Here is a 57,671-nt window from a genome sequence, read left to right on the forward strand (position 1 = left end):
GGGGCGAGAGGAGCGCGCGCGGCGTCGGACGACCGGCGGCGACGTTGCAGGAGGATGGCGCCAAGGATAGCGAGCAGAGCCACGACGACGCCAATGATCCACGATAGCGCCGACGCCGCCTGCTGCGGGGCGGGCGCGAGCGAGGGCGATGGTTCGCGGGCAGCGTCCGGTGTCGCGGCATTTTCCACGGGCGCAGGAGGTGACGCTGGCGCTGGCGCTGGGGCGGGCGCAGCCTCGTTGGCCGGGGCTGGCGTCGTCTGCGGTTCCGGCTCGACGGGTTCGGACGGCGGCGACGCGCGGGTTGAGGCGTCGCGCTCGGTCGATGGCGCTGCGCGAGACGTTTGCGATCGGGGCGGCGACGCCTGTGGCCGGGGCGTTGCGGGCACCGGCTGCACGGTGGCCGGCGGCGGCGTCAATGTTGGCGCGGTGACGGGCGGACTGGCTGCTGGCGCACTGGTTGCTGGAGGACTTGCGCGCGGCGTGACCGGATCGCGGTAGACGTCGAGTTCAGGCCCTTGGCGATCGGGGTCGGGCGCGGGGCGGGACGGCGGCAGGGAAAATCCGCCGCTTGGCTGCTGCGTGTCCTGCGCGGCGAGCGGCGCGGCCATCAGCAATGGCGCGGCGATCCATAACGAACGAATAAGAGACCCCATCGCTAAGCCAAGGCACAAGACGCACTGAACCGCAAGTGAACAATGCGCGGCGATGACATCAGCCGTGCGATCGCGTAGATGCGCGGTCATGACCGACCTTCCCACCACGCCGATTCATCTGGGCCAGACCAGCGCCCTGCCCGCTTCGCCGCAGGACGCCGTCCTGGACTATGTGCCCAATCCCCGGCCCGGCCGCCCCTATCTGGTGCGCTTCACCGCGCCCGAATTCACGTCGCTCTGCCCCGTGACCGGCCAGCCGGATTTCGCCCATCTGGTGATCGATTATGCGCCCGGCGACACGATCGTCGAATCCAAATCGCTCAAGCTGTTCCTAGGTGCGTTCCGCAACCATGCCGGTTTTCATGAGGATTGCACCGTGGGCATTGGCGAGCGGCTGTTCGCGGAAATGCGGCCGGTCTGGCTGCGCATCGGCGGATATTGGTATCCGCGCGGCGGCATTCCCATCGACGTGTTCTGGCAGTCGGGCGAGCCGCCGGCGGGCATGTGGCTGCCGCCGCAGGATGTGCCGGGCTATCGCGGGCGGGGCTGACGGCCGCGCTCATGTGTTTGACGAACGGGCAACAGACATCGACCAACGACAGGGCTGAGCGGCGTGATCGCTTGACCGATGCGACGAAACGGTTGATCTCGCGTTCATCGGGCGAGAGATATAATCTCATCAGCCTTTCAAGACGTGTCGGAGTCTGTCATCCCATGAGCCTTGCCAAAATCCTGCCGCTGCTGATCGCGGCCGCCCCCGTCGCCCTTGCCACACCCGCGCTGGCGCAGGGCGCCGCGCCCACTGGCCCGGCGGCCGGCATCACCACGCAATTGCCGCGCGGCGCCGCGCCCAGCCACTACACCATCGAGGTGACGCCCGACGCGGCCAACCTGCGCTTCACCGGCAACACCGTCATCGACGTGACCGTCAGCCAGACCATGCCGCAGCTGGTGCTGAACGCCGCCGACCTGACCTTTGGCGACGTGACGCTGACCCCGTCGAGCGGCCGCGCCATGAAGGGCAAGGCGACGGTCGATGCACAGGCGCAGACCGTCAGCCTGGATTTCGGCAAGCCGGTTGCGCCGGGCAATTACCGGCTGGCCATCGCCTATGCCGGCGTCATCAACCAACAGGCGAACGGCCTGTTCGCGCTCGACTACACCAATAATGACGGCCAGGCGAAGCGCGCGCTGTTTACCCAGTTCGAAGCGCCCGATGCGCGCCGTTTCGTGCCGAGCTGGGACGAGCCGAGCTACAAGGCGACATTCGACCTCAGCGCCGTCATCCCCACGGGGCTGATGGCGGTCGGCAATATGCCGGTCAAATCAACGGCGGACATGGGCGGCGGCAAGACCCGTGTGACATTTGGCACCAGCCCCAAAATGTCGACCTATCTGCTGTTCTTTGGCCTGGGCGAACTGGAACGCGCCACCAAGATGGCCGGCCAGACCGAAGTCGGCGTGATCACCGGCAAGGGCAATACGGGCAAGGCGCAGCTGGCGCTTGACGCGTCGGCCAGCATCCTGCCCTATTTCAACGACTATTTCGGCGTGCCCTTCCCCCTGCCCAAGCTCGACAATGTGGCGGGGCCGGGCCAGAGCCAGTTTTTCAGCGCGATGGAAAATTGGGGCGCGATCTTCACCTTCGAACGGGCGCTGCTGGTCGATCCGCGCTTCACGTCGGAAGCGACCAAACGGCGCATCTACGAAACCGTCGCGCACGAAATGGCGCACCAGTGGTTCGGCGACCTCGTCACCATGGCGTGGTGGGACGATCTGTGGCTGAACGAAGGCTTTGCCAGCTGGATGGCGACCAAGGTGACGGACAAGCTGCAACCCGAATGGGAAATGCTGCTGACGCGCGTCGACGGGCGCGAGGCGGCGATGAGCCTCGATTCGCTCGCCACTACCCATCCGGTCGTGCAGAAGATCACCACCGTCGATCAGGTGAACCAGGCGTTCGACGCCATCACCTATCAAAAGGGTGAAGCGGTCATCACCATGCTGGAGGGCTATGCCGGCGAGGATGCGTGGAAGTCGGGCATTCAGGCCTATATGAAGGCCCATGCCTATGGCAACACCGTCACCGACGACCTGTGGAAGGCGGTCGAGGGCGCGGGCGCGAAGGGGCTGGTCAGCATTGCCCATGACTTCACCAGCCAGCCGGGCATTCCGCTGGTCAAGGTGGACAGCGCCCAGTGCCAAGGCGGGCAGACCGTCCTGACCCTGAGCCAGGGTGAATATAGCCGCGACCAGAAGAATAAAACGCCGCTCAGCTGGAATGTGCCGGTCAAGGCGCAGACGGTCGGTGGTGAGGCGCAACGCCTGATCCTGCAGGGCAAGGGGCAGGTCACGCTGCCCGAATGCGGCGCCTATGTCGTCAATGCGGGCCAGACGGGCTATTATCGCTCGCTCTATCCGCAAGCCAATGTGAAGGCGCTGGCGAAAGACTTCACCAAGTTGGCGAGCATCGACCAAACCGGCCTGCTGGCCGACAATTTCGCGCTGGGCCTGGGCGGATATCAGCCGATCGGGCTGGCGCTCGATCTGGTCGACGCGGTGCCGGCGAGCGCCAGCCCCGCCGTGCTGGCCGAAGTGCCCGGCTATCTGGGCAGCGCCTACGACATGCTGGATGGCGACAAGGCCGCGCAGGATCGCGTCGTCGCCTATAGCGCGCGCAAGCTGACGCCTGTGCTCACCACGATCGGCTATGACGCCAAGGCGGGCGAAGGGTCGCAGGTGCCGGTGCTGCGCTCCGCGCTGGTGTCGACGCTGGGCGACATGGGCGACCAGGCGGTGGTGGCCGAGGCCAATCGCCGCTTTGCCGCGCTGGACAGCGATCCGACCGCGCTGGACGGACCGCTGCGCAATGTGTGGCTGGGCATCATCGCGAAAAATGCCGATCAGGCGACCTGGGACAAGCTGCGCGCCATGGCCAAGGGGGCGAAGACCGACCTGGAAAAGAGCACGCTCTATGCATTGCTGGGCGGTGCGCGTGACGAAAAGCTGGCCGCGCAGGCGCTGGACCTGGCGCTGACCGACGAGCCGGGCAAGACCACCAGCGCCGCGATCATCGGGCAGGTCGGCTATGAGCATCCAATGCAGGCGGTGGACTTCGTACTGGCGCACCGGGCGCAATATGAGGCGCTGATCGACGTGTCGGCGCGCAGCCAGGCGCTCGCGCGGCTGGGTGGCGGTTCGGCCGACCCGGCGATGGCGACCAAGCTGGACGCCTATGCCACCCAATATCTGACGCCGGAATCGCGCAAGGTCGTCGACCGCGCCATCGCGTCGGTCAAGACGCGCGTGGAAACGCGGCAAAGGTTGAAGGCGCCCCTCGCAAGCTGGTTCGCAGCCAAGCGGTGACGCAAAAAAGGGCGGCCCTGACGGGTCGCCCTTTTCGATTCAGCGATCGAGCGCGGCGGTCAGAAGCTGGCTTTCAGCCCGTCGATCACGAATTGCGCGGCCAGCGCCGCCAGCAGCACGCCCAGCAGCCGGGTGATGACCGCTTCGATCTTGTGCCCCAACAGCGCCATCAGCGGCCCTGCCGCGATCAGCGCGCCAAGCATCAGCAGCAACGTCACGACCACCGCGGCCAACACGACCATGCGTTCGACAAGGCCATCGGTGCGGGACATCAGCAGCATCACTGTCGCGATGGACCCCGGCCCAGCGATCATCGGCATCGCCATGGGGAAGACGGAGACATCCTCCACCTCGGGCGTGTCGGCGATCTTCTGCGCCCTGTCCTCGCGGCGCTGGGTGCGTTTTTCGAACACCATGTCCATCGCGATGATGAAGAGCATGATGCCGCCGGCAATGCGGAAACTGTCCAGTTCGATCCCCAGCATGCCGAGCAGTTGCTTGCCCCATAAGGCGAAGACCAGCAGGATCGCGGCGGCGATGCCTACCGCGCGCACCGCCATCGCCCGGCGCTGCGCCGCGCTGGCGCCATTGGTGAGGCTGGCATAGATGGGCGCACAGCCCGGCGGGTCGATCACCACGAACAAGGTGACGAAGGCGGACAGGAACAGGGCGATCATGATCCGGCCTCCACGCTATCGTCGATGACGGTTTCATAGGCCGCGCCCGTCCACATGCGGACAGTGACGCGGCGGCTCTTGTCGGGGGCGACTTCGGCGGTCCAGAGCAGGCTGTCATCGACGGGCGGCGCGTCCTTGCCGTCCGCAGCAGGCGGGCCGTCTGGCCGGGCAGGGCGCTTGCAGGTGGCGACCTTGCCCGACAGGATATCGGATGCGGGGCGTGGGCTGGCGAGCGTATCGCCATGATCCAGGATCCACTGCCAGCGCCCTTTCTTGTCGCGCCGCCAGATGGTGGTGAAATAGCCCACCGATCCGTCCGGGCGCTTCCAGTTGCCGGTGCTGGCCGCGAGCCGCCCGTCGCACGAGACATAGACGGTGGAGGGCGACCAGCTGACCGATGCCGGCGGGTCCGCCTGTTTCTTGAGCCAGTCCTTCGCCAGCACCTTGTCGGGCACGAACATCACCGCATCGTCGGCGGCGGTTTCGCGAAAGGCGGTCCATTGCCCCTCGTCCTGCGCCAGCCGGTTGAAGGCGATTTCGGCGGCGATCACCGAGCTGGGATCGGGCTGATAGCGCATCGGCGGGCGCGCCGCGACCAAGGCCGTAGCGCCGATCGCCAGCAAGACCAGCCGCGCGCTCACAGGCCGTCCGGCTTCGTGAGGCCAGCGCGGGCGTGGGCGGCGACCAGCGTGTTGCGCAGCAGGACCGCGATGGTCATCGGCCCGACACCGCCGGGAACGGGGGTGATCGCGCCGACATGGGCCAGCGCTTCGGCCGTGGCGACATCACCCACGATGCGGCTTTTTCCGGTGTCCTCGTCATCGGGGACGCGGTTGATGCCGACGTCGATCACGGTCGCGCCGGGCTTGATCCATTCGCCCTTGACCATTTCCGGGCGGCCCACGGCCGCGACCACGATGTCGGCACGGTGGACGACGCTGGCCAGATCATGCGTGCGGCTGTGGGCGATGGTGACGGTCGCATTTTCGGCGAGCAGCAGTTGCGCCATCGGCTTGCCGACGATGTTGGAGCGGCCGATCACTACCGCTTCCTTGCCGCTGAGGTCGCCCAGTTCGTCCTTCAGCAGCATGATGCAGCCCATCGGCGTGCAGGGAACCAGCGCCTCCTGCCCCGTGGCGAGCCGGCCGGCGTTGACGACGTGGAACCCGTCGACATCCTTGGCCGGATCAATGGCGGCGATCACGGCGGCTTCGTCGATATGGTCGGGCAGCGGCAGCTGGACGAGGATGCCGTCCACCCGATCGTCCTGGTTGAGTTCATCGATCAGGTCGAGCAGATCGTCTTGGCCGATCGTCGCTGGCCGCTTGAATTCGAAACTGTCCATGCCGACCGCGACCGTCATCTTGCCCTTGGAGCGGACATAGACGCTGCTGGCGGGGTCCTCCCCCACCAGCACCACCGCAAGGCCCGGCTTGCGTCCGGCCTGCTCGACGAAAGTCGGCACCGCCTGCGCGATCCGTTCGCGCAGACCCGCGGCGAATGCCTTGCCGTCGATGATCTTGCCGATGCTCATATCTGTTCCATCCACTGTTCGATGCAGGCGACAAGCCGGTCCTGCGCCCCGCCGCCGCCGATGATCCGCAGCCGCTTTAGCCGGTTGCCATCACCCGATTCCAGCATAATCGCGCTTTTCGGCCAATCCAACGCCTGGGCCAGCTGGGCGATGAGCGCGGCGTTGGCGCGGCCCTTTTCCGGCGCGGCGCGCACCCGCGCGGTAAGCCACAAGGCGTCCCTGTCGTCGCGCCAGACGCCGCCAATGTCCTGGCGGGCCGATCCGGGCGTCAGGCGGACCGCCAGCAGCAGATCCGCGCCCGACCGGCTCCAGACGGTCACACGAAGCCGAAGAGCGGCGGCAATATGGCCTGGCGGATGATGAGGATGGCAAGCAGCACGACCATCGGCGACAGGTCAAGCGCGCCCAAGTCCGGCATCACCCGGCGAATGGGATTGTAGATGGGCGCGGTCATCCGGTCGAGTGCGACCATGACGGTGCGCACGAAGTCATTGCCCATGTTGACGACGTTGAAGGCAATCAGCCAGCTCATGATCGCCTGAATGATGATGATCCACCACAGCACGTCGAGCAGGATGACGATGATCTGATAAAGCGCGTAGGCCACAAGGGTCTCCGTAAAACCGTTGCCCCGGCTCTAGCCGAGGCGCGGGGGGCGGGACAAGCCATGTGCTGGCTCTTTTGGGCGAAGGGACGCGCACCCGGCGCGCCGCTATCCCGCGATCAGCCGGACATAGGCGCTGGCGACCCAGCCGCTGGCGCATGGTCCTTCATAGACCTGTTTGCGGTCCACCGGAGAGGATACGCCGCAATCGACAGTCGGGGCGCCATCTCCGTCCGCCGGAGCCGGGCGCACGACGACGCCCAGCCATTTCTGGTCGATGCTGCGCGTGCAGACATGCAGCCGCGCGCCCTCCTCCAGGGTCGCGAGGCTCTTCGCTTCGGCGAAGGGGGCGGCGCGCAGGGGCAGGCCGTTGCCGCCCGCGCGCGTCACCTGCCCCATCACGCCGCAAGCGTCGAGGCGCGGGCCATCCTCCCCGATCGTCACCGGCCGCGCCAGCGTGGATTCGATCCGGCTGTCGGGCACGACATCCCGCGGCGCCCCGGCAAGCGAGCTGTTGGGCAGCTGCTCATAGACGTCGTTGCTTTGCGAACAGGCGGCGAGCACCAGCATCAGGGCAGGGACAATGCGCATGGAAAGCGTGATAGACCGGGCGGGACGCCGGGGAAAGACGCCATGTTTCGCTTTAGTTTCACAGGCGCATTCCCTATAGGCTTGGCATGAGCGAAGAACCCCAGATTTCCAGCAACAAGAATGATTATGGCGCCGACAGCATCAAGGTGCTGAAGGGCCTGGACGCCGTGCGCAAGCGGCCCGGCATGTATATTGGCGACACCGACGATGGCAGCGGCCTGCACCATATGGTGTTCGAGGTCAGCGACAATGCGATCGACGAGGCGCTGGCCGGCCATTGCGACCGGATCGTCATCACGCTCAACCCCGATGGGTCGGTCAGCGTCGAGGATAATGGCCGCGGCATTCCGACCGGCATCCACAAGGAAGAGGGCGTGTCGGCGGCCGAGGTCATCATGACCCAGCTGCATGCGGGCGGGAAGTTCGAGAATACGTCGGACGACAATGCCTACAAGGTGTCGGGCGGCCTGCATGGCGTGGGCGTATCGGTGGTCAACGCGCTGTCCGAATGGCTGGACCTCAATATCTGGCGGGACGGCAAGGAACATTATATGCGCTTCGCCTATGGCGACGCGACCGCACCGCTGAAGGTGATCGGCGATGCGCCAGAAGGGAAGAAGGGCACGCGCGTCACCTTCCTGGCGTCGACCGAGAAGACGCCGGGCGACGGCGGCACGTTCAAGAACCAGACCGACTATGACTTCGACAAGCTGGAGCATCGCTATCGCGAGCTGGCCTTCCTCAACAGCGGCGTGCGCCTGTTCCTGGTCGATGCCCGGCATGAGGAGAAAAAGGAGGTCGAGCTGTTCTATGAGGGCGGGATCGCGGCCTTCGTCAAATATCTGGATCGCAACAAGAATGCGCTGATGCCCGATCCGATCGCGATCGCGGGCACGCGCGACGACGTGACCATCGATGTCGCGCTGGAATGGAATGACAGCTATTATGAAAATGTGCTGTGTTTCACGAACAACATTCCGCAGCGCGACGGCGGCACGCATCTGGCCGCATTCCGCGCGGCGCTGACCCGCACACTCAACAGCTATGCCGAAAAATCGGGGGCGCTCAAGAAAGAGAAAGTGTCCCTGACCGGCGAGGATATGCGCGAAGGGCTGACCGCGATCGTGTCGGTGAAGCTGCCCGATCCCAAATTCAGCAGCCAGACCAAGGACAAGCTGGTCAGTTCCGAGGTGCGTCAGCCTCTGGAAAGCCTGATGGCCGACAAGATGGCCGAGTGGCTGGAAGAAAATCCCGCGCACGGCAAGATGATCGTGCAGAAGGTGATCGACGCCGCCGCCGCGCGCGAGGCCGCCAAGAAGGCACGCGAACTGACCCGCCGCAAGGGCGCGATGGACATCGCATCCCTGCCCGGCAAGCTGGCCGACTGTCAGGAGCGTGACCCCGCCAAGTCCGAACTGTTCCTGGTCGAGGGCGACTCCGCAGGCGGCTCCGCCAAGCAAGGGCGCAACCGGCATAATCAGGCGATCCTGCCATTGAAGGGCAAGATATTGAACGTCGAGCGCGCGCGATTTGACCGCATGCTCTCCTCCAAGGAAGTGGGCACGCTCATCCAGGCGATGGGCACGGGGATCCGCGATGATTTCAACCTCGACAAGCTGCGTTATCACAAGATCGTCATCATGACCGACGCGGACGTCGACGGCGCGCATATTCGCACGCTGCTGTTGACCTTCTTCTATCGGCAGATGCCGCAGATCATCGAGGCGGGGCATCTCTATATCGCGCAGCCGCCGCTCTACAAGGCGAGCCGGGGCCGGTCGGAGGTCTATCTCAAGAATGAGGCCGCGCTGGAGCAATATCTGGTCGACAATGGCGTCGACACGATGGTGCTGGAAACCAGCGGCGGCGCGCGTGGGGGCGATGATCTGCGCGGCCTGATCGAGCATGGGCGGCGGATGCGCGCCGTGATGCGCTATGTGCCGCGCCGCTATAATCCGCAGATCATCGAGGCGCTGAGCCTTAATGGCGCGCTCGATCCCGAACTGTCGAAAGATAGCCAGGCTGAACGGCTGGCCGCGACCGTGACCTGGCTGGGCGCCCATGATGCCGAAGGGCGCTGGTCGGGCCGCATCGCGCAGGAAGGTGGTTTCCACTTCGAGCGGCTGTGGCGCGGCGTCACCGACCATCACATGATCGAAGGCGGTTTCATCGGATCGGCCGAGGCGCGCAAGCTGCACGCCATCGCCAGCGAGGAAGCGGCCAGTTACCAAAGCGCCGGGCGGCTGGTGACGGCCAAGGCGGCGCAGGCGGCAGAAGATGCGGGCGAGGATGATCTGCCCGCCACCCCCGCCAAGGGCGCGACCATCACCAGCCCCAGCGACTTGCTGGAGGCCATATTGGCCGCTGGGCGCAAGGGATTGTCGATCCAGCGCTATAAAGGCCTGGGCGAAATGAACGCGGAACAGCTGTGGGAAACCACGCTGGACCCCGACAATCGCTCGATGCTGCGCGTCGAGGTGGAGCAGGCGGACGTGGCGGACGAAATTTTCAGCCAGTTGATGGGCGATGTCGTCGAATCGCGGCGCGAGTTCATCCAGGACAATGCGCTGAACGTCGCCAATCTGGACGTCTAAGATGGAGCCGGTTCGGTGCAGCTGGTGTGGCGCCGATCCGCTCTATCGCGCCTATCATGATGACGAGTGGGGCGTCCCGCAGCGCGATTCGCGCATGCTGTGGGAAATGCTGATGCTGGAGGGGTTTCAGGCGGGCCTGTCCTGGATCACCATTTTGCGCAAGCGGGACGCGTTTCGCGCCGCCTTTGCCGGTTTCGACCCGGACCGGGTGGCGGCGTTCGCGCCTGCGGATGTCGAGCGGCTGATGGGCGATCCCGGCATCGTACGAGCGCGCGCGAAGATAGAAGCGACAATCACGGGCGCACGCATCTATTGCGCGATGCGCGAGCAAGGTGAGGATTTCGCGAAGTACGCCTGGGCTTTCGTGGATGGGCGACCGATCCGCAATGACGGGCGGACATTCCCGGCCAAGACCGCTCTATCGGAAAGCATCTCCAAGGATTTAAAGCAGTGCGGTTTCAAATTTGTCGGCCCGACGATCGTCTATGCCTGGATGCAGGCGACGGGGCTGGTGAATGACCATGCGGCCGAGTGCTTCCGCCGCGAAGCGGTGGCGGGATGAGGCTGGCGGCCCTGCTGCTGCTGGCACTGCCAGTCGGATGCGGGGACGAGCCGAAGACGGTGGTGAATGCTGCTGGAATCGAGCGGAAGGCGGACGCGGTGCGCGCACCGGTGGTTCCCGAACCTGCAAAGTCCGACACCGATGGCGACAGATCGACGGCGGTTGCGCAACCGGCCAAGCCTTTGGTTTCACGTGGAACATCGCCGTCCAGTCCGGCTCCGCCCGACTACCGCGCCATCGGCACCGAACCCTTTTGGGCCGTCACCGTCCGGGGGGCGACGGCGATACTGGAGCGGCCCGATGCGCCAGCCCTGCGTTACAGCGTGCGGGAGGACAGCGACGGCACGTCGCTGCGTTATCTGGGCGACGGCTTCACCATGGCGATCAGCGAGGGTCCGTGCAGCGACGGGATGAGCGACGCGCTCTGGTCCGACCGGGTGCAGATCGCCTTTGCGCAAGGCGTCCTGAAAGGATGCGGGGGCATTCGCGAAGAGGATCGGGGTTTCTGATCCGCAAATCGTTAAGAAAGGAAAAGGAGATGCGATCATGCCCATGCCTCCCATCACCCCGTCGCGCCGCGACCTGCTCATCGGATCCGCGCTGATGGCCGCCGCGCCCACCGCGTCTACCGCCGCCACGCCCGTGACGGGCACGCCGCCCGTCCCGCCGGAAGGGCCGCGCAAGACGCTGGGCATGGTGGTGTTCGAGGGGTTTGAGCTGCTCGACGTGTTCGGCCCGCTGGAAATGTTCGGCATGATCAATGACCGCGTCGACACGGTGCTGATCGCCGAGAAGGCTGGACCGGTGGCAAGCCGTACCGGCCCCAAGACCGTTGCCGATGTGAGCTTTGCCGACGCGCCCAAGCTGGACATCGTGATGGTGCCCGGCGGATCGGGCACACGGCGGGAGGTCGACAATCCGGCGTTCCTGAGTGCGATGACACAATTGGCGGAGGCGACGCCGCAGGTGGCGAGCATCTGCACAGGCTCGGGTCTGCTGGCAAAGGCCGGGCTGCTGAACGGTATGCGCGCGACCAGCAACAAGATGGCGTGGCAATGGGCGACCGCGCAGGGCAAGGAGGTGCATTGGGTGCCCCGTGCGCGCTGGGTCGAGGATGGCCGCTTCATCACATCATCGGGCGTGTCCGCCGGCACCGACATGGCGCTGGCCCTGATCGCCAAACTTTATGGCAAGGTGCTGGCGCAATGGGTTGCCGACCGGGCCGAATATCGCTGGAATCAGGATGCGAGCGACGATCCCTTCGCAGCGATCAACGGCTTGTAATAGCGGACTTAGTCGGCGCGCATCGCTTCGTTGACCAGCGCCTCGGCCTCCATCAGCAGCGCGTCCTCGGCCGCCTGCTGCGCCACCTGCTCGCGCCCGATCAGGATCAGCACGGGCACGGCGAGCGGGCTGACGCGATCGAGCGTGATATGCAGCATCGTGGTGGCCGCACGGTCGATCAGGTCGCCCAGACGCCCGACATCGGTCATGCGCGCGCGCGCGTCGGCCCAGGCCGCCTTTATGAGCAGATGATCGGGCTGATATTTGCGCAGCACATCATAGATGAGGTCGGTGGAGAAGGTGACTTGTCGCCCCGTCTTGCGCTTGCCCGGATGCTGCCGTTCGATGAGGCCGGAAATGACCGCGACATCGCGGAAAGCGCGCTTGAGCAAGCTCGACTGTTCGACCCAGTCGATAAATTCATGATCCAATATGTCAGCAGAAAACAGGCTCTTAGGGTCGGTAATGGGCTTGAGGCCATAGACCGCAAGCGCATAGTCATTGGCGACGAAGCCCAGCGGCATCAGCCCCTGCGCGTCCATCCGGCGCGTGAGCAACATGCCAAGCGACTGGTGCGCATTCCAGCCTTCGAAACTGTAGCAGACCAGATAATGCCGCCCTTCATGCGGGAAGGTTTCGATGAGCAATTGCCCCGGCTGCGGCAAGGCGGAGCGCGCTTGCTGCATTTCCAGCCATTCGCGCACGTCCTGCGGAAAGCGGGGCCATTCCTGCGGCTCGGCCAGGAAATGGCGCACCCGGTCGGCCAGGCGCGTGGACATGGCCATGCGCGATCCGCCCCAACTGGGCACCCGCGCCTGCTTCGACGTAGCGCGCACGGTGAGGTCGCTTGTGTCCATCCGCACCACCTCCAGCGCCATGCCGGAAAAGAAGAAACTGTCGCCGGGGCGTAATTGCGCGGCAAAGCCCTCCTCCACCGTCCCGAGCTTTCGGCCATTGGCGAAGCGCACCGCGAGCGCGGGCTGATCGACGATGATGCCCGCGTTCAGGCGGTGCTGCTGGACGAAGCGCGGATGGGATACGCGCCAGGTTCCGTCCTGCTCTTTGGTCAGCCGCTTGAACCGGTCATAGGCGCGCAAGGCGTATCCCCCGCCTTCGATGAAGTGGAGGACATGGTCGAAGGCTTCGGTGGTCAGCGCGCTATAGGGGGTGGCGGATTGCACTTCCTTGAGCAAATCCTCCGCGCGGAACGGCCCGGCACAGGCAAGCCCCATGACATGCTGGGCAAGGACGTCCAGGCTGCCGGGACGGAAATCATCGGCGTCGCGTTCGCCCGCCTCCACCGCATCCAGTGCGGCGCGTGCCTCCAGATATTCAAAGCGGTTGCCGGGAATGAGGATCGCCTTCGACGCCAAGTCGAGCCGGTGATTGGCGCGGCCGATGCGTTGCAACAGGCGCGAGCTGCCCTTGGGCGCGCCCATCTGGATGACGCAATCGACATTGCCCCAGTCGACGCCGAGGTCGAGCGAGGCGGTCGCCACCAATGCGCGCAGCTTGCCCGCCGCCATCGCGCTTTCCACCTTGCGTCGCGCTTCGATCGACAGGCTGCCATGGTGGATGCCGATCGGCAGATTGGCGTCATTGACCGACCAGAGGTCCTGAAAGATGAGTTCGGCAAGGCCGCGGGTGTTGCAAAAGACCAGCGTCGTGCCGCGCGACTGGATTTCCGCCATGACCTGCGCGGCGGCGTAGCGGCCCGAATGGCCCGACCAGGGGACGCGCCCTTCCGGGATGAGGATGGCGACATGGGGGTCCGCCCCCTCCTCTCCCAGCACCGGCGTCACCGCGCCGATATCGCCATCGGGCGCAAGCCAAGCGCGATAGGCGTCGACATCGGCCACCGTCGCGGACAGGGCGACGCGGCGCAGATCGGGATTGATCGTCTGAAGCCGCGCCATCGACAGGTTGAGCAGGTCCCCGCGCTTTTGCGTGGCAAAGGCATGGACTTCATCGACGATCACCGTGCGCAGATGGGCGAACATCAGATGCGCGTCGGGATAGCTGAGCAGCAGGGAGAGCGATTCGGGCGTGGTCAGCAGGATATGCGGCGGGCGGGCGCGCTGCCGCGCCTTTCGATCGGAGGGCGTGTCGCCGGTGCGGGTTTCCACCTGGATCGGCAGGCCCATCTCCTCGATCGGCGTCAGCAGATTGCGGCGGACGTCGACGGCCAGCGCTTTCAGCGGCGAGACATAGAGGGTGTGAAGCCCCTGTGCCGGATGTTCGATCAGGTCAACCAGCGTCGGCAGGAAGCCAGCCAGCGTCTTGCCCGCCCCGGTGGGCGCCACCAGCAACGCATGATCGCCCTGCCGCGCCGCCGCCAGCATTTCCATCTGATGCCGGCGCACGCGCCAGCCACGCGTATCGAACCAGTCGGCGATGATCGGGGGAAGGGTGACGGACATCAGGAGGAATGTAGGGTCGCCCAGGCCCTGCGTCACCCTCTCGCCCCACCCGGCCGGCTTGGCAATTAACATGCTTGGCAGCGAAATATTATGTCTCTGCCCTCTGGCCCCCGCCCCAGCTCCTGCGTTACACTCGTCTCCATCATCAGCGGCGCCCGAGACGCCGCGACAGCAGGAGACCTGATCATGACCGGCAAGACCCCGCCCCCCGTCACCGAAGCCGACCTGACCGGCGTCGAAGCCTCCGGCAATCGCCGTCGCCCCAAGGCGTCGATCCTGGAAATCGACGGCCGCAAACTCAAGCCCGCGACGCTGATGATGGGCCACGGCTATGACCCGACCTTGTCGGAAGGATCGTTGAAGCCGCCGATCTTCCTCACCTCCACTTTCGCCTTCGAAAGCGCGGCAGCGGGCAAGCGGCATTTCGAGGGCGTGACCGGCATCCGTCCCGGCGGCGCGGAGGGGCTGGTCTATTCGCGGTTCAACGGCCCCAATCAGGAAATTTGCGAGGACCGGCTGTCGGTGTGGGAGGAAGCTGAGGACGCTTTGCTCTTTTCCAGCGGCATGTCGGCAATCGCGACCACATTGCTGGCGCTGGTGCAGCCGGGTGACGTGATCATCCATTCAGCGCCGCTCTATGCCGCGACCGAATCGCTGATCGGGCGGATTTTGGGCAAGTTCGGCGTGCAATGGGTCGACTTCCCCGCCGGTGCGACCGCCGACGAAATCGGCGCGGTGGTCGAGAAGGCCAAGGACATGGGCCGCGTCGCGATGATCTATCTGGAAAGTCCGGCCAACCCGACCAACGTACTGGTCGACCTGGAAGCGGTAGTTGCGCGGCGCGACTCCATTTTCGCCGGGGCGGTCCATGTGCCGCCGATCGCCATCGACAACACCTTTCTTGGCCCCTTGTGGCACAAGCCGATCGCCCATGGCGCGGACCTGGTGATCTACAGCCTCACCAAATATGCCGGCGGGCATAGCGATCTGGTCGCAGGCGGGGTGCTGGGCAGCAATGCGCTGATCAACACCATCCGCCTGATGCGCAATACCATCGGCACCATATTGGACCCGCACAGCGCCTGGATGCTGCTGCGTAGCCTGGAAACGCTGGAATTGCGGATGAGCCGGGCGGGCGAGAATGCCGCCAAGGTGTGCGCCTGGCTGCGCGACCAGCCGCAGGTGGAAAAGGTCGTCTATCTGGGCTTTCCCGAAACCGAGCGGCAGGCGGATATCTACCGGCGTCATTGCACCGGCGCGGGATCGACCTTCTCGCTGTATCTGAAAGGCGGAGAGGCCGAAGCCTTCGCCTTCCTCGACGCGCTCAAGATCGCCAAGCTGGCGGTGAGCCTGGGCGGGACGGAAACGCTGGCCAGCCATCCGGCGGCGATGACCCATCTGTCCGTCCCGGCCGAGCGGAAGAAGGCGCTGGCGATCGGCGACAATATGGTGCGCATCTCGATCGGCTGCGAGGATGCCGACGACCTGATCGCCGATTTCGCCCAGGCGCTGCGGCAGGTGGGCTGACCGGCATGACCAGACCCAAATTGCTGGTGGGGCAGCCCCTGCTCGCCCCGCTGCTGCCCGTTTTGCGCGCCGACTATGACGTGATCGCGCTGTGGGAGCATCCTGAGCCGGCGTCGCTAACGGATGTTGATGCGATCGTGTGGGCCGGGGAGTTCCCGCTCGACCGGGCGCTGATCGATGCAATTCCCAAGCTGCGCCTCATCGCCTGCTTTACCGTGGGCTATGACGGCGTGGACCTGGACCTGACGCGGGCGCGCGGCATCGCGGTGGCGCATGCGGGCGCCGCCAATGCCGACGATGTCGCCGACCATGCCATCGGCCTGATGATCGCGCATCGCCGCTGGATCGTCGGGGGCGACCGGCATCTGCGCGCGGGTCAATGGACGATGGAGGCCAAGACGCGCACGCGATCCCTGGGCGGCGCGCGGCTGGGCATTGTCGGCATGGGCGCGATCGGCATCGCCATTGCGGAGCGGGCGCAGGCGATGAAGATGTACGTCAGCTGGTGGGGACCGCGCGCCAAGCCGGGCCTGGGCTGGCCGCGCCTCGACAGCCTCATGACCTTGGCTGAGCGGAGCGATATCGTGATCGTCGCCTGCCGCGCGGACGAGAGCAATCGGGGCATGATCGATAGCAGGATCATGGACGCGATCGGGCCGGACGGATTGCTGATCAATGTCGCGCGCGGGCAATTGGTGCAGGAAGGCGCGCTGATCGACGCGTTGACGTCAGGGCGACTGGGCGGCGCGGCGCTGGACGTGTTCGATCCCGAACCGACCGATCCCGCGCGATGGCAGGATGTGCCCAATATCGTGCTGACGCCGCATACCGGCGGCGCAACCCATGAAGCGGTCGGTCGGATGCTTGAAACGCTGCGCGCCAATCTGGCCGCGCATTTCGCCGGTACGCCGTTGCCGGCTCCGGTCGCCTGACGATCAGTCCCAGTCCACCCGCGGCCAGCCGCGCACCTGCGCCAGCAGAGCAAGGCGGCGGTGCGGGTTGGCGGCAAAGGGACGGTCGGCAAATTCCAGCATCGGCGCGTCCGACACATGGTCGGAATAGGCGCGGATATGCGCGTCGCCCCGGTCGATCGCGTGGGCCGCCATCCACGCCTTGATCATGCGCAGCTTGCCGGTGTCATAGCAGTTTTCGCCAGCGATCTTGGCGCGCACATAGCGCAGGTCCTGGCTCAAATGATCGGTGGCGATGACCGCGTCGAACCCCAGCCGGCGCGCGATCGGTTCGACATAAAGGCGATAGGAGGCAGTGGCGAGCACCAGCCGATAACCGTCCGCCCGATCCTGCGCGATCTGCGCCAGCGCGCCCTGACGCACATTGGTGGCGATCACCCTGTCGGCGTAGCTTTCGACATGCGGCATCAACCGGGCGCGTTCGACGTTGTAGCCGACCATCAGCGCCTGATTCAGCTCCTTGAGCCGCTGGCGGCTGATGAGCTTCGCGACATAGGCCAGCATCAGCAGCAGGACGCAGGGCAGCAGGATCAGCCGCCACGGCGCCATGGCGCGCGCGACATGGATCAGGAAGCCGGTATAGGTGCCCGTGACCGTGACCGTCCGGTCCATGTCGTAGATCGCCAGATGATGCGTCATGCCGTATCCGAAACTTTTGCCCCAGCCCTTCGTTCTGACTTGCGGATGGGCCGTTTCGGCTTGCCGTGCAACCGATAATGGACCACTAAATCCCCCTGATGAACAAAGCCGCCGAACTCACAGAAGAGCAACGCGATGGCGGCACGGTAATACGGCTTTCGGGAAACCTGGCCATAGCGTGCCTTCACGATCTGCCCGCGCGCCTGGACGGCGTGCAGGGGCCGGTCGATGCCATCGACCTGTCACAGGTCGACCATATCGACACGATCGGCGCGTGGACCGTGCACAGCGCGGCGAAGCGACTGGACGCCAAGATCATCGGCGCCGATGGCGATGCGCAGCGATTGGTCGAGGCTGTCGGCGCGTTGGACGAACCCATGGCCGTGCGGCCCGACAAGGTGTCGCCCTTTACGCGCGTCGTCGGCCAGATCGGCGACGCGGTCATCAGTGCCGGGACGACGCTTGTAGGGTTATTGGGATTTTTCGGCGCGAGCCTCGTCGCGGCCTGGGGGCTGATCCGCCATCCCAGCCGCTTCCGTGTCAATGCCGTCGTCCAGCGGTTCGAAGTGGTTGGCGTGTCGGCGCTGGGCATCATCGGCCTGATGAGTTTCCTGATCGGCATCGTGATCGCGCAGCAGGGGTCCGTGCAGCTTCGCCAGTTCGGCATGGAGATGTTGACCATCAACCTGGTCGGCCGCCTGACGTTTCGCGAATTGGGCGTGTTGATGACGGCGATCATGGTCGCTGGCCGGTCCGGTTCGGCCTTCGCCGCGCAGCTCGGCACGATGAAGCTGACCGAGGAAATCGACGCGATGCGCACTATCGGCGTCTCGCCAATGGAGGCGCTGGTGATGCCACGCACGCTGGCCGTGGTGGTCATGATGCCGCTGCTGGGTTTCTATGCATCCATCGTCGCAGTGATCGGCGGCGGTTTTCTCTGCGCGGTGGCGCTCGACATTCCGCCCATCACCTTCGTCCAGCGGCTGCGCGAGGTCGTGCCGATCACGGACCTGTGGGTCGGACTGATCAAGGCGCCGGTGTTCGGCATCATCATCGCTCTTTCAGGCTGCTATCAGGGCATGCAGGTCAAGGCGAGTGCCGAGGAAGTGGGGCTGCGCACCACCGCAGCCGTGGTTCAGGCCATTTTCCTCGTCATCGTGATCGACGCCTTCTTTGCCGTCTTCTTCACCTGGATCGGGTGGAACTGATGAGCGAGGAGGAAATGCAGCTGGCCGAGGAACGGCGCGTCGATGACGCCATTGCGCAGGATGAGGTCGCGATCCGCGTGCGCGGCCTGCGCAATAGCTTCGGGGACCAGGTCGTCCACGAAAATCTGGACCTCGATGTCCGCAAGGGCGAGATACTGGGCGTCGTTGGCGGGTCGGGCACGGGCAAATCCGTCCTGATGCGGTCCATCATCGGCCTACAGATGCCCGATGCAGGCGATGTGTGCGTCTTTGGCGAATCCATGGTCGGCCGGCTGGACGACGAAGCGCTGGCCGTCCGCAAGCGCTGGGGCGTGCTGTTTCAGGGCGGCGCGCTGTTTTCGACGCTGACGGTCGCGGAAAATGTCGAAGTGCCGATCCGGGAATATTATCCCAATATCGGGCCGCAGCTGCGCGACGAGATTGCCGCCTACAAGATCCGCATGACCGGGCTTCCCGCCGAGGCCGGACCGAAATATCCGGCCGAACTGTCCGGCGGCATGCGCAAGCGCGCGGGCCTCGCTCGTGCATTGGCGCTGGACCCGGACCTGTTGTTTCTCGACGAACCCACGGCCGGTTTGGACCCGATCGGCGCGGCGGACTTCGATGACCAGACCCGCAAGCTGCAACAGACGCTGGGCCTTACCGTCTTCCTCATCACGCATGACCTCGACACGCTTTATTCAATTTGCGACCGGGTGGCGGTGCTGGCGGACAAGAAGGTGATCGCCGTCGGCACCATCAAGGAGTTGCTGGCGCTGGATCACCCGTGGATTCAGGAATATTTCAACGGCCCAAGGGGCCGGGCCGCTACGGCGGCGGTGGAACGCGAAAAGAACAAGGCGGCGGCGTCGTCGCCCGAGGGAAGGCGATAGGATATGGAAACCCGCTCCAACCATGTGCTGGTCGGCACGGTCACGCTGCTGCTGCTGGCCGCGATCATGATTGCCGCCTTCTGGTTTTCGCGCCTGTCGCAGGGCGACAACAAGGAATATGACATCTTCTTCAAACAGTCGGTCAGCGGCCTGGCGAAGGGATCGGGCGTCAACTATGCCGGCGTGCCGTCCGGTCAGGTCGAAAAGATCGAGTTGTGGAAGCGCGACCCGAGCTTTGTGAAGGTGCGCATTTCCGTGCGCGACGGCACCCCCATCCTGCAAGGCACGACCGCCACCATCCAGGGCGTGGGCTTTACCGGAGTCAGCGAGGTCGTGTTGGACGGTGCGGTGAAGGGCGCGCCGCCGATCCAGTGCCCGGCGCAAAATGCGCCGGCCGCCTGCCCCGATGGCGTGCCGGTCATCCCGACCAAGCCGGGCGCATTGGGCGAGTTGCTCAACAATGCGCCGCAATTGCTGGAGCGCCTGTCGACGCTGACCGAGCGCCTGACCGAATTGCTGGACGACAAGAATCAGCAGTCGATCGCGGGCATCCTGGCCAATGTCGAGCGTATTTCGGGATCGCTGGCCGATCGCAGCCCCGAAATCGCCGCAACCCTGGCAGAGGCCCGCATCGCGGTTCAGCGCACCGGTGTTGCCGTCGAACAGATCGGCAAGCTGGCCGCAACGACCGATTCGTTGCTGAACGATCAAGGCAAGCCGCTGATGGCGGACCTGCGCAAGACGGTGCAGTCGGCCAACCGCAGCATCGATACGCTGGACAAGACGATCAGCGCGGCGCAGCCGGGCGTGAAGAGTTTCAGCACCCAGACCATGCCGGAGGTCAACCAGCTGGTGCGTGACCTGCGCGAAATGTCGCGGGCGTTCCGCGGCGTCGCGGAAAAACTGGACCAGCAAGGCGCCGGGTCGATCGTCGGATCGCCCAAATTGCCGGATTATAAGCCATGAGGAAAATAAGGATGAGGCGCATGTTTCACGCGAAACCCCATGGCGTCACGGCGGCGCTGGCCGCGGCGTTCCTGCTGTCAGGCTGCGTATCCTTTGGCGGGAAGCCGCCGGAACGGCTGCTGTCGCTGGACGCCGCGCATAAGGTGCCGGCGGGAACGCCGCGCGTCGCTGGAAATGGGCGGACGCTGATCGTGACCGAGCCGGACGCGCCCAAGACCATCGATACGGTGCGTGTCCCCGTGCGCACCAGCCCGACGTCGGTGGCCTATGTCACCAAGGTGCAATGGGCCGACACGCCCCGGCATCTATTCCGTCGCCTGCTGGCCGAAACCATTTCCGCGACGACCAATCGGGTGGTGCTGGATTCCGGGCAATTTTCCGGCGATGGCGGCCAGCGGCTGACCGGAGAGCTGATCGATTTCGGCATCGACGAAGCGCAACAGAGCGCGGTCGTCACCTATGATGCGATGCTCATGACGCCCAGTGGCGTGGCGCTGGCGCGGCAGCGGTTTACCGCCAGCACGCCGGTGGGGGGCAAGATCGACGCCGCCAATGTCGGCGCGCCGCTGAACGCCGCAGCCAATCAGGTGGCGACCGACGTTGCCGCCTGGGTCGCGGCCATGAAGGACTGAGCGACAGGCGGCGGGAACAGTGCCGCCGTCGCCCCTTTAATCCAGGCTTTTTCGCACCTGTTCCAGCACATCCTTTGACAGGCCCGGCCGGTCGAGGATGCGACGCAGTTCCGCCTGCATCAGCCCTGCGCGCTCAGGGCCAAAACGCTTCCAGCGGCCGAGCGGCGGCACCAGCCGCGCGGCAGTCTGCGGGTTGATGGGATCGAGCGCGAGGATGCAGTCGGCGACGAGGCGATAGCCTTTGCCGGACCGGTGATGGAACGCCCACTGGTTGCCCGAAAATGCGCCGTAGAGCGCGCGGACCCGATTGGGATTGGTGAGGGTGAAGTCCTTGTGCCGGCCCAATTCCTCGATCAGGTCGACGGTACCGGGATGGAAGGCGAACGCCTGGGTCTGGAACCATTTGTCGAGCGTGAGGGGATCGGCGCGATAGCGGTTATAGAAAATATCCAGCGCCGCTATTCGCTCGGCGCTTTCACCATTGGCCAGCGTGCCCAGTGCAGCTTGCCGCTCGGTCATGTTATCGGCCTGGCTGAACTGATCGAAAGCGATTGCCGGGCCATCGGCCGCGCCTGACGCCACCAGATAATGGAGCGCGGCATTGCGCAGCTTTCTCGCGCCTTTGGCCGCCGGAGACAGGGAAAAGCCGTTCGCGCGCAGACGGGCGTGGATATCGCGCCAAAGCGGCTCCAGCTCCGCACCAATGCGGTGCTGAAGCGCGTCGCGTGCCGCGTGAATTGCGTCGGGATCGACCATGTGCATCTGGTCGCCCAGATAGGCCTCACTCGGCAAGCGGATGGCCTCCGCCACGAAAGCAGGGTCCAACGTCGAGTCCGTCAGCGTGTGGCGGATGGCGTCTACCACGGCTGCGTCGTCGGCGGACTGGCCGCCGATCCGTCCCACCAGCACATTGACCATCAATTGCTGCATCGCTTCGTAGCGGGCGAACGGATCATCATCATGCGCCGACAGGAAGGCGAGATCGGCCTGGCTGCGATCGCTGTCGACGATCACCGGGGCGGAAAAATCGCGATTGATTGACAGCACTGGCGCCGCAGCGAAGTCCGGGAAGGTGAAGCGCTGCTCCGCTTGCGTCAGCTTCAAAAGTTCGTCGCCATGATGCGTGCCGGTCGCGCGATCGAACAAGGCGACACGCAGGGGGATCGCCATCGGCTGTTTTTCCGGTTGGCCAGGCGTCGGCGGCACGCTTTGCGTTAGCGCTAGCTCGACCGTGCCGCTGGCTGGATCATGCGCCATCAGCGCCCGCACGCGCGGCGTGCCGGCCTGTTCGTACCAAAGACGGAACTGGCCAAGGTCGATGCCGCCGCCATCCTCCATGGCGCGCACAAAATCCTCACAGGTCGCGGCCTGTCCATCATGGCGATCAAAATAGAGGTCGCAGCCGGCGCGAAACCGCTCCGGGCCGAGCATCAAAGCGATCATACGGATCAGCTCGGCGCCCTTATTATAGATGGTCGCGGTATAGAAGTTGCTGATTTCCATATAGGACTCGGGCCTGACCGGATGTGCCAGCGGGCCTGAATCCTCGGGAAACTGGCCCGCGCGCAGGATACGCACATCCTCAATCCGCTTGACCGCATGGCTGCCCATATCGGCCGAGAAATTCTGGTCACGAAAGACGGTGAAGCCTTCCTTCAGCGACAGCTGGAACCAGTCGCGGCAGGTTACGCGATTGCCCGACCAATTGTGGAAATATTCGTGCGCCACGACCCCCTCGACACCGTCATAATCAATGTCGGTCGCCGTGTCGGGATCAGCCAATATGTAGCGCGAATTGAAGATGTTAAGCCCCTTATTCTCCATCGCGCCGAAGTTGAAATCCGCGACCGCAACAATGTTGAATACGTCGAGGTCATATTCGCGACCATAGACCCGCTCGTCCCAGGCCATGCTGTTTTTGAGCGCCTGCATGGCATGGGCGGTGCGGGGAAGATCCGCCTCCTTCACCCAGATGCCCAATTGAACCTCTCGTCCGCTCATGGTCACGAAGCGGTCGGCATTGCAGGCCAGGTCGCCAGCCACCAGGGCGAAAAGATAGCAGGGCTTGGGATAAGGGTCGTTCCAGACGGCCCAATGCCGGCCATTGTCGCCTTCCCCCTGTTCGACCGGGTCGCCATTGGCCAAAAGTATCGGGAAGCGCGCTTTGGCCGCGCTCATATGGACGCTGTAACGAGACAGGATATCAGGACGGTCGGGGAAGAAGGTGATCCGGCGAAAACCCTCCGCCTCGCATTGGGTGCAGAGTAATCCGCCACTGGCATAGAGGCCCATCAGCTTGCTGTTTCGCTCGGGCGCCAGTTCTACCAGCGTTTCGACCTGATGCGCGTCATTCGGCAAGGTGAGGATCAGCGCGCCGGCTTCCAAATGCCATTCGGCCTGGTCAAGCACGCGGCCGTCGACGCGGACCTCCAAGGGCACCAATCCATCACCGTCCAGACGAAGTGGCCGATCATGTTGGCCGTTGCGCGTTACGGACAGGGTGGCGCGCACGGTCGTCAGCGCAGCGTCCAGTTCGAACCGAAGTGCGATGTCGGGCACGAGCCAGTCAGGGGCGCGGTAATCGGAACGGCGAATGACGGCGGGAGAGGCGGTGGAAGCGTGAATGTCCATCGCCACAACCTAGGGATCGGATCGGAAAAAGCCAGCACTTCGAAGCAACGATCGACGCATGATCGGGCAGTTGGCGCTTATTGAAGCCACCGAAAAAAGCGGTCTAGATGCGCTCGCCTGAAAGCCGCTGGCACAGCATGTCGAGCTGATCGAGGTTGGAGTAGCGCATCGACAATGTGCCACCGGTGGCGGCGCCACCATGCGCGATTTCCACCTTCAATCCCAGAATATCCGCCAGATGCTGCTCCAGAGCCGCGATGTCGGGGTCCTTGTCCCTGCTATCGACTCGTGATGATCGGTTTGAGGGGACCTCGCCACCCGTCTTCGCGCGGCGAACCAGCTGCTCCGTATCGCGAACGGACAGGCCTTTTTCTTCAACCTGGGCCGCCAGTCTCTCGCAATCGGGGGCACCGATCAGCGCACGGGCATGGCCCATGCTGATCTTGTTATGCACGACCTGCTGCTGCACCGACTGTGGCAGGTCAAGCAGGCGCATGAGATTGGCGACATGACTGCGAGACTTGCCAACGATGCGCCCGAGCGCTTCCTGGCTGTGATGAAATTCCGCGATCAGCTTGCGATAGGCTTCCGCCTCTTCGATGGGGTTGAGGTCTTCCCGTTGAATATTTTCGATTAGCGCTATTTCGAGCGTTTCCTGCTCGTCAAAGTCGCGCACAATGGCAGGGATCCGATGCAATTGTGCCCGCTGCGACGCGCGCCAGCGTCGTTCACCGGCGATGATCTGGAAACCGCCACCATGGGGACGGACGATGATCGGCTGAATCACCCCGCGCTTGGCGATGCTGTCCGCTAATTCCTGCAGGGCGCCATCGTCGAAATGACGGCGCGGCTGTTCGGGATGGGGATGGATCAGCGCGACTTCGATGCTCTGCACCGCCTTCCCATTGACCTGCGGCGCGGACGAGGCGACTGGCTCTTCGCGCGAGACGTCCCCCAGCAGGGCAGACAGGCCCCGCCCAAGACCTTGGGGTCGCTTGGCTGTTTTCGGCTTCTCCGTCATATCTTCGCTCAAGCGGCAACCTCCTCCTGGGGCAAGCGCGCGATCAACTCGCGCGCCAAGCGCATATAGGCTTCCGACCCGGAGCACCGAAAGTCGTAGATCAGCGCAGGAACGCCATGGCTCGGCGCTTCGGAAAGCCGGACATTGCGCGGTATCACGGTGGAAAAGACCAGATCGCCCAGACAAGCGCGCACGTCATCCGCCACCTGATCCGTCAAGCGATTGCGACGGTCATACATGGTCAAGGCGACGCCCATGATCGACAGGCCGGGGTTGAAGCGGCCGCGAATGCGCTCCACTGTTTGCAGCAATTGCGACAGGCCTTCGAGCGCAAAGAATTCGCATTGCAGCGGCACGAGCAGCGATTGCGCCGCCACCATCGCGTTGATGGTCAACAAGCCCAGCGAGGGAGGACAGTCGATGAGGCAGATATCCCAGCGCCCAGGTTGCGCTTCCGACAAGACGCGCTCCAGCCGATGGGTGCGCTCCTCATATTCAATCAGTTCAATTTCTGCCCCCGACAGATCCTGCGTTGCGGGCACCAAGTCGAGCTTGGGCACGCGCGTGATCACTATGCTGTCGTCAAGCGCGCAATTGCCGACCAGCAGATCATAGCTTGATCGTTCGCGCGCGGCTTGGTCGACCCCCAGCCCAGTTGATGCATTGCCCTGAGGATCCAGATCGACCAGCAAGACGCGCAGTCCTGTCGCAGCCAAACCCGTCGCAAGATTGATGGCCGTGGTCGTTTTTCCGACCCCGCCCTTTTGATTGGCGATAGCGATGCGGATCATGAACGACCTTTCTTCTTGCCGGCGGGTGCGACATTCCGGGCGACGATGATGGCGCTATCCGCATCCGTCACGCTCGGTTCCACGTGGAACACACCTTGCCATGATGCGCGCGCGGCCTCCAGTTCATTCTTTGCGCTTCGTCCCTTTGGGAGCACCCACAAGCTGTCAGTGTTGGAGAGATGGAGTGCTGATCCGATCAATTTTGGCAAGGGAGCATAGGCCCGCGCGCTGATAACTGCGGCATTCATCGCAGGCGCTGCCTCAACACGCCCGCCGAAAACCTGTGCGTTGCGAAGCCCGAGATCGGCGATGACGTCTTTCAGAAAGTCGATCCGCTTCCGACGGGTTTCGATCATCAATAACGGTCGATCAGAAAGCGTCGCAATGACGATGCCCGGCAGGCCTGCGCCAGCGCCAAGGTCGACCCAGAGTCCCGAACTCGCGTTACTAGTTAGACCCAGCAGCTGCGCCGAATCCACGATATGCCTAGTCCAGATATGGGGCCGCGTGGATTGCGCAATCAGGTTTTGCTCATCCATCGCTGACAGAAGTATCGCTACGTAGCGTTCGAGGCACTTCCATGTTTCACGTGAAACATTGAAATGAGCATCAATCCAGGCCTTGGCGTCTTCCTCGGTCACGCGGCGGCTCGGCGGGCATGAACAAGAATGGCGGCCAGCGCTGCGGGTGTAATCCCACGAATACGGCCGGCAGCGGCTAGCGTGTCGGGCCGCGCTGCTTCCAGTCGCTCTATCATTTCGTTGGACAGGCCGCCGACGCCCCGGAAGTCGAAATCCGCGGCGATATGGACTCGTTCGTCCCGGCGTAGGGCTGCCACTTCCGCTTCCTGTCGTTCGAGATAAGGCGCGTAATGCGCATCCTCGAGCAGCTCGTCGGTCACATCCTGCGGAGCCTTGTCCAGCACTGGCGCAAGAGATGTGAGCAGGCTGCGCGAGACTTCAGGAAAACGTGCCCACTCCCATAGGGTGCGACGCGCACCATCCTGTCGAACGGAAGCCCCTGCCCGCGCTATCTCCGTCGAAGTCATCGACCGTGACAAAGCGGCTTCAATATCGGAACGCCAATGCCTTCGCTGATCCAGTCGGCGTGCCCGATCTGGCCCGACGATCCCATGCTCCAGCCCCACAGGACCCAGCCTCGTCTCCGCATTGTCAGCCCGCAAGCGCAGGCGATATTCTGCCCGAGCGGTAAGCATACGATAGGGTTCGGTGACGCCCTGCAACACCAAGTCGTCGACCATCACGCCAATATAGGAACTTGCGCGGTCCAAAATCATCGGCGACTGCGACAAGGCATGCGCCGCAGCGTTTACGCCAGCCACCAGCCCCTGCGCCGCCGCTTCCTCATATCCCGTCGTGCCGTTAATCTGACCGGCACAGAAAAGTCCGGGGAGAGCACGCAATTCCAGACTGCTGGTCAGCGCGCGCGGGTCGACATGATCATATTCGACGGCATAGCCCGCCACCACGATTTCCGCCTGCTCCAATCCGGTCATCGTCCGGATCATGGCACGCTGCACATCTTCCGGGAGGGATGTCGAAATGCCATTGGGATAGACCAAGGGGCTGTCCAACCCTTCGGGTTCCAGAAATATCTGGTGCCCGTCGCGATCTCCGAAGCGCAGAACTTTGTCCTCGATCGATGGGCAATAGCGCGGCCCCCGCCCCTCGATCGCGCCGCTGAACAAAGGCGATCGCCCAAGCCCATCGCGAATGATCTGGTGGGTACGATCATTCGTTCGCGTGATGGCGCAGGCGAGTTGTGGCAGGATGCGAGCCGGCGTGACAGGGGACATCGTCCAGGTCCCATCATCGGACGGCTGCGTTTCCAATCGCGCCCAGTCAATCGTTCGGCCATCGATCCGTGGCGGCGTACCCGTCTTCAACCGCGCGATCGGCAAGTCCAGTTCGCGCAACTGCTGCCCCAAGCGGGTCGCGGCGCGTTCACCGATCCGCCCGCCCGTATTTTGGGCATCGCCACAGAAAAGCTTACCACCCAGAAATGTGCCGGTTGCCAGAACGACGGCACTTGCCTCCAGCGTTTGGCCATCGCTCAGGCGGATGCCAGAGGTTTGGCCTTGGTCGAGAAGCAGTTCATGCGCCTCGCCCTCAACGATGGTTAGTCCGACTTGCTGGTCAAGCAGTCCATGTATGGCGGCACGATAGCGACTGCGGTCGGCCTGAACTCTCGGTCCCTGCACCGCCGCGCCCTTGCTGCTATTCAGCATACGATGGTGAATGGCTGCCGCGTCGGCAGCTCGCCCCATCAGACCGTCCAGTGCGTCCACCTCGCGAACAAGGTGCCCCTTGCCCAGACCGCCAATGGCTGGATTGCAGGACATGGCGCCGACCGTGTTACGATCGAACGTCAGCAGGGCGACCTTTGCACCCTTGCGCGCAGCAGCAGCAGCGGCTTCGCAGCCGGCGTGGCCGCCCCCGACCACGATCACATCATAACGAACAGGCATGATGCGCCTTTAACAGATTTGGGCTGTCGCGGTCAAAAGCGTTCCACGTGGAACAATGCTTATTTGCCGATGCAGAAACCGGAAAACAGGTGATCGAGCATATCTTCCGTGCTCGCCTGCCCTGTCAGTTCGTCCAGCCTTGATCGTGCGAGGCGCAGTTCCTCGGCGATGAACAGCACATCGTACTGCTCCCTCGCAGCCTTGATGTGATCCGACAGTTGCGCGACAAGTATCCGTTGACGCCGATGCAGGGCGTAGTCGCCTTCGCGCGGCAACAGCGCCGACGCCCGTTCCGACAATGCCGCCAAGAGCGCAGACATGCCCTCCCCCGTATGCGCAGACACCGGCAAGCCGGGCCGGTCCCGACCAAGCCTGTCGCTTTGCGCAGCTACCAAGATGGCGTCAGTGCGCGGCATCGCGTCCGCCTCGCCCAGCCATAAAATGATGTCCGCCGCCTCCATTGCCGTGCGTGCCCGATCAATACCCACAGCCTCAATCTCATCGCCAGCATCGTCACGCAGTCCTGCCGTATCAGTGAACACATAGGCGATGCCATTGATGGCAGCAGGCACCTCGATCCGGTCCCGGGTCGTTCCAGCGATAGCGGACACAATCGCCGCATCCCGCCCAACCAGTGCGTTAAGAAGGGTCGATTTGCCCGCATTGGGCGGCCCGGCCAATATGACGCGGACGCCATCGCGCAGGCGTTCCGCGGACGGAGCGGCGAGCATCGATCCGATGTCTGTCGCCAACCCGGCCAGTCGCGTGCCGATCTCATTCTCTATCCCCGCGTCGGGCACGTCATCTTCGTCGGAAAAATCCAGAGCTGCTTCAGCCATGGCGGACAGCGCAAGCAGCCGTTCACGCCACGCGTCGATCCGTCTGGAGAAATGCCCCTCCGCCATGGACAGGGCGGCGCGGCGCTGGTTCTGCGTTTCAGCGGCCAGAAGGTCCGACAGCCCTTCCACCGCGTTCAGGTCCATGCGCCCATGCTCAAAGGCCCGACGCGTAAATTCGCCGGCGTCGGCGCGGCGAAGGCCGGGCATGGCAGCCAGAGCCCCCTCAAGCGCGGCAATGACGGCCCTGCCCCCATGGCAATGGATTTCTGCCATATCTTCGCCCGTCACCGTTCCCGGACCCGGCAGCCACAGGATGAGCGCGCGGTCGAGGGCTGCACCGTCAGCGGGATCACGCAGGAGAGCCAGGCTCGCCATTCGGGGGGGTGGCAACCGGTTCGCCAGCGTCCGGATCGCGCCGCCGGCCTGCGGCCCGCTGATGCGCAGCACCGCTATGCCTGCAGGCGGTGGCCCGCTGGACAGGGCGAAGATCGTATCCTGCAACGGGCCGGTCACACTATTTCACGTCGTCCTTGCCGCCCCCCATGCCGGCCAAACCGACATTCATCATTTGCTGGAATAGCCGCATGCCAGCATCCCCCATGGGCGAGAAGCTTTTGAACAAGGTTTCCATCTGCTCGGCGCTGCCAATGCCGTCAAAACTATCCAGCATCGTGCGAATATATTTGTCATGGATCGGACTGACGTCGGGCAACCCCAAAAACGCGCGCGCCTCGGCCGGAGTGCAGTCCACGTCGACGGTAACTTTCATGTCCCTGCCCTTTCCGGCGGATGATGAGCCTCTGATCTGTCATGCGACAGATAGCGCAGAAAGGCTAATTTTTAAGTGGCCCTCATGCTTGTGTCAGTGTGCGGCAGGGCCAATATGCGGGCAGGATTTGCTGCGGAAAGGATCATGAATATGGGTGCGTTCACTCCTGTCGATACGCTGGAAGGCGATGCACGGTTTGATGCCTATGTGGCAAAGCCCGACGGGGACGCCAGCGCGGCGATCATTGTCATTCAGGAAATTTTTGGGGTGAATGAAGGCATCCGGCGCAAATGCGAAGGCTGGGCGAAAGCGGGCTATGTCGCCTATGCGCCCGACCTGTTCTGGCGCATCGAGCCGCATATCGAACTTGATCCGGATGTGCCCGACGAGATGGATCAAGCCTTGGCGTTGATGCCGAAGTTCAATCAGGATCAGGGTATTCGCGACCTTGAAGCCACCATAAAGGCCGCGCGCGCTGCCGTCGGCGGCGGAAAGGTCGGGCTGGTCGGCTATTGCCTGGGTGGTCGGCTGGCCTTCATGGCGGCCTGCCGTACCGACGGGGATGCGTTTGTGGGCTATTATGGCGTCGGCATCGACGGATTGCTGGACGAACAGCATGCAATCGGCAAACCGACCATGCTCCATATTCCGACTGCGGATCATTTCGTGTCTCCCGACGCGCAAAAGGCGATGCATGCGGGGCTGGAGGGCAATGCGCATGTCACCCTCTATGATTATGAAGGGCTGGACCATGGCTTCGCCACGGAGATGGGTCAGCGCCGCGACGAGGACGCTGCCGTTCTGGCGGACGGGCGCACCGCCGATTTCTTCGCGGAACATCTGGCTTGACCCAGGCCTATCGCATGGTCGTCCGCCAGCATGGCGGGCCGGAGGTGATCGAGCGGCAGGATATGGATATGCCTACGCCTGCCGCTGGCGAAGTGGTGGTGGCGACCGAGGCCATTGGGCTGAATTATATCGACACCTATTTCCGCACAGGTCTTTATCCTGGCGAATTGCCCCTGACGTTGGGGAATGAGGGCGCTGGCCGCGTGGTGGCCGTTGGTGCGGACGTGACGAGCTTTGCCGTTGGCGATCGGGTCGCGAGCGGCACTGGCAAGGGTAGCTACACGAGCCACTGGGTTGTGCCGCAAGAGCAATTGGTGGCTCTGCCTGACAGCATCGACAGTGAAGATGCGGCGGCGATGATGCTCAAGGGAATGACAGCCTGCTATCTGGCGGAAGACATATTGCCGCTGCAAGCCGGGCAGGTTGCGCTGGTCCACGCAGCGGCTGGTGGCGTGGGGTCCATTTTGGTCCCCTGGCTGCGGCACAAGGGTATTATCGTCATCGCCCATAGCGGATCGGCGCAGAAGGCCGCGAAGGTCGATGCCGACCATAGCCTGCATGATCCGATGGAGGCACTTGCCGATCATGTGCGCGCGATCACGGGCGGGCAGGGCGTCGATATCGTGTATGATGGCGTTGGCAAGACGAGCTGGAGCGCGTCGATCGCCAGCCTCAAGCGGCGCGGCATGATGGTCAGCTATGGCAATGCCTCGGGCGCGGTGCCGCCAATCAACCTGCTCGACCTCAGCCGTGGCGGATCCCTCTATGTGACGCGTCCGACATTATTCGACTATGTGGCGACACCAGAATCCCTGGCGCATACCGCGCAAAGACTGTTCGAGCGCATGGCGCAGGGGATCATCAAGGCCGACATCGGCCAGCGTTTTGCCCTGACTGACGCCGCACACGCGCATCGCAAGCTGGAAGCGCGGGACACCACCGGTGCCACCGTGCTGATACCCTAACTTTAAGGCCACTCAGGACGTCAGACGCCGCAACAGCCTTCGGGCGCGGACCGTGAGCGATGGTGACTTGGCGACCGGGTCGCGCGCCACCAGAGCGGTCATGGGAACGTCTTGCGCGTTCCTGATCTCAGGAAGTTTTGTGCAGACTATCAGATCCTGCAGGCCGTCCCCAATGCCGCCGCCCATCCAGCACCCATATTTGACCTTTGTCACCGCCATGCCGGCGCGCCACACCATGTCACGGATCAGCCCGGCGTCGAAGGCTATGAAGGCCAGCGGATCGTCGGGATTGGCGATGAAAATATTCCCCGCGTCCGCCATGCGCTGACGATCCAGCGGAAACATGGACTGGCCCGCCATCACCATGTGCCGCGAATAGGCATTTAATTCGAAACAGGTGAGCAGGAAGCGACCACCCGGCTTCATCATCGAGGCCACAAAGGTCAGCAGTTTTTGGAAATCGTCCCGCGTTACATGGGTGAATACCGAAAAAGCGTAGCCGTCCGTAAAGTGATCGCGATATTTTGCTGACAGGGCCGCATGGCTCTGCCGGTCACGCTGTTCAATGAAGCGGTCATAATGATCGTTGTCGCCCTCGATCAGTTCGAACTGGGTGTTCGCGAGGCGCGGTGCGATATGCTGCTCGCAAAAGTCGATGACGGGGGGCATGATGTCCATGCCGACCAGCTGGCGCGGCCGAATGCCGGACTTGTGCAGCGACACCAGGCCGCGCCCGATGCCGCAGCCAAAATCAAGGACGCGCGATTCCCCGTTCAGTTGAACCAGACTGCGCAGCAGGGCGACACAGGCATCCCCGACCTGTTCGGGATCCGATCCGCCCACCCAGTCATTCATGGGTGTGGCGCGCATCGCTTCATAAATTTCCGTAAATTCCGCCACCCATCCGTCCTCAGCCAGCCGATCCCGTCGGCGCATGCCGATAGGGTGGCGGTAGCCGAGCCACGACGACCGGATCAAGAAGCAGGAACAAAAAAGACGCACATCCCGCAGGATATGCGTCTCCCTTTGTTATAAAGGACCGCTCAGAACAGGGTCAGAAGGCCCACTTGCTGGTCGATAATGCCTTCATAGATCATTTTCACCGCGACATAGACGATGACCGCCAGGCCCAGATAGGCAATCCAGCGGAAACGCTCGATATAATGGGCGATGACATTGGCGGCGATCCCCATCAGGGCGACCGACAGAACAAGGCCGATCATCAGAATGCCGGGATGGTCTCGCGCCGCGCCTGCGACCGCCAGGACATTGTCGAGGCTCATCGACACGTCGGCCACGGCGACGGCCCAGGCGGCGGCCGCAAAACTCTTGGCGGGGCGCAGACCGGACACGTCGTCATCACTGGGATCGTCGGGCGTATCAGCACCGCGCGCCGGGTGTAGCTCGCGCCACATCTTCCAGCTGACCCACAGCAGCAGCAGACCGCCCGCCAATATGAGGCCGACAATCTGCATCAGCTGGCTGACCACCAGCGCAAAAGCGATGCGCAGCACCAGAGCGGCCAAGATACCGATCAGGATCACCTTCTTGCGCTGCGCAGCAGGCAGGCCAGCGGCGAGCGCACCTACGACGATCGCATTGTCGCCCGCCAGCAGCACGTCGATCATCAGCACCTGAACAAAGGCCGACAAGGCGGATGGCGATGTTATATTACTGAAATCATTGATGATATGCTGCCAGATTTCGGCGGGCGAGCCGATCCCCTGAGCGGCCGAGGCGGCGGTGGCGAATAGGTCGATCATGGCGGCCCTTGCGTCCCTGTCGTCGATGGGAAGAACGCCGGACCATCGCATGATCCGGCGCCCCGATACAATATGGGGCGCCCGGAGCGCCCCATGTCCTTGAAGGATGAACCCCCCGTGGGGTTACTGGTTCATCGTCGCGAAGAAATCCTCGTTGGTCTTGCTGTCCTTCATCTTGTCCAGCAGGAACTCCATGGCGTCGATTGTGCCCATCTGCATGAGGATGCGGCGCAGTACCCACATCTTGCTGAGCGTCGGCTTGTCGACCAGCAGTTCTTCCTTGCGGGTGCCGGACTTGCCAACGTCGAGCGCCGGGAAGATGCGCTTGTCCGCAACCTTGCGGTCCAGCACGATTTCCGAGTTGCCCGTGCCCTTGAACTCTTCGAAGATCACTTCGTCCATGCGGCTGCCGGTGTCGATCAGCGCGGTGGCGATGATGGAGAGCGACCCACCCTCCTCGATATTGCGCGCTGCGCCGAAGAAACGCTTGGGCCGCTGAAGCGCATTGGCGTCGACACCGCCGGTCAGCACCTTGCCCGACGAAGGAACGACCGTGTTGTAGGCGCGGCCAAGGCGGGTGATGGAGTCAAGCAGGATGACCACATCCTTCTTGTGCTCGACCAGGCGCTTGGCCTTTTCGATCACCATTTCGGCGACCTGGACGTGGCGGGTGGCAGGTTCGTCGAAGGTGGACGACACGACCTCACCCTTCACGCTACGCTGCATGTCGGTGACTTCTTCCGGCCGCTCGTCGATCAGCAGCACGATCAGGAAGACTTCGGGGTGATTGTCGGTGATCGCCTTGGCGATGTTCTGGAGCATCACCGTCTTGCCGACGCGCGGCGGCGCGACGATCAGCGTACGCTGGCCCTTGCCCTGGGGACTGACAATGTCGATGACGCGGGCCGACTTGTCCTTGACGGTCGGATCGAGCGTATCAAGGCGCAGCTTCTCGTCGGGGTAGAGCGGCGTCAGATTGTCGAAATTGACGCGATGGCGCACGACATCGGGATCATCGAAATTGACGGTGGTGAGCTTGGTCAGCGCGAAATACCGCTCGCCATCCTTGGGCGCGCGAATTTCGCCTTCCACCGTATCACCGGTGCGCAAGCCGAATTTGCGGACCTGATTGGGCGAGACGTAAATGTCGTCGGGGCCAGCTAGGAAATTGGCTTCCGGGCTACGCAGGAAGCCGAATCCGTCGGGCAGCACCTCAATCGTGCCTTCGCCCATGATCTGCTCGCCATTTTCCGCCTCGGCCTTGAGGATCGCGAACATCAGATCCTGTTTTCGCAGGGTCGATGCGCCCTCCACGCCCAGTTCCTCCGCCATGGTGACGAGGTCGGCGGGGACGGTTTTCTTGAGGTCCTTAAGATGCATGGGCGAGTCGGTCCGATGAGGTGAAGAAGGAAATGGCCGGAAAGGAAGGATTTAGCCGGCGAGGACCGCCGGGACTCCGCGCTCCGGAAGGGCGCGGACAGGATGTTTCGCGTGTAGCGGGCCGCACGCCCCCCCGTCAAGCTGGGACAGACGGCTTCGACCGCCAAAATACGGGCTATCCGTAACGAACAGGGCCAGTGGTGCCAGTGGCGGGACAACTGCCCATCATGCTATAGGGGCGGCATAAGACAGAGAAAGGATGAGGATATGGGACGGCTCCCCGCCCTGCTGGCGATGGCGCTGGCGTTCGGTGGCGTGCCCCTGCCCGCGCAACCGCCGCTGCTTGATCCACAGGTGCCGCCGGCGCTGGTCCGGACCGCCAGCACGCTGGACGATCGCGTCACCATCCCCATTTCGATCGACGGCAAGGGGCCATGGCCCTTCGTCATCGATACCGGATCGCAGCGCACCGTGATCGCGCGCGACTTGGCGCAGCAACTGGCGCTGCCGCCCCGCGCGGATGTCACGATCCTGAGCATGACCGGGCGGTCCCAAGTCGCAACAGTCGCCGTTCCGCATCTCAGTTTCGGCGCAGGCATGATCGACGATATCGAAGCGCCCGTGCTGGAAGGCGAGCATCTGGGCGCGTCCGGCCTGCTGGGCCTCGACAGTTTGCACGACAAGCGCGTGATCCTGAATTTTCGCACCGGTCAGATGAACATTGCTGACAGTGGCCGGCGGCGCACATTCCCGACCGATCCCGACACCATCGTGGTGGAGGCGCGGCGCAAGCGCGGTCAGCTGATCCTGCTGGATTCGCGGGTCAACGGCATGCGGGTCAACATCATGCTCGATACCGGCAGCCACTACAGCATCGGCAATCTGGCGCTACGCGACAAGCTGCTGCGTAAGAAGCGTGCGCCCGACCTGCTGACCGCGACGCTCACCAGCGTCACGGGCGGCACGCTGATCGGGGAAGTCGGCCGGATCGGATCGGTGGCGCTGGGGCGCGTCAACCTGACCGAAGTGCCGGTGATCTTCGCCGACGCCAGCCCCTTTGCGGAACTGGGCATGCAGGACAAGCCGGCGCTGCTGCTGGGGATCAGCGCGCTGCGCGTGTTCGACCGCGTGGCGATCGACTTCGGGCGGGGCAAGGTCGACTTCCTGCTGCCCGACGCCAGCGCCGTCATGCCCACGCGGCTGGCGGCGAACCAGCCGGCGGACGGATAAGCCGCGTTTCAGGGCTGCTGCGATGGCGGCCGGCCGGACGGCGGCTGTTGAGCCGGCTGGCGCGGTCGGTCGCGGCCCAGCACATTGTCGATCCACTGCTGGTCGAGCCGCGGCGGCTGCGGGCGATCCTGCGGATCGACTTCCATATCCGGCTCGTCCTCATAGCCCTGCGATGATGCGGGGGCCTGCGGCTCGATCGGATAGCCATTTTCATCGACCATCATGCCGCCGCCATAGGCGCCATTGTCGGGGCCTTCATAATAGGCCTCCTCGTCCGGTTCGAGCTGCCATTCGGGCAGGGTGACTTCGGTGTCAAACTTTTCGACCGGCCGCTTGGCGACGGCGACCTTCATATAGTCGGCAAAGGCGCGAGCCGGGGCGCGGCCGCCCTGCAATCCGCCAACCGCGCGCGCATCGTCGCGGCCCATCCAGACGCCGGTGGTGATGCCGCTGGAAAAGCCCAGGAACCAGCCATCCTTGTTGCTGCTGGTCGTGCCGGTCTTGCCCGCGACCGGACGGCCGATCTGCGCGGCGCGCCCGGTCCCGGTGCTGACGGCGGTCTGCATGAGGTCGGTCATGCCCGCCGCCACCCAGGGCGCGACCAGCACGCGGCTGGTGTCATCCTCATGCTCGTAGAGCAATCGCCCGTCCGCCGTCGTGACCTTGGTAATGCCATAGGGCGTCACCGCGATTCCCTTGCGCGCGATCGAGGCGAAGGCGCGCGTCATGTCGATCAGGCGGACGTCGGATGTGCCCAGCACCATGGACGGATGGGTGTTGATCGGCGTCGATATGCCAAAGCGGCGGGCCATGTCGGCGACCGTGGAAAAGCCCACTTCCACGCCCAGCTTCGCTGCGACCGTATTGATGGAATAGGCAAAGGCGGTGCGAATATCGATCGCGCCGGCAAATTTGCCGTTGCTGTTGCGCGGGCTCCAGCCATTGATCGTCACCGGCTCGTCAGTGATGCCGGTGTCGGGCGTATAGCCCGCCTCCAGCGCCGCCATATAGACAAAAATCTTCCACGCCGACCCGGGCTGGCGCGTCGCGGTGACAGCGCGATTATAGTTGGACGACACATAATCGAGGCCGCCCACCATCGCGCGCACGGCGCCGTCGCGATCCAGGCTGACCATCGCGCCCTGCGCGCCCTTGGGCGCGTTGGCCTGCACCGCAGCGGTCGCGGCCCGCTGCATGCCAAGATCGATGGTCGTATAGACTTCCAGCGGCTCATTGGGTTCGTCGATCAGCAGGTCGAGTTGCGGCAGCGCCCAGTCGGTGAAATAGCGCACACTGTTCTGCGGCGGTTCGGGCGCCATCTTGACGTCGTCCAGGTCGACGCTGGCGCGCTGCGACGCGGAAATCTTGCCATTGTCCTGCATCAGGTCGAGCACGACGCCCGCACGGCCGATTGCCGCTTCAGCGTCGGCAGTCGGGGAATAGCTGGACGGCGCCTTGACCAGGCCGGCGATGATCGCGGCTTCGGGCAGGTCGATCGTGGTTGCCGGATGGCCGAAAAATTTGCGGCTGGCGGCATCGATGCCATAGGCCCCGCCGCCAAAATAGACCTTGTTGAGGTAGAGTTCGAGTATCTGCCGCTTGGAAAATTTCCGCTCCATCGCGAGCGCCAGCACCATTTCGCGGATCTTGCGACCGAAGCTATAACTGTTGTTGAGGAAGATGTTGCGGGTCACCTGCTGGGTGATGGTGGATGCGCCCTGCAGGCGGCGACCCGACCCGCGCCGTTCCACGGCGACCCAGGCCGCGCGCGCCATGCCGACCGGGTCGATGCCGGGATGCATGTAGAAACGCTTGTCCTCCGTCGAAACCATCGCGTCGACCATGACCTGCGGGATCTGATCATAACTGATCCAGCGACCGAAACTGGGCCCAAGCGAGACGATCACACTGCCATCGGCGGCATGGACGCGGATCATCTGCCCATTGGGCGAGGATTTGAGGCTTTCATAATCGGGCAGCGACTGAAGCGCGATCACCACGGCGATCACCACGGCCAGAAGGCCCGCGACCGCCGCCGCCAGGCCGATCTTCAGCCCGCGCATCAGCCATGTCCTGACGCCACCGGGCGCACGCTTGCTCTTGCCTGATCCTGCCATCTGTGCCGCCCCGGATACGCGCTAAACCTGGTCCGGGCCAGCGCAAAACATGCGTCTGGCACAGGAAATGGACCGCCTCGCCCTTGCCATGGCGATGCGCGCTTTACCAGCGATGAACGATTATTGGTCCGTGCCCTGGCGCGGCTTGAAGTCCAGGCTGGCGCTGTTCATGCAATAGCGCAGCCCATTGACGCCGGGACCGTCGGGGAAGACATGGCCCAGATGCCCGTCGCATTTGGCGCAGCGGACTTCGGTGCGGATCATGCCATGGCTGGTGTCGCGAATTTCCTCGACCGCATCGATATCGACCGGCGCGGTGAAGCTGGGCCAGCCAGACCCGCTGTCATATTTTTCCTCGCCATCGAACAGTTCCGCGCCGCATCCGGCGCAATAATAGACGCCATCGACCTTGTTGGCGTTGAGCTTGCCGGTAAAGGCGCGCTCCGTGCCGCCTTCGCGCAGCACATGAAATTGCTCCGGGGTCAGGCGCTGGCGCCATTCGGCATCGGTGAGGTGGATTTTTTCCATAGCGGCAATATGGCCACGGGCCGGGGACGGATCAAGCCCGCTCCCGCGCGGCCTGCCGCGCGATGGCGAGCAGTTCGTGCCGCACCATCAGGTCGCCCAGGCCCCTGCCCCCACGACTGGAGCGCTCGGCCGCCAGAAGGCGCTGAATCACACGTGCGATGCCGGATGCGTCCCATAACCGGACCTGCCGCGTCACCAGTCCCTTTTCCTTCCAGAACACCGCCCTGCCCGCCTGGTCGACCGCCGCCTCCAGCCGGCCGCTGGCGTCGAAGGCGTCGCGGATGGTCGCCAGCAGCATCGCGCGGGTCAGCAGCGGGCGGATCACCGCCGCCATCGCGGTGCCGGCCTGCGCCAGCGCCGTCAGTTCGCGATGCATGGCGCGAAGATCGCCGCCCAGCACCGCATTGACCAGCGGGCCGACCTCCGTGTCAGGATTATCCGCCGACAGCGCGTCGAGCGCATCGGCCGTGGCTTCGGCCGGCCGATCGGGCGCCGCGTCGAGATAGAGGATCAGCTTTTCGATCTCGCCCGCCATCAACGCCCGGTCCCCGCCAGACAGGTCGACGATGCGCCGGGCAAGGTCGGACGACAGGCGCAGCCCGCCGTCGCGTGCGATACCGATGGCGATCTGCTCCGCCTCCCGCCCGTCGGGCTGATAGGAGATGCAGGCCAGCACGCCCTTATGATCGAGCGCCATTTTGACCAGCTTCGACGCCGGCTTGAGCGCGCCGGCGACCGCGATCACCGGGTTGCCGGCCGCTTCGGCGTCCAGCAGGGCGTTGAGCGCGGGCAGGCAATCATCGCCGATGCCGTTCACGCGAATCCACCGCTTGTCGCCGAACATGGAGAAGGCCGCCGCCTCGTCGGACAGACGCGCAGGGTCCTCGCGCAAGGTCGGCGCGTCGAGATCGATCCGCTCGGCCTGAGGCCCCATCGCGCGCTCCAGCCGCTTGGCGAGCGCCTGGCTCCCCGCCTCATCGGGGCCATAGAGCAGAAAGAAACGAACATTCGCCGCCGCGCTCTGACCCGGGGCGTCCAGCGCCTTTTCCATCTGGCCGCGATTGGCCTTCAAGGCGTGGCGGCCTTGCGCGAATAGAGGGCCAGGCGCGTGACGATCTGATCGGCCACCGTCTGCGACAGCCGTTCCAGCGCGGTATCTTCGGCAGCAATCGTGGCATATTCGCTGGAGGTGACGTCGATGCCCGCGTCCGACCCGGCGGTGTCGTCCAATATCTGCGCGCCTGTGCTTTCATCCACCAGCTGATAGCGCGCCCGCAGCGTCCGCCGCTCGCGCGTGATCGCGGCGTCGGCGCGCAGACCCAGGCCCGCGATATTGTCGTCCAGCTTCACGACCAGCCGGTAGCGCGGGCCGCTGCCGCTCTGCATCGCGGCGAGCCGGTCGTTGAGCGCATTGCGCACCAGCCAGCCCGCCTTGCCCTCGATCGGGGCAACCTCGACATTGCCCAGCGCCTGCGCGACCGGGCCAGTGCCGCCCCCGCCATAGACGGGCCGCAGCCCGCAGGCGGTAAGCGTGGCAAGGGCGATGAGGGGAAGGATGCGCTTCATGATCTGGAGCCTTAAACCCTCCGTCGTTCCCGCGAAAGCGGGAACGACGCAGTTCGCTTCAGATGACCAGATTGACCAGCCGGTCGGGCACCACGATCACCTTCTTCGGGCTGGCGCCGTCCAAAATGCGGGCGACATTGGGCGCCGCAAGCGCCAGCCTTTCCAGTTCGTCCCTGGGCGTCCCCTTGGCCACGGTGATGGTGTCGCGCAGCTTGCCCATGACCTGACAGGCGATGGTGACTTCATCATCGACCAGCAGGGCGGGGTCGGCCGCCGGCCAGGCGGCGTCGGCGATTAGGCCGGAACAGCCGACGTCCCGGCCCATTTCGGCCCAGCCCTCTTCGGCCAGATGCGGCGTCATCGGCGCGACCAGCAGAGCGAGCGCACGAATGGCGGCGGTGCGGCTGGCCGATGGCTTGGCCTTTTCGATCGCGTTCACCAGTTCGTAAATCTTGGCGACCGCCTTGTTGAAGCCCAGCGCCTCAATGTCCCGGGCCACCCCGTCGATCGTCTGGTGCAGCTTGCGGTCCAGCGCCTTGTCTTGCCCCTGCGCCGCGGCATCGGCGTCACCGAACAGACGCCAGACGCGATTGACGAAGCGCCAGCTGCCCTCGATCCCCGCCTCGGTCCAGGGCAGGTCGCGCTCGGGCGGACTGTCGGACAGCATGAACCAGCGCACCGCGTCCGCGCCATATTGTTCGATGATATCGTCGGGATCGACGACATTCTTCTTGGACTTGGACATTTTCTCGACGCGGCCGACCGTCACCGGCGCGCCGCTTTCGATATGGGTATAATCGTCGCCGGACTTCTTCACCTCGCCGGGTGAGAGCCAGCTGCCATCGCCCGCCTTGTAGGTTTCGTGCGTCACCATGCCCTGGGTAAACAGGCCGGTAAACGGCTCGGCAAAGCCCAGCTGCCCCATATGCTGCAGCGCGCGGGTCCAGAAGCGGGCGTAGAGAAGATGCAGGATCGCATGTTCGACTCCGCCGATATATTGCCCGACAGGCAGCCATTGTTCCACGGTCGCGCGATCGAACGGCTTGTCCTTGGGCTGGCTGGCGAAGCGGATAAAATACCAGCTGGAATCGGCGAAAGTGTCGAGCGTGTCGGTTTCGCGCCGGGCGGGCTTGCCGCAGGCCGGGCAATCGACATGCTTCCAGGTCGGATGCCGGTCGAGCGGATTGCCCGGTATGTCGAAGCTGACATCTTCGGGCAGCACCACGGGAAGCTGGTCCTTGGGCACCGGCACGACGCCGCAGCCATCGCAATGGATCACGGGAATGGGCGTGCCCCAGTAACGCTGGCGCGACACGCCCCAGTCGCGCAGGCGGAACACGGTCTTGCCCTCGCCCCAGCCTTCGCTCTCGGCGCGGGCGATGACGGCGGCCTTGGCCTCCTCCACGCTCATGCCGTCCAGGAAGCGGGAGTTCAACAGACGGCCCGGGCCGGTATAGGCCTCGTCATGGATAGGCTTGTCGGCCTCCCCCTCGGCGGCAACGACGCGCTCCACGGGAAGCATATATTTGCGCGCGAAGTCGAGGTCGCGCTGGTCATGGCCGGGGACGCCCATCACCGCGCCCGTGCCATAGTCCATCAGCACGAAATTGGCGATGAAGACGGGCAGCTGCCAATCCGGGTCGAACGGGTGGACCATCGACAGGCCGGTGTCGAAGCCCAGCTTTTCGGCGGTTTCCAGTTCGGCCGCCGTGGTGCCGCCGGCTTTGCATTGGTCGATAAAGGCCTGCGCGTCCGCATTGTTGGCGGCGATGGCCTGCGCCACGGGATGATCGGCGGCGATCGCGACGAAACTGGCGCCGAAGATGGTGTCGGGCCGGGTCGAATAGACCGCGATTCCCGCTCCCGCGTCCAGCCCTTCCAATGCTTCGCGTTCCGGGAAGGGCGCGAAGTCGAACCGGAATTGCAGCCCGACCGACTTTCCGATCCAGTTCTCCTGCATGGTCCGCACCTTGTCGGGCCACTGGTCCAGGGTCTTCAATCCCTCCAGCAGGTCGTCGGCGAACTGGGTGATCTTGAGAAACCACTGGTTGAGCTTGCGCTTTTCGACCGGTGCGCCCGACCGCCACCCCTTGCCGTCGATCACCTGCTCGTTCGCCAGCACGGTCATGTCGACCGGGTCCCAATTCACCGACGATTCCTTGCGATAGACGAGGCCAGCCTCCAGCATGTCCAGAAACAGCGCCTGTTCATGGCCATAATAATCCGGTTCGCACGTCGCGAGTTCGCGGCTCCAGTCGATCGCGAAGCCCAGCTTTTTCAGCTGCGCGCGCATATTGGTGATATTGGAGCGGGTCCAGTCGCCCGGATGCACCTTCTTTTCCATCGCGGCGTTTTCGGCCGGCATGCCAAAGGCGTCCCAGCCCATCGGGTGCAGCACTTCATGCCCAGTCATCCGCCGGAACCGCGCCAGCACGTCGCCCATCGAATAGTTGCGCACATGGCCGATATGGATGCGCCCCGATGGATAGGGAAACATCTCCAGCACATAGGATCGCGGCTTGGGCGAAGCATCGTTCGCGCGAAAGCTCTGCTTTTCGTCCCACACCGCCTGCCAGCGGGCGTCGGCCTCCAGCGGATTGAAGCGCCTCTGCATGTCTAATCCTTACACATACGCGCGGGGCTGGGCCTGCGATGAAGCCCAGCCCCGGATGCTGAAAAACGGGTCGCGTCGCGCGACCCCTTGAAAAATGGGGTGGGGTCAGCCGATCGCCATGCGGCGCAGGTCGCGCGCCTTGGTGAGGATGATCTCCTCCAGCTTCTGCACCGTAGCGGCCTTGACCGGGGCGTCGACCCATAGGCCATTCTGGCTGACCTGGCGGCTGGCGGCGACGCGCACCGCATCGGCGCGCAGATCCTGATCCAGGATCGACACGGTCAGCTTCATCCGCTCGCCCGGCGTATTGGGATCGATATACCAGTCGGTGACGACCACGCCGCCGTTCGAATCGGTCTGCGCCAGCGGCATGAAGGACAAGGTGTCGAGCGTCGCGCGCCACAGATAGGCGTTGACGCCGATCGTCGTCACGCGCGAGGCGGCCAGATCCGCCTTGGGCCGGTCCTTGGAACCACCGCCGCACGCCGCGAGCGGCAGGAGCGCGGCCAGCAGCAGGCCGGCGGAAACTGGGGCGGGTAGGCGACGGGCCATCAGGCATGTCCTAGCTAGAAAAGACGAAAATCAGCCCGCTTCTATAGTGTCCGCGCGGCAATGGGCAAGGGGCGCTGGATCGGTCGATGACGCGCGAGCGGTCATGGCGAAAAATCTTGCGCCTCCGGCACCTTCGCCAAAGCTGTGGGTTTGGAGCAACAGCTTGGAGAAAAAGCCGTTCCGCCTCTAGCCAGTGGCGGCTTTGTCGGTGTAATGCGTTAACAAATACAAGTCGGCGGGGACGAGATTCGGGTCATGCGCATGAACAGGGGATATTTAGCGGTAGCAGGATCGGCAGTTGCCGTTGCCGGCTTCCTGCTGTCTCCCGCCATTGGCGCGGCGACGTATCTGGCGCGGCTGCGGCCCGATGCACCGGTATCTCTGGGCGCGCTCGGCAGCATCTCCTCCTTCACCCCTACCACCAAGGATCCGCAGCTGGCGGCGGCATACGCCAAGATTGCAGCATCCGCCAGCCGGCAGGGTTTCCGATTCACGCCGACCAGCGGATCGCTGAGCGGCCAGCGGGAAATCACCATCATGGTCCGCGCAAGCGATCGTGGCGGCGCGGACAAGGCGGCAACGCCGGTTGATATCAAACCCATGGCGTTCAGCCTCAATGGTGCGCACAACTGGCGCAAGTTCGCCTTGCCCGAATCGGTGGGCCGCAAATCGCTTGATCCGGTGCCGGTCGAAACGATGGTCGACGCCAAGAATTTCTCTCTGGATGACGGCAAGAAGGATCGCTTCAGCACCAAGGTGCTGATCGAAAGCCGCCGCGAACCCGGCGTCGCCGCGCGCAACCCGTCGGCGGACAAGGATTATTCGCTGGATCTGGCCAGTTCCTATTCGTTGACGCGCAACCTCAACGTGACGGCGGGCGTGCGCTACAATAATAATGTCGCGGGTCGGCTGACCCCGATGACCGACGACCGGCAGGATAGCCAAGCCGTCTATCTGGGCACCAGCTTTAAATTCTGACGGTTAGCCCACGGTCGAATCGTGCGACAAGCGGTCGCTCCAGCGTGAAGTCGCACGAATTTCGGCTCCAATATGGCAATAGCGATGATTGATTCGTGCCATCGTCAGTCCGTGGGCCTCCCGATGGTCCTGCGCCTTAGCTCATTCCTATGATCCGCCAGCGATTCGGCACGTTTCGCGGTCTGGTGCGGCTCGCCCTGTCGTACCCGCAGATGGTTCTTGGCCTCTCGTCGAGCAAACCCTGCGATGCCGCCGCCGTGCGTCGGCTGGTCTTCGTTTGTCAGGGCAATATCTGCCGTAGCGCCTTTGCTGAAGCGGTTGCCCGCCGCGCAGGCCTGCGCGCGGTGTCCGTGGGGCTGTCCACCACGCCCGGCCGCCCGGCGCATCCGCCCGCGATCACCGCCGCGCAATCGCTTGGCTACGACCTCCAGGCCCATCGCGCCACCGATCTGGCGGAGTATCACCCGGAGCCGGGGGATCTGCTGCTGGTCATGGAGGTGCGGCAACTGGCCCGGCTTTCCGCCGACCCGCGTCTGCGCGATGTGCCGCGCACCCTGCTAGGCCGCTGGACCCGGCCGATGATGCCGCATCTGCATGATCCTTATGGACTGGACGACAGCTACATGATGCAGTGCCTGGCGCGGATCGAGCGCGCGGTCATGCGGCTCGCCGTCAGCTTTCCCGGCGCACGGCTTTCCTGACGATCTGCGCCATGTCGCGCAGCCAGGGCCGCATGTCGCGCCAGGACCAGACATAATAGCGCGACCGCGGGTCGAGGAAGCCGATCAGATAGCCGCCCAGTTCCGCCAGAGGCCGCCGGTCGAAATAGGGATCGTCGATCGCGCGCGGGCGCAGCAGGATGCGCGCCAGCCGCTTGGTTTCGGGCACCATGTAACGCGCACGCAGATCGTCCCGAGGCGCAGGCGCGGCTTCGTCCTGCCCCAGAACCGTGCGACGATAGGCCTCCCACGCGAAATGCGCTCCGCAGGCCCGTGCGAGCGGCTGGCTGCCCCAGAAGCGGCCATTGACCTCCATCAGCCAATAGCGACCCGTTTCAGGATCATGGCGATATTCGACCATGGCCTGACCTTCCCAACCCAGCGCCTGCAGCAATCTTTCCGACAGCGTCATTTGCGCGTCATGGCGATCCATCGGCTCTGCCCGGCAGAGCGTCGACACTCCGCCTTCCGGCGGCCATTCATGCAGCCGCCGATGCTGAAAGCGGAGCGTCGCCCGGCCGTCCTGCATATAGAGCATCTGCCCCAGGCCATGACCGGCGCAATATTGCTGGATCAGCGGCCAGCGGCCAATGGGCGCAAACCGGTCCAGCAAGGCGCGCAGGTCTTCGGGACCATGAAGATAATCCGTCTTGCGCCATTCCAGGCCTGCGGCCTCCAGCACCGGCAGGATGGCCTGCGGGTTCGCCCATTTGGCGACCAGCGGATAACGCATGTCCGCCATGCGCGCGGCAAAATCCTCACCGGCCAGCGGTTGCCATGTCTGCGGCGTCAACAGGCCGACATTAGCGGCGACTTCCAGCGTCTGCCGCTTGTCCAATACCCGCGCCAGCCGATCCAGTCGTGGCGCGAATATATGGCAATCGCCGATCACCGGCGGCAACGTCGCCAGCTCCAGCAGGTCGGATTCCGCGATCGCCAGCACGGCGCGCGCGCCGGTTTGCGCGATCACATCGGGCAGCCAGGATGCGATCGCCCCATCCGGGCGCTGCGTCCAGTCGCGGCAATAGCGCGACGCGACGGCGATGGCGGACGCATCACGCGCAATGCCATGCACGGGAACATCATGCGCCCCCAACTCTCGCGTGATCGTGAGGGCGATGGCATTTTCCATGCCAAGCAGAAGAACGCCCGGCAGCGCGCTCACGCAGGAATAAGCCGATGCTCGTAGCGCCACGTCGCCACCGCCTGCGCCGCCATGCGCAATCCAGTGCGCAGCCGGTTGGGTGCGACGCGATCCAGTCGCCGCTCGGGCGCATCGGCGAGCGATGGCGCGAGGTCGCGGAATCCCGCGCCGTGCACCCCCGGCATCCGTGCAGCTTCATGGCATAACTGCTCGAACCGGCGAATTACGGCGCCGTTGGGGCGGGCACGGTCACGCGACAGCATTTCAAAACTATGAGTCACTACGACGAAAGCGTCATGATCGTTGCGGACGGCGTGGCGCAGCCCGGCGCGCATTTCCGCCGCCGACATGGCGCAAATCTGCGCCGGGCGAAATCCACCAGGGCGATCGACGATGCCTGATACCGGCAATTCGGCCACGCCATGAATGCGTTTCGCGCCAATCTGGCTGTGGTCTGCCGAGATGCGACAGTCACCACCTAGATAGGCCGGGTTCACACTGCTGTCCCAGTCGATGCCGACCGCTGCCAGCGCGCGCAGCGTATCGTCATTGGCCCCGAAATTACCAGCGCGAAAGGCCGTGATCGGCGGCGCGCCGGCTTGCTCCAGCAGGCTTTTCGCCAAGCCCAGCAGCGTCACCTGATCGGCAAGCGAAAAGTCCCCGATGTTGCGAGCCTGCCGCCCCTCCACTGGCGAGGCCTTGGCCCAGGCGAGCCACTCGGTGTGGATATGCAGCTGCGCCTCATGGCCGCGGCCAACGACCTCGCCGACGATGGGTCGCAGGAAGTCAGCGCCATGGACTAGCGCCGGGAGCGGATCGATGAAGAAGACGCCCTTCAGTCCGTGGCGGTCCAGAACGTCCATCTGCCAGCCAATGCCGCATGCACGCCCGCCCGCCTCGGCATGGATCGAACGCCGCACATTCTCGTCCAGGCTGGCCCCACGCTGCTGCCACAGGGCGGACAATTCGGTGTCGACGGTGATGAGCAACGCGGTCATGCGGCGATCCGGTCAAAAGTGTTCCGCCCCTGTAGCCCCAATCCGTTAAGGAGCGGTATTATGTCCGGGATATGTCTGCGCGCGCAACGCCGCGCAATATGCATGCCCGGTTTCGTCAGTCGAGCAGGGAAAATTCGCCATAGCTGCCCTGAAAGAAGAGCAAGGGCCGGTCAGGGCGCTCCGCTTCCAGCGCGACGACGCGCCCCAGCACGATATGATGATCCCCCGCCTCATGCACCGCATCGAGCGTACAGTCGATCCAGGCGACGACATCGTCCAGGATCGGCGATCCATTGGCCGATGCGCGATGGGCGATGCCGGCAAATTTGTCGGGGCCGGGCGCGGCGATCTGACGGCACAGCGCCAATTGGTCGCTGGCGAGGATATTGACGCAGAACCGGCCGACCTTTTCGATACGGGGCCAGCTGCTCGACGACTTTGCCGGGAAGAAGGCGACCAGCGGCGGATCGAGCGAGACGGATGTGAAGGATCCCACCACCATGCCCACCGGCGCGCCATGCGGTTCGATAGCGGTCACGACGCAGACGCCGGTTGGATAATGGCCAAGCACGCGGCGGAAGGTCGCGCTGTCAAAACCGGTCATGTTCAAGGCGTGGCGCTCCCCGATGCTGCTAATGCGCATCCCTGTCGCGTCACCATGGCTCGGCGCAAGCGAAAAGCGACAGGGAACCGGTCAGAGCGCCACGCCGCCCGCCGCCAGCACCGCCAGCGTCAGCAATTCCGACGCGTTGGAGGACATGGTCGCGATCTGGACGGATTTCTCCATGCCCACCAGCAAAGGGCCTATCATCGACGTGCCGCCCAATTCGCGCAGCAGCTTGGCCGAGATATTGGCGGACTGAAGCCCCGGCATGACCAGGACATTGGCCGGACCCGACAGGCGGCTGAACGGGTAATTTTTCATCACCGCCGGGTTGAGCGCCGCGTCGGGCGTCATTTCGCCTTCATATTCGAAATCCACCGTCCGTTCGTCCAGCAGTTTCACCGCGCCGCGGATATTGTCGAGGAAGCTGCCCGGCGGGTTGCCGAAATTGGCGTAGGACAGGAACGCAACGCGCGGATCATGGCCCATGCGTCGCGCAACCGCGACCGTGCCGATCGCGATATCGGCCAGCTCCGCCGCGCTTGGCCGCTCGTTGACCGTGGTATCGGCCAGGAACACCGTCTTGTCCTTCGCCACCATGACATGGATGCCAAAGGGCGTGCGGCCCGCCGCCGGGTCCATGACCCGCTTCACCTCGCGCAGCGTCTGGGCATAGGGCCGCGTCATGCCGGTCAGCATCGCGTCGGCGACGCCCATCTTGACCAGCAATGTGCCGAAAATGTTGCGATCCCGATTCACCATCCGCTCGCAGTCACGGCGCAGATAGCCGCGCCGCTGCAACCGGGCATAGAGCATCTCGACCATGTCGGGCACCAGCGGCGAATTGACGCTATTGTGCAGCTCAAAGCTCTCAGGATCTCGCACGCCCAGTTCGCGTAGCTTGTCCACCACATGGCCCCGCCCGACCAGCACAGGCACCCCATAGCCCAATTCCCGGAACTGGATGGCGGCGCGCAGCACGACTTCCTCCTCCGCCTCGGCAAAGACGACGCGCTTGGGATTGGCCTTGGCGATTTCATAGGCGCTGGTCAGCACCGATGTCGTGGGGTTGAGCCGCGCCTTCAGGGATTGGCGATAGGCGCCCAGATCCTCGATCGGCCGCTGCGCCATGCCGGTTTCCATGGCCGCTTGCGCGACGGCGGCCGGCACCACTTCCATCAGACGCGGATCGAAGGGCGCGGGAATGATGTAATCGGGTCCGAAACTGTGCGACCGGCCATAGGCCTTGGCCACTTCCTCGGGCACGCGTTCGCGCGCCAGTTCGGCGATCGCCTTGGCCGCCGCCAGCTTCATCGCTTCGTTGATGCCGGTCGCCCTGACGTCCAGCGCGCCGCGAAAGATGAAGGGGAAGCCAAGCACATTGTTGACCTGATTGGGAAAATCGGACCGCCCGGTCGCGACGATCGCATCGGGCCGCACCGCCTTGGCGTCGGGTGGCAGGATTTCAGGGTCGGGATTGGCCATGGCAAAGATGATCGGCTTGTCCGCCATGGACGATACCATGTCCGGGCTCATCGCGCCCGCGACCGACAGCCCCAGAAAGACGTCGGTGCCCTTCACGGCCTCGGCCAGAGTGCGCGCGTCGGTCCTGACGGCGTGCGCCGACTTCCACTGGTTCATGCCCTCCGTACGGCCCTGGTAGATGACGCCCTTGCTGTCGCACATGATGACATTGTCGTGCGGCACGCCCAGCGCCTTGATGAGCTCGGTGCAGCTGATCGAGGCTGCCCCCGCGCCGTTCACCACCACCTTCATGTCCTTCATGTCGCGACCGGTCAGCAACGCGGCGTTGAGCACGCCGGCGGCCGCGATGATCGCGGTGCCATGCTGGTCGTCGTGAAAGACCGGAATGTTCATCCGTTCTTTCAGCGTCTGTTCGATGATGAAGCATTCGGGCGCCTTGATATCTTCAAGGTTGATGCCGCCAAAGCTCGGCTCCATCAGTTCGACCGCGTCGATGAAGCGGTCGACATCCTCGGTCTTCAGCTCGATGTCGATTGAATCGACATCGGCGAAGCGCTTGAACAGCACCGCCTTGCCCTCCATCACCGGCTTGGACGCCAGCGCACCCAGATTACCGAGGCCCAGGATCGCGGTGCCGTTGGAGATGACTGCAACCAGATTACCCTTGGCGGTGTAGTCATAAGCGGTGGCGGGGTCGGCCGCGATCGCCCGCACCGGAACCGCAACGCCCGGCGAATAGGCAAGGGACAGGTCGCGCTGCGTCGCCATCGGCTTGGACGCGATGATCTCTATCTTTCCGGGACGGCCCGTCGCGTGGAAGAACAGCGCCTCGCGCTCGGAAAATTCCACATTGGATCGGTCGGACATTACGGGCTCCCAAATATTGGAACTTCTGGAAAGATGAACAGGCCCTAGCGGCGCGCCTATCTTGTGGGCAAGTGCGAGATGCGCAATTTTCCTGCACATTTCGTGACACTCTGGTTTCGGCCCGATGTTCGGGCTATCCGCTGCGCCATGGCGAAATCCAGCGACACGACCGCCCAGCCCACGCCGATGATGGCGCAATATCTGGCGCTCAAGGCGCAGGCGCAGGACTGCCTGCTTTTCTACCGGATGGGTGATTTCTTCGAGCTTTTTTTCGACGACGCGAAATTGGCGGCGGCGACGCTGGACATCGCGCTTACCAGCCGGGGCGATCATGACGGCGCGCCGATTCCGATGTGCGGCGTTCCCGTGCACAGCGCTGAATCCTATCTCGCGCGGCTGATAAAGGGCGGCCATCGCGTCGCCATCGCGGAACAGACTGAAACCCCGGCCCAGGCCAAAGCGCGCGGGAGCAAGGCATTGGTCGCCCGCGACATTGTTCGCTACGTCACCGCCGGCACGCTGACCGAAGAAACGCTGCTCGACGCGCGGCGTGACAATATGCTCGTGGCGCTGGCGCAGGTCGGCGGCGAGGCATCGGGCGAAGTCGGCATCGCCGCGGCCGATATTTCGACCGGCCGCTTTGAAACCCTGACCTGCCCCATCGCCGACCTACCCGCAGAACTGGCCCGTCTGCGGCCAAGCGAAACCGTGCTGGCAGACGGCGCGACGATCGATGTTCCGGGCGCCACAGCCTTTGATCGCGCCGCTTTCTCCAGCAGTCGTGCGGAGGGGGCGCTCAAAAAGCTGTTCGGGGTCGCCACGCTCGACGGATTTGGTCAGTTCAGCCGCGCGGAACTGGCCGCCATGGGCGGGCTGGTCGCCTATCTCGATCATGCGGGCAAGGGCACGCTGCCCTTCCTTGCGCCGCCCCTGCGCAAGGCGAGCGGCGCGCATGTCGCGATCGATGCGGCGACGCGGGAAAGCCTGGAGATCGTCGCCACCACCGCCGGCGCGCGCGCCGGCAGCCTGCTCGGCGCGATCGACCGGACAGTCACGGGCGCGGGCGCGCGTCTGCTGGCGCAGGATATTTCCGCGCCGCTGATGGACCTGTCCGCTATAGAGGCGCGCCTCGGGCTGGTGCAGATGTTCCATGACGATGCGGGCCTGCGCGATCAGGTTCGCGGCGCTTTGCGTGCCCTGCCCGACATTGGCCGCGCGCTGGGGCGCGTCGCGGTCGGTCGGGGCAGCCCGCGCGATCTGGGCCAGCTGCGCGATGGCCTTGGCGAAGCCCGGATGCTGCGCGAGCGGCTGGGCCGCCTGCCCGACCTGCCGCCGCTGCTGCAACAATTGCTGCCGGCCCTTGATGGCCATGGCGAGATGGTCGACGCCTTGTCGCGCGCGCTCGTCCCAGCGCCGCCGACCGAGACTGCCAATGGCGGTTATATCGCCGATGGCTATGACGCGGCCTTGGACGAACTGCGCCGCATGGCTGGGGACGGCCGCCGCGCCATCGCCGCGCTGGAAGCGAAATATCGCGAGCAGACCGGCATCGGCGCGCTCAAGATCCGGCACAATGGCGTGCTCGGCTATCATGTGGAGGTGCCGGCCCGCGCCGCTGACGCGCTGATGGCGCCCGACAGCGGCTTTACCCATCGGCAGACGCTGGCCGGCGTGGTGCGTTTCAATTCGGTGGACCTGCATGAGGAAGCCGGGCGCGTCGCCCAGGCCGGCGCCCATGCGCTGGTCGCGGAAGCCGCGCATCTGGAGGACCTCACCACTGCCGTCCTGAATCGCAAGGCCGATATTGCCCGCGCGGCCGATGCGCTCGCCCGGCTCGACGTTGCCGCCGCGCTGGCCGAACGCGCGGCGGAGGGGGGATGGCAGCGGCCCCATTTCGTGCCGGCAGACAGTGCTGGGGGTCATGGGGGCCAATGTCTCGACATCGTTGGCGGCCGGCATCCGGTGGTGGAGGATGCGCTGCGCAAGGACGGCCAAGCCTTCGTCGCCAATGATTGCCGGCTTGGTGAAAGCGATCGACTCTGGCTGGTGACCGGCCCCAATATGGGCGGCAAGTCGACCTTCCTGCGGCAGAACGCCCTGATCGTGATATTGGCGCAGGCGGGTGGCTATGTCCCGGCCCAGTCAGCGACGATGACGCTGGTCGATCGTTTGTTCAGCCGCGTCGGCGCATCGGACAATCTGGCCAAGGGCCGGTCGACCTTCATGGTCGAAATGGTGGAAACCGCGGCGATCCTTTCGCAAGCGACGACGCGCAGCTTCGTGATCCTGGACGAAGTCGGGCGCGGCACGTCCACCTATGACGGGCTGGCGCTCGCCTGGGCGGTGGTGGAGGCGGTGCATGAGGTCAACCAGTGCCGCTGCCTCTTTGCCACCCATTATCATGAACTGACGCGGCTTGCCGAAACGCTCCCCGCCCTTTCGCTGCACCATGTTCGCGCGCGCGAATGGAAGGGCGATCTCATCCTGCTGCACGAACTGGCGCAGGGGCCGGCCGATCGCAGCTATGGCCTGGCGGTCGCGCGGCTCGCAGGTCTGCCGCCTGCGGTTCTGAAGCGCGCGAAGGATGTCCTGGCCCGGCTGGAAGCGGGCAAGGCCAAGACTGGCGGCATCGCGGCAGGCCTGGACGACCTGCCCCTGTTCGCTGCGGCTGCGGCGCAGGAGAATGAAGCGGCCGACCCGCTGCGCGAGGCGATCGAGGCGATCGATGCCGACGCCCTGTCCCCGCGCGACGCGCTCGATCACATCTATCGACTGAAACAACTGGTCGCGCAGGGGCAGCGCGACTAGATAGCGCAGCATGGTCATGCAATTCCCCGCTTTGGGATCGCGCCGCGCGATCATCGACCGGCGCGCCATTTCCGATCGGATCAACGCCCTGGCGCAGGAGCACCGCGGCGATCCCATGCGGCTGCGCGGCCTGATCGTGCAGGAATTGAAAGCTGCGCTCGACCATGGCCGGGCGGATGTCGCACGTCGGCTGGAGGCGCGACCGACCCGTGGGCGCGAAGCGGTAAGCGCCTTTGCCTTCCTGATCGACCAGATATTGCGGCTGCTCTACGACGCGACGACGCATCACCTCTACCCTGCCGGCAATCGCAGCACCGGCGAGCGGATCGTGCTGATCGCCGTGGGCGGCTATGGCCGGGGTGAAATGGCGCCGCACAGCGATGTCGATATCGGCTTCATCACGCCCTGGAAGCCGACCGGCTGGACCGAGCAGGTGATCGAATCCATGCTCTATTCGCTGTGGGACCTGGGGCTCAAGGTCGGGCACTCCAGCCGGTCGATCGACGAAACGATCCGCATGGCCAAGAGCGACCTCACGGTGCGCACCGCCCTGCTGGAAGCGCGCTATATCTGGGGCGACCGCTCGCTCTACGAGGAAAGTTCGGCCCGATTCGATGCCGAAGTAATGCAGGGCAATGCCCGCGCCTTCGTCACGGAAAAGCTGGAGGAGCGCGACGAGCGGCACCGGCGCATGGGCGACAGCCGTTATGTCGTCGAACCCAATGTGAAGGAAGGCAAGGGCGGCCTGCGCGACCTCCACACCCTCTTCTGGATCGGCAAATATGTAAACCGCGTCCGCTCCGTCGCGGAGCTGGTCGATGTGGGCCTGCTCACCCAGGCGGAGCTGCGCCAGTTCCAGAAGGCGGAGGATTTCCTCTGGGCGGTGCGCTGCCACCTGCACAGCATCACCGGCCGTGCTGAGGATCGGCTGACGTTCGACCTGCAACTGGAAACCGCGACCCGGATGCACTTCACCGGACGCGCCGGTCGGTCGGGCGTCGAGCGCTTCATGCGCTATTATTTCCTGAACGCCAAAACGGTCGGCGATCTGACCGCCGTCTTCCTGGCGCATCTGGACGACCAGCTTGGTCCCAAGGGCCGCCGCTATATCCCCAGCCTGTTCCGCAGGCCCAAGAAGCTGGAAGGGTTCGTGCTGGATCGCGGGCGATTGAGCCTGCCGACCGACGATTTTTTCCAGGCGGACCCAGTGCGCCTGCTGGAAATATTCGCGCTGGCGGACAAGCACGGGCTTCAGATTCACCCCAGCGCGATGCGCGCTGCCAGCCGCGATGCTGGCCTGATCACCAACAAGGTGCGCAAGGACGCGCGCGCCAACGGCTTTTTCATGGATGTGCTGACGTCCCCGCGCGATCCGGAAACGGTGCTGCGCTGGATGAACGAATCGACTGTGTTCGGCCGCTTCATTCCCGATTTCCGCCGCGTCGTCGCGCAGATGCAGTTCGACATGTATCATCACTATACGGTCGATGAGCATACGATCCGCGCGGTTGGCTTGCTCGCGCGTATCGAAAAGGGCGAACTTGGCACCGACCATCCGCTCGCCACCGACCTGATGGGGAAATTGCTGTCGCGCCGTGTCCTCTATGTCGCGGTGCTGCTGCATGACATTGCCAAGGGGCGCGGCGGCGATCACAGCCTGTTGGGCGCGGACATCGCCGACTCGCTCTGCCCGCGCCTTGGCCTGAGCGCCGCCGAAACCGAAACCGTCGCCTGGCTGGTGCGCTATCACCTTCTCATGTCCGCCACCGCCTTCAAACGCGATCTGGCCGATTACAAGACCATCCTCGATTTCGTGGAAGTGGTGCAAAGCGCGGAGCGACTGCGCCTGCTGCTGTGCCTCACTGTCGTTGATATTCGCGCGGTGGGACCGGGCGTGTGGAACAGCTGGAAACGGCAGCTGCTGGGCGATCTTTACGAAGCGGCCGAGGAAGTGCTGCGGCTTGGCCACAAGCAGAAGGGGCGCAGCGAGCGGGTAGCCGCGAAACAGGATATGCTGCGCCAGACATTGGGCATGAGCGAGGAGACGTTCGAGGCGTTCAGCGGCCGGTTGCCCGAATCCTACTGGATCGCGGAGCCTGAGGATATCCTGATCCACAACGCCCAGCATATTCTGGAAGCGGGCGATTCGCCGCTGTCGATTGCCGCGCAATATTATCCGCAGCGCGGCGCGACGCTCATCACCGTCTACGCAGCCGACCATCCGGGCCTGTTCTATCGGATCGCGGGCGCCATTCATCTGGCGGGCGGCAACATCATCGACGCGCGCATCCATACGACACGCGACGGCGTCGCCATCGATAATTTCCTGGTGCAGGATCCGCTGGGCGGCGCTTTCCACAGCCCCGAACAGCTCCAGCGCATTCGCAGCGCGATCGAGGATTCGCTGTCGAACCGCCATCGCCTGATCACGAAGCTATCAGCCCGCCCCCTGCCCCGCACCCGCGCCGAAGCGTTCCGCATCGAGCCCAATGTGCTGATCGACAACAAGGCATCAAATCGCTTCACCGTGATTGAAGTGAATGCCCGCGATCGGCCTGCACTGCTGTTCAGCCTTGCCAACGCGCTGTTCCAGTCGAAGGTCACGGTCCACAGCGCCCATGTCGCCACCTATGGCGAGCGCGCGGTCGACACCTTCTACATCACCGACCTGATCGGCGGAAAGATCGAGAGCAAGGCGCGACTCCAGACGCTGGAACGCCGGCTGCTGGCGGCCGCCGGCGGCGAAGTAGGCGAGGCGCTGGAGCGGGCCTGAGCGCGCGAAGATCAGGGACGAATGTCCATGACATCGCCGGGTCGCAGCATCGGGAGCAGGCGCAGCATGTCTGCCCGCTCCACCGCCACGCATCCGGCTGTCGGTCGGCCTTCCGACAGGTGGAAGAAGATGGCGCTCCCCTGCCCTGCGACGGGTGGCGCGTCATTATGGCCCAGCACCACGATCACGTCATAGGCATCGTCGCTGCGTATGAGGCTTTCAGCCGAAAAGGCGCGCGGCAGTCGGATGGGCCGGTTATAGGCGGGGTCCGCGCCATCGTCGGACCAGCCATCATCTGCGCGGATCCAGCGCCAGGGCAGGTGGATATTGCACGCCGGCGCCTTGCCCGGCCGCAACAGCACACCCCGCAACGGCCAACGCCCGATCGGCGTGCAGCCATCGCCTTCCCGCTTGTCGGCAGCCACGCAGGCGCCGCCCCGTCCGATCGTGCAATCCATCATCAGGTCGCCAAAGCTCAGCTGCCCGGCAGCGCAATCGACGCGGATCACGTTCAAAGCTGGTGGCCGGTCCGGTCGCGCTTGGTGGCGAGATAGCGTTCATTATGCGGATTGGCCGGCAGGATGATCGGCAGGCGTTCGGCGACCTTGATCCGGGCCGCCTCCAGCCCGGCGACCTTGTTGGGATTATTGGTCAGCAACCGCACGGTGCCCACATTCAACAGGTCGAGCATCCGCGCCGCGACCGAAAAGTCGCGCGCGTCGATCGCAAAGCCCAGCCGGACATTGGCGTCGACGGTGTCGAACCCCTGATCCTGCATCGCATAGGCGCGCAATTTGTTGACCAGACCGATCCCGCGCCCTTCCTGCCGCAGATAGAGCAATATGCCCCAGGGCGCGTCGGCGATCCGGTGCAGCGCCTCGTGCAATTGCGGGCCGCAATCGCATTTCAGGCTGCCCAGCGCGTCCCCGGTCAGGCATTCGCTGTGCAGCCGGACAACCGGCGGGGACGCATCGCGTTTCCCCACGATCAGTGCGACATGCTCGCGCGGCTCGTCAGGACTGCGAAAGGCGACGATTTCCGCGGTTTCGCTTGCCGACACCGGCAGGCGCGCCCGGGTAGCTATGGCCAGATGGATCGCGTCGTCATAGGCAGCTATATCATCGGCGCTTGCCTCCACCTCTGCCTCGCCATCAGGTTCGCTCACGAAATAGGCCGGCAAGATACCGGCCAGCCGCGCCAGCCGCAGCGCCGCCTGGGCGGCATGGGGGCTGACGAGAGGCCGCGCTCGGAAAGGTCCTTTAAGCGGTGAGGACAGGTCCAGCACCGGATCGGCGATGCTGGTCGCAACATCCGCATCGATCCAGGGCATGCGTTCAATCTGCACCGGGCGTTCGGGATCCGCCGCCGCCAGCTGGTTGGCGAGTTTCAATGTTTCGGCGCGCGCAGCGGAAATCAATATGTCGGCTTTGCCGTCGGGATCGAAGGCCGCCAGCGTCACCGCATCCGCGCCCTCGATCGCCATCAGGCGGATCGCGCCATCGTCCGCGGCCAGCCGCACCGCCCAGCCGCGGCGCAGCGCGTCGATCGCCCGCGCAGCGTTGCGCCCCGCCCCGCCCGCCATCAGAAGGCGAAGTCCGTGATGATCGGAATATGGTCCGACGGTTTGATCCAGCTGCGCGCCGGCTCGATCACGCGGTGGCCAACCGCCTTGTCCGCAACATCGCGGGTCATCCACATATGGTCCAGCCGCCGCCCGCGATCGGACGCCGCCCAGTCCTTCGCCCGATAGCTCCACCAAGTGTAGAGCCGGGCTGGCGCGGGATGGAAATGACGCCCGATATCGACCCAGTCGTTCGATGCCTGTAGCCGCCCCAATATCTCGCATTCGATGGGCGTGTGACTGACCACGTCAAGCAACTGGCGATGGCTCCACACGTCGCATTCCAGCGGCGCGATGTTGAAATCGCCGGTCAGGATGGTGGGCTTGTCCTCCAGCGCCGCCGACCATTCGATCATACGCTCCAGAAAATCCAGCTTCTGGCCGAACTTGGGGTTCACCTCCCGATCGGGTACGTCGCCGCCGGCAGGCACATAGACATTTTCGATGCGCACGCCATTGTCCAGTCGAACG

50 protein-coding genes and 1 pseudogene (1 of these 51 running past the window's edge) are annotated in these 57,671 nt (G+C 64.4%); 19 read left to right on the top strand and 32 right to left on the bottom strand.

The window, feature by feature from the left end; genetic code table 11:
• Window positions 1-743 (bottom strand): annotated as a pseudogene (locus RLDS_RS0128330) (hypothetical protein); the annotation flags it as partial.
• On the opposite strand from RLDS_RS0128330, the gene queF reads away from it, so the two are divergent.
• Window positions 742-1,203, top strand: coding sequence for a preQ(1) synthase (gene queF, locus RLDS_RS43235; RefSeq protein WP_021226656.1), 462 nt, complete (start codon window positions 742-744; stop codon window positions 1,201-1,203). The pseudogene RLDS_RS0128330 and the gene queF overlap by 2 nt on opposite strands.
• 164 nt (window positions 1,204-1,367) lie before the next feature.
• Window positions 1,368-4,019, top strand: a complete 2,652-nt coding sequence (locus tag RLDS_RS43240; protein WP_021226657.1) for a M1 family metallopeptidase — start codon at window positions 1,368-1,370, stop codon at window positions 4,017-4,019.
• 59 nt (window positions 4,020-4,078) lie between these two features.
• On the opposite strand, the gene RLDS_RS43245 is transcribed toward RLDS_RS43240, so the two are convergent.
• From RLDS_RS43245 to RLDS_RS43270, 6 genes are all read right to left on the bottom strand, one after another.
• Window positions 4,079-4,696, bottom strand: coding sequence for a MarC family protein (locus RLDS_RS43245; RefSeq protein WP_021226658.1), 618 nt, complete (start codon window positions 4,694-4,696; stop codon window positions 4,079-4,081).
• The gene (locus RLDS_RS43250; protein WP_021226659.1) at window positions 4,693-5,337 is read right to left on the bottom strand and encodes a YybH family protein; all 645 of its coding nucleotides are present in this window, start codon (window positions 5,335-5,337) and stop codon (window positions 4,693-4,695) included. Before RLDS_RS43250 ends, RLDS_RS43245 begins: the two co-directional genes overlap by 4 nt.
• Window positions 5,334-6,230 carry a bifunctional methylenetetrahydrofolate dehydrogenase/methenyltetrahydrofolate cyclohydrolase FolD gene (gene folD, locus RLDS_RS43255; RefSeq protein WP_021226660.1) on the bottom strand — a complete coding sequence of 299 codons (897 nt, stop codon included), beginning with the start codon at window positions 6,228-6,230 and terminating at the stop codon, window positions 5,334-5,336. Before folD ends, RLDS_RS43250 begins: the two co-directional genes overlap by 4 nt.
• Entirely contained in the window at window positions 6,227-6,550 is a 324-nt protein-coding gene (locus RLDS_RS43260; RefSeq protein WP_021226661.1) for a DUF167 domain-containing protein, read from the bottom strand. The genes folD and RLDS_RS43260 overlap by 4 nt, the downstream gene beginning before the upstream one ends.
• Window positions 6,547-6,837, bottom strand: coding sequence for a YggT family protein (locus tag RLDS_RS43265; protein ID WP_009823262.1), 291 nt, complete (start codon window positions 6,835-6,837; stop codon window positions 6,547-6,549). The genes RLDS_RS43260 and RLDS_RS43265 overlap by 4 nt, the downstream gene beginning before the upstream one ends.
• Window positions 6,838-6,942: 105 nt before the next feature.
• Complete coding sequence (locus RLDS_RS43270; protein WP_021226662.1) at window positions 6,943-7,425, bottom strand: hypothetical protein; 483 nt, start codon at window positions 7,423-7,425, stop codon at window positions 6,943-6,945.
• Window positions 7,426-7,511: 86 nt separating this feature from the next.
• On the opposite strand from RLDS_RS43270, the gene gyrB reads away from it, so the two are divergent.
• The 4 genes from gyrB to RLDS_RS43290 are packed head-to-tail and all read left to right on the top strand — an operon-like array spanning window position 7,512 to window position 11,865.
• Window positions 7,512-10,019 carry a DNA topoisomerase (ATP-hydrolyzing) subunit B gene (gyrB, locus tag RLDS_RS43275; RefSeq protein WP_021226663.1) on the top strand — a complete coding sequence of 836 codons (2,508 nt, stop codon included), beginning with the start codon at window positions 7,512-7,514 and terminating at the stop codon, window positions 10,017-10,019.
• Window position 10,020: 1 nt separating this feature from the next.
• Entirely contained in the window at window positions 10,021-10,581 is a 561-nt protein-coding gene (locus tag RLDS_RS43280) for a DNA-3-methyladenine glycosylase I (protein ID WP_021226664.1), read from the top strand.
• Window positions 10,578-11,090: a hypothetical protein gene (locus tag RLDS_RS43285; protein WP_021226665.1), complete on the top strand. Its 513-nt coding sequence runs from the start codon at window positions 10,578-10,580 to the stop codon at window positions 11,088-11,090. The genes RLDS_RS43280 and RLDS_RS43285 overlap by 4 nt, the downstream gene beginning before the upstream one ends.
• A gap of 37 nt (window positions 11,091-11,127) precedes the next feature.
• On the top strand, window positions 11,128-11,865 hold the full coding sequence (locus tag RLDS_RS43290) for a DJ-1/PfpI family protein (protein ID WP_021226666.1): 738 nt from the start codon (window positions 11,128-11,130) through the stop codon (window positions 11,863-11,865).
• An 8-nt stretch (window positions 11,866-11,873) separates the two neighbouring features.
• Here RLDS_RS43290 and RLDS_RS43295 read toward each other — a convergent pair whose 3' ends face one another.
• Window positions 11,874-14,285: a ligase-associated DNA damage response DEXH box helicase gene (locus RLDS_RS43295; RefSeq protein WP_031298367.1), complete on the bottom strand. Its 2,412-nt coding sequence runs from the start codon at window positions 14,283-14,285 to the stop codon at window positions 11,874-11,876.
• Window positions 14,286-14,471: 186 nt separating this feature from the next.
• Between RLDS_RS43295 and RLDS_RS43300 the strand changes: the two genes are divergently transcribed.
• Window positions 14,472-15,812, top strand: a complete 1,341-nt coding sequence (locus RLDS_RS43300) for a cystathionine gamma-synthase family protein (protein ID WP_021226668.1) — start codon at window positions 14,472-14,474, stop codon at window positions 15,810-15,812.
• Window positions 15,813-15,817: 5 nt separating this feature from the next.
• The gene (locus RLDS_RS43305; RefSeq protein WP_021226669.1) at window positions 15,818-16,744 is read left to right on the top strand and encodes a 2-hydroxyacid dehydrogenase; all 927 of its coding nucleotides are present in this window, start codon (window positions 15,818-15,820) and stop codon (window positions 16,742-16,744) included.
• Window positions 16,745-16,747: 3 nt separating this feature from the next.
• On the opposite strand, the gene RLDS_RS43310 is transcribed toward RLDS_RS43305, so the two are convergent.
• Window positions 16,748-17,422 carry an HAD family hydrolase gene (locus tag RLDS_RS43310; protein ID WP_021226670.1) on the bottom strand — a complete coding sequence of 225 codons (675 nt, stop codon included), beginning with the start codon at window positions 17,420-17,422 and terminating at the stop codon, window positions 16,748-16,750.
• Window positions 17,423-17,520: 98 nt separating this feature from the next.
• Here RLDS_RS43310 and RLDS_RS43315 point away from each other — a divergent pair, with 98 nt between their 5' ends.
• Genes RLDS_RS43315 through RLDS_RS43330 form a run of 4 tightly spaced genes read left to right on the top strand, consistent with a single transcriptional unit; the run spans window position 17,521 to window position 21,100 of the window.
• Window positions 17,521-18,630, top strand: coding sequence for an ABC transporter permease (locus tag RLDS_RS43315; protein WP_021226671.1), 1,110 nt, complete (start codon window positions 17,521-17,523; stop codon window positions 18,628-18,630).
• A gap of 14 nt (window positions 18,631-18,644) precedes the next feature.
• Entirely contained in the window at window positions 18,645-19,502 is an 858-nt protein-coding gene (locus tag RLDS_RS43320; RefSeq protein ID WP_408021122.1) for an ABC transporter ATP-binding protein, read from the top strand.
• A gap of 3 nt (window positions 19,503-19,505) precedes the next feature.
• A complete protein-coding gene (locus RLDS_RS43325) occupies window positions 19,506-20,468 on the top strand; it encodes an MlaD family protein (RefSeq protein ID WP_021226673.1) in 963 nt (320 codons plus the stop codon).
• Window positions 20,469-20,488: 20 nt separating this feature from the next.
• Window positions 20,489-21,100, top strand: a complete 612-nt coding sequence (locus RLDS_RS43330) for an ABC-type transport auxiliary lipoprotein family protein (RefSeq protein WP_021226674.1) — start codon at window positions 20,489-20,491, stop codon at window positions 21,098-21,100.
• Between the two features lie 36 nt (window positions 21,101-21,136).
• Here RLDS_RS43330 and pepN read toward each other — a convergent pair whose 3' ends face one another.
• The 7 genes from pepN to RLDS_RS43365 form a co-directional block, all read right to left on the bottom strand.
• On the bottom strand, window positions 21,137-23,731 hold the full coding sequence (gene pepN, locus RLDS_RS43335; RefSeq protein WP_021226675.1) for an aminopeptidase N: 2,595 nt from the start codon (window positions 23,729-23,731) through the stop codon (window positions 21,137-21,139).
• Between the two features lie 103 nt (window positions 23,732-23,834).
• On the bottom strand, window positions 23,835-24,752 hold the full coding sequence (locus RLDS_RS43340) for a ParB/RepB/Spo0J family partition protein (RefSeq protein WP_031298369.1): 918 nt from the start codon (window positions 24,750-24,752) through the stop codon (window positions 23,835-23,837).
• Between the two features lie 8 nt (window positions 24,753-24,760).
• Window positions 24,761-25,543 (bottom strand): ParA family protein, encoded by a 783-nt coding sequence (locus RLDS_RS43345; protein WP_021226677.1) that lies wholly within the window; start codon window positions 25,541-25,543, stop codon window positions 24,761-24,763.
• The gene (gene rsmG, locus RLDS_RS43350) at window positions 25,540-26,184 is read right to left on the bottom strand and encodes a 16S rRNA (guanine(527)-N(7))-methyltransferase RsmG (protein ID WP_021226678.1); all 645 of its coding nucleotides are present in this window, start codon (window positions 26,182-26,184) and stop codon (window positions 25,540-25,542) included. The genes RLDS_RS43345 and rsmG overlap by 4 nt, the downstream gene beginning before the upstream one ends.
• Entirely contained in the window at window positions 26,181-28,031 is a 1,851-nt protein-coding gene (mnmG, locus tag RLDS_RS43355) for a tRNA uridine-5-carboxymethylaminomethyl(34) synthesis enzyme MnmG (RefSeq protein WP_021226679.1), read from the bottom strand. The genes rsmG and mnmG overlap by 4 nt, the downstream gene beginning before the upstream one ends.
• 59 nt (window positions 28,032-28,090) lie before the next feature.
• Entirely contained in the window at window positions 28,091-29,371 is a 1,281-nt protein-coding gene (gene mnmE / locus RLDS_RS43360; RefSeq protein WP_031298372.1) for a tRNA uridine-5-carboxymethylaminomethyl(34) synthesis GTPase MnmE, read from the bottom strand.
• A 13-nt stretch (window positions 29,372-29,384) separates the two neighbouring features.
• Window positions 29,385-29,639: a DUF6489 family protein gene (locus RLDS_RS43365; protein WP_021226681.1), complete on the bottom strand. Its 255-nt coding sequence runs from the start codon at window positions 29,637-29,639 to the stop codon at window positions 29,385-29,387.
• A 150-nt stretch (window positions 29,640-29,789) separates the two neighbouring features.
• Here RLDS_RS43365 and RLDS_RS43370 point away from each other — a divergent pair, with 150 nt between their 5' ends.
• Together RLDS_RS43370 and RLDS_RS43375 are read left to right on the top strand one after the other, a co-directional pair.
• Complete coding sequence (locus RLDS_RS43370; protein ID WP_021226682.1) at window positions 29,790-30,488, top strand: dienelactone hydrolase family protein; 699 nt, start codon at window positions 29,790-29,792, stop codon at window positions 30,486-30,488.
• A 14-nt stretch (window positions 30,489-30,502) separates the two neighbouring features.
• A complete protein-coding gene (locus RLDS_RS43375; RefSeq protein WP_031298374.1) occupies window positions 30,503-31,453 on the top strand; it encodes a quinone oxidoreductase family protein in 951 nt (316 codons plus the stop codon).
• A gap of 12 nt (window positions 31,454-31,465) precedes the next feature.
• Here RLDS_RS43375 and RLDS_RS43380 read toward each other — a convergent pair whose 3' ends face one another.
• From RLDS_RS43380 to rho, 3 genes are all read right to left on the bottom strand, one after another.
• On the bottom strand, window positions 31,466-32,353 hold the full coding sequence (locus RLDS_RS43380; RefSeq protein ID WP_161626734.1) for a class I SAM-dependent methyltransferase: 888 nt from the start codon (window positions 32,351-32,353) through the stop codon (window positions 31,466-31,468).
• A gap of 143 nt (window positions 32,354-32,496) precedes the next feature.
• Window positions 32,497-33,216 carry a YjbE family putative metal transport protein gene (locus RLDS_RS43385; protein WP_031298378.1) on the bottom strand — a complete coding sequence of 240 codons (720 nt, stop codon included), beginning with the start codon at window positions 33,214-33,216 and terminating at the stop codon, window positions 32,497-32,499.
• A 123-nt stretch (window positions 33,217-33,339) separates the two neighbouring features.
• Window positions 33,340-34,596, bottom strand: coding sequence for a transcription termination factor Rho (gene rho / locus RLDS_RS43390; RefSeq protein ID WP_009823287.1), 1,257 nt, complete (start codon window positions 34,594-34,596; stop codon window positions 33,340-33,342).
• Between the two features lie 267 nt (window positions 34,597-34,863).
• Here rho and RLDS_RS43395 point away from each other — a divergent pair, with 267 nt between their 5' ends.
• The gene (locus RLDS_RS43395) at window positions 34,864-35,826 is read left to right on the top strand and encodes a retroviral-like aspartic protease family protein (RefSeq protein WP_021226686.1); all 963 of its coding nucleotides are present in this window, start codon (window positions 34,864-34,866) and stop codon (window positions 35,824-35,826) included.
• 8 nt (window positions 35,827-35,834) lie between these two features.
• On the opposite strand, the gene RLDS_RS43400 is transcribed toward RLDS_RS43395, so the two are convergent.
• From RLDS_RS43400 to RLDS_RS43425, 6 genes are all read right to left on the bottom strand, one after another.
• A complete protein-coding gene (locus RLDS_RS43400; RefSeq protein ID WP_031298379.1) occupies window positions 35,835-37,943 on the bottom strand; it encodes a transglycosylase domain-containing protein in 2,109 nt (702 codons plus the stop codon).
• 120 nt (window positions 37,944-38,063) lie between these two features.
• Complete coding sequence (gene msrB, locus RLDS_RS43405) at window positions 38,064-38,471, bottom strand: peptide-methionine (R)-S-oxide reductase MsrB (RefSeq protein WP_021226688.1); 408 nt, start codon at window positions 38,469-38,471, stop codon at window positions 38,064-38,066.
• A gap of 31 nt (window positions 38,472-38,502) precedes the next feature.
• Window positions 38,503-39,543: a DNA polymerase III subunit delta gene (gene holA / locus RLDS_RS43410; protein WP_021226689.1), complete on the bottom strand. Its 1,041-nt coding sequence runs from the start codon at window positions 39,541-39,543 to the stop codon at window positions 38,503-38,505.
• A complete protein-coding gene (gene lptE, locus RLDS_RS43415; protein WP_021226690.1) occupies window positions 39,540-40,037 on the bottom strand; it encodes an LPS assembly lipoprotein LptE in 498 nt (165 codons plus the stop codon). The genes holA and lptE overlap by 4 nt, the downstream gene beginning before the upstream one ends.
• A gap of 58 nt (window positions 40,038-40,095) precedes the next feature.
• The gene (gene leuS / locus RLDS_RS43420; RefSeq protein ID WP_021226691.1) at window positions 40,096-42,651 is read right to left on the bottom strand and encodes a leucine--tRNA ligase; all 2,556 of its coding nucleotides are present in this window, start codon (window positions 42,649-42,651) and stop codon (window positions 40,096-40,098) included.
• A gap of 105 nt (window positions 42,652-42,756) precedes the next feature.
• Window positions 42,757-43,203, bottom strand: coding sequence for a DUF3576 domain-containing protein (locus RLDS_RS43425; protein WP_021226692.1), 447 nt, complete (start codon window positions 43,201-43,203; stop codon window positions 42,757-42,759).
• Window positions 43,204-43,458: 255 nt separating this feature from the next.
• Here RLDS_RS43425 and RLDS_RS43430 point away from each other — a divergent pair, with 255 nt between their 5' ends.
• Both RLDS_RS43430 and RLDS_RS43435 read left to right on the top strand, forming a co-directional pair.
• Window positions 43,459-44,181, top strand: a complete 723-nt coding sequence (locus tag RLDS_RS43430) for a hypothetical protein (RefSeq protein WP_031298380.1) — start codon at window positions 43,459-43,461, stop codon at window positions 44,179-44,181.
• Window positions 44,182-44,330: 149 nt separating this feature from the next.
• Window positions 44,331-44,882, top strand: coding sequence for an arsenate-mycothiol transferase ArsC (locus RLDS_RS43435; RefSeq protein WP_021226694.1), 552 nt, complete (start codon window positions 44,331-44,333; stop codon window positions 44,880-44,882).
• On the opposite strand, the gene RLDS_RS43440 is transcribed toward RLDS_RS43435, so the two are convergent.
• The 4 genes from RLDS_RS43440 to RLDS_RS43455 form a co-directional block, all read right to left on the bottom strand.
• Window positions 44,854-46,065: a carboxylate--amine ligase gene (locus RLDS_RS43440; RefSeq protein WP_021226695.1), complete on the bottom strand. Its 1,212-nt coding sequence runs from the start codon at window positions 46,063-46,065 to the stop codon at window positions 44,854-44,856. The genes RLDS_RS43435 and RLDS_RS43440 overlap by 29 nt on opposite strands.
• Entirely contained in the window at window positions 46,062-47,042 is a 981-nt protein-coding gene (locus tag RLDS_RS43445; RefSeq protein ID WP_021226696.1) for a polysaccharide deacetylase family protein, read from the bottom strand. Before RLDS_RS43445 ends, RLDS_RS43440 begins: the two co-directional genes overlap by 4 nt.
• A gap of 115 nt (window positions 47,043-47,157) precedes the next feature.
• Window positions 47,158-47,646, bottom strand: coding sequence for a flavin reductase family protein (locus tag RLDS_RS43450; protein WP_031298381.1), 489 nt, complete (start codon window positions 47,644-47,646; stop codon window positions 47,158-47,160).
• Between the two features lie 90 nt (window positions 47,647-47,736).
• A complete protein-coding gene (locus RLDS_RS43455; protein WP_021226698.1) occupies window positions 47,737-49,998 on the bottom strand; it encodes an NADP-dependent malic enzyme in 2,262 nt (753 codons plus the stop codon).
• A 147-nt stretch (window positions 49,999-50,145) separates the two neighbouring features.
• Here RLDS_RS43455 and mutS point away from each other — a divergent pair, with 147 nt between their 5' ends.
• Window positions 50,146-52,806, top strand: a complete 2,661-nt coding sequence (gene mutS / locus RLDS_RS43460) for a DNA mismatch repair protein MutS (RefSeq protein ID WP_031298383.1) — start codon at window positions 50,146-50,148, stop codon at window positions 52,804-52,806.
• 10 nt (window positions 52,807-52,816) lie between these two features.
• A complete protein-coding gene (locus RLDS_RS43465; RefSeq protein WP_021226700.1) occupies window positions 52,817-55,579 on the top strand; it encodes a [protein-PII] uridylyltransferase in 2,763 nt (920 codons plus the stop codon).
• A gap of 11 nt (window positions 55,580-55,590) precedes the next feature.
• Here RLDS_RS43465 and RLDS_RS43470 read toward each other — a convergent pair whose 3' ends face one another.
• The 3 genes in view from RLDS_RS43470 to RLDS_RS43480 are tightly spaced (each overlapping or abutting the next) and all read right to left on the bottom strand, a layout consistent with a single transcriptional unit that may run on beyond the window.
• Entirely contained in the window at window positions 55,591-56,094 is a 504-nt protein-coding gene (locus RLDS_RS43470; RefSeq protein ID WP_021226701.1) for a L,D-transpeptidase family protein, read from the bottom strand.
• The gene (gene ribA, locus RLDS_RS43475) at window positions 56,091-57,161 is read right to left on the bottom strand and encodes a GTP cyclohydrolase II (protein WP_021226702.1); all 1,071 of its coding nucleotides are present in this window, start codon (window positions 57,159-57,161) and stop codon (window positions 56,091-56,093) included. The genes RLDS_RS43470 and ribA overlap by 4 nt, the downstream gene beginning before the upstream one ends.
• Window positions 57,161-57,671: the 3' portion of an exodeoxyribonuclease III gene (locus RLDS_RS43480; protein ID WP_021226703.1), read on the bottom strand. 287 nt of this gene lie beyond the right edge of the window; the window shows 511 of its 798 coding nt (coding positions 288-798); its start codon lies off the right edge, out of view; its stop codon occupies window positions 57,161-57,163. Before RLDS_RS43480 ends, ribA begins: the two co-directional genes overlap by 1 nt.

This window comes from Sphingobium lactosutens DS20, from assembly GCF_000445105.1.
Classification (GTDB): domain Bacteria; phylum Pseudomonadota; class Alphaproteobacteria; order Sphingomonadales; family Sphingomonadaceae; genus Sphingobium; species Sphingobium lactosutens.

Excerpts from the sequence above, each read along its gene's own strand:
- queF (WP_021226656.1), top strand. The coding sequence starts at position 742 with ATGACCGACCTTCCCACCACGCCGATTCATCTGGGCCAGACCAGCGCC.
- RLDS_RS43240 (WP_021226657.1), top strand. The coding sequence starts at position 1,368 with ATGAGCCTTGCCAAAATCCTGCCGCTGCTGATCGCGGCCGCCCCCGTC.
- RLDS_RS43245 (WP_021226658.1), bottom strand. The coding sequence starts at position 4,696 with ATGATCGCCCTGTTCCTGTCCGCCTTCGTCACCTTGTTCGTGGTGATC.
- folD (WP_021226660.1), bottom strand. The coding sequence starts at position 6,230 with ATGAGCATCGGCAAGATCATCGACGGCAAGGCATTCGCCGCGGGTCTG.
- RLDS_RS43270 (WP_021226662.1), bottom strand. The coding sequence starts at position 7,425 with ATGCGCATTGTCCCTGCCCTGATGCTGGTGCTCGCCGCCTGTTCGCAA.
- gyrB (WP_021226663.1), top strand. The coding sequence starts at position 7,512 with ATGAGCGAAGAACCCCAGATTTCCAGCAACAAGAATGATTATGGCGCC.
- RLDS_RS43280 (WP_021226664.1), top strand. The coding sequence starts at position 10,021 with ATGGAGCCGGTTCGGTGCAGCTGGTGTGGCGCCGATCCGCTCTATCGC.
- RLDS_RS43285 (WP_021226665.1), top strand. The coding sequence starts at position 10,578 with ATGAGGCTGGCGGCCCTGCTGCTGCTGGCACTGCCAGTCGGATGCGGG.
- RLDS_RS43290 (WP_021226666.1), top strand. The coding sequence starts at position 11,128 with ATGCCCATGCCTCCCATCACCCCGTCGCGCCGCGACCTGCTCATCGGA.
- RLDS_RS43295 (WP_031298367.1), bottom strand. The coding sequence starts at position 14,285 with ATGTCCGTCACCCTTCCCCCGATCATCGCCGACTGGTTCGATACGCGT.
- RLDS_RS43300 (WP_021226668.1), top strand. The coding sequence starts at position 14,472 with ATGACCGGCAAGACCCCGCCCCCCGTCACCGAAGCCGACCTGACCGGC.
- RLDS_RS43305 (WP_021226669.1), top strand. The coding sequence starts at position 15,818 with ATGACCAGACCCAAATTGCTGGTGGGGCAGCCCCTGCTCGCCCCGCTG.
- RLDS_RS43310 (WP_021226670.1), bottom strand. The coding sequence starts at position 17,422 with ATGACGCATCATCTGGCGATCTACGACATGGACCGGACGGTCACGGTC.
- RLDS_RS43315 (WP_021226671.1), top strand. The coding sequence starts at position 17,521 with ATGAACAAAGCCGCCGAACTCACAGAAGAGCAACGCGATGGCGGCACG.
- RLDS_RS43320 (WP_408021122.1), top strand. The coding sequence starts at position 18,645 with ATGCAGCTGGCCGAGGAACGGCGCGTCGATGACGCCATTGCGCAGGAT.
- RLDS_RS43325 (WP_021226673.1), top strand. The coding sequence starts at position 19,506 with ATGGAAACCCGCTCCAACCATGTGCTGGTCGGCACGGTCACGCTGCTG.
- RLDS_RS43330 (WP_021226674.1), top strand. The coding sequence starts at position 20,489 with ATGTTTCACGCGAAACCCCATGGCGTCACGGCGGCGCTGGCCGCGGCG.
- pepN (WP_021226675.1), bottom strand. The coding sequence starts at position 23,731 with ATGGACATTCACGCTTCCACCGCCTCTCCCGCCGTCATTCGCCGTTCC.
- RLDS_RS43340 (WP_031298369.1), bottom strand. The coding sequence starts at position 24,752 with ATGACGGAGAAGCCGAAAACAGCCAAGCGACCCCAAGGTCTTGGGCGG.
- RLDS_RS43345 (WP_021226677.1), bottom strand. The coding sequence starts at position 25,543 with ATGATCCGCATCGCTATCGCCAATCAAAAGGGCGGGGTCGGAAAAACG.
- mnmG (WP_021226679.1), bottom strand. The coding sequence starts at position 28,031 with ATGCCTGTTCGTTATGATGTGATCGTGGTCGGGGGCGGCCACGCCGGC.
- RLDS_RS43365 (WP_021226681.1), bottom strand. The coding sequence starts at position 29,639 with ATGAAAGTTACCGTCGACGTGGACTGCACTCCGGCCGAGGCGCGCGCG.
- RLDS_RS43370 (WP_021226682.1), top strand. The coding sequence starts at position 29,790 with ATGGGTGCGTTCACTCCTGTCGATACGCTGGAAGGCGATGCACGGTTT.
- RLDS_RS43375 (WP_031298374.1), top strand. The coding sequence starts at position 30,503 with ATGGTCGTCCGCCAGCATGGCGGGCCGGAGGTGATCGAGCGGCAGGAT.
- RLDS_RS43385 (WP_031298378.1), bottom strand. The coding sequence starts at position 33,216 with ATGATCGACCTATTCGCCACCGCCGCCTCGGCCGCTCAGGGGATCGGC.
- rho (WP_009823287.1), bottom strand. The coding sequence starts at position 34,596 with ATGCATCTTAAGGACCTCAAGAAAACCGTCCCCGCCGACCTCGTCACC.
- RLDS_RS43395 (WP_021226686.1), top strand. The coding sequence starts at position 34,864 with ATGGGACGGCTCCCCGCCCTGCTGGCGATGGCGCTGGCGTTCGGTGGC.
- RLDS_RS43400 (WP_031298379.1), bottom strand. The coding sequence starts at position 37,943 with ATGGCAGGATCAGGCAAGAGCAAGCGTGCGCCCGGTGGCGTCAGGACA.
- msrB (WP_021226688.1), bottom strand. The coding sequence starts at position 38,471 with ATGGAAAAAATCCACCTCACCGATGCCGAATGGCGCCAGCGCCTGACC.
- lptE (WP_021226690.1), bottom strand. The coding sequence starts at position 40,037 with ATGAAGCGCATCCTTCCCCTCATCGCCCTTGCCACGCTTACCGCCTGC.
- leuS (WP_021226691.1), bottom strand. The coding sequence starts at position 42,651 with ATGCAGAGGCGCTTCAATCCGCTGGAGGCCGACGCCCGCTGGCAGGCG.
- RLDS_RS43425 (WP_021226692.1), bottom strand. The coding sequence starts at position 43,203 with ATGGCCCGTCGCCTACCCGCCCCAGTTTCCGCCGGCCTGCTGCTGGCC.
- RLDS_RS43430 (WP_031298380.1), top strand. The coding sequence starts at position 43,459 with ATGCGCATGAACAGGGGATATTTAGCGGTAGCAGGATCGGCAGTTGCC.
- RLDS_RS43435 (WP_021226694.1), top strand. The coding sequence starts at position 44,331 with ATGATCCGCCAGCGATTCGGCACGTTTCGCGGTCTGGTGCGGCTCGCC.
- RLDS_RS43445 (WP_021226696.1), bottom strand. The coding sequence starts at position 47,042 with ATGACCGCGTTGCTCATCACCGTCGACACCGAATTGTCCGCCCTGTGG.
- RLDS_RS43450 (WP_031298381.1), bottom strand. The coding sequence starts at position 47,646 with ATGACCGGTTTTGACAGCGCGACCTTCCGCCGCGTGCTTGGCCATTAT.
- RLDS_RS43455 (WP_021226698.1), bottom strand. The coding sequence starts at position 49,998 with ATGTCCGACCGATCCAATGTGGAATTTTCCGAGCGCGAGGCGCTGTTC.
- mutS (WP_031298383.1), top strand. The coding sequence starts at position 50,146 with ATGGCGAAATCCAGCGACACGACCGCCCAGCCCACGCCGATGATGGCG.
- RLDS_RS43465 (WP_021226700.1), top strand. The coding sequence starts at position 52,817 with ATGGTCATGCAATTCCCCGCTTTGGGATCGCGCCGCGCGATCATCGAC.
- ribA (WP_021226702.1), bottom strand. The coding sequence starts at position 57,161 with ATGGCGGGCGGGGCGGGGCGCAACGCTGCGCGGGCGATCGACGCGCTG.